48 protein-coding genes (2 of these 48 running past the window's edge) are annotated in these 57,671 nt (G+C 43.2%); 21 read left to right on the top strand and 27 right to left on the bottom strand.

Annotated features, from left to right (window positions below):
• From ACUNWA_RS09210 to ACUNWA_RS09140, 15 genes are all read right to left on the bottom strand, one after another.
• On the bottom strand, window positions 1-692 hold the 5' portion of the coding sequence (locus tag ACUNWA_RS09210) for an outer membrane protein assembly factor BamB family protein (RefSeq protein WP_445591607.1). 412 nt of this gene lie to the left of the window's left edge; the window shows 692 of its 1,104 coding nt (coding positions 1-692); its start codon is at window positions 690-692; its stop codon lies off the left edge, out of view.
• 99 nt (window positions 693-791) lie between these two features.
• A complete protein-coding gene (locus ACUNWA_RS09205) occupies window positions 792-2,360 on the bottom strand; it encodes an FAD-dependent oxidoreductase (RefSeq protein WP_445591606.1) in 1,569 nt (522 codons plus the stop codon).
• Between the two features lie 35 nt (window positions 2,361-2,395).
• On the bottom strand, window positions 2,396-3,478 hold the full coding sequence (locus tag ACUNWA_RS09200) for an SGNH/GDSL hydrolase family protein (RefSeq protein ID WP_445591605.1): 1,083 nt from the start codon (window positions 3,476-3,478) through the stop codon (window positions 2,396-2,398).
• Between the two features lie 27 nt (window positions 3,479-3,505).
• Window positions 3,506-5,860, bottom strand: a complete 2,355-nt coding sequence (locus ACUNWA_RS09195; protein ID WP_445591604.1) for an NAD(P)H-dependent oxidoreductase subunit E — start codon at window positions 5,858-5,860, stop codon at window positions 3,506-3,508.
• A 6-nt stretch (window positions 5,861-5,866) separates the two neighbouring features.
• Window positions 5,867-7,741 carry an outer membrane protein assembly factor BamB family protein gene (locus ACUNWA_RS09190; protein ID WP_445591603.1) on the bottom strand — a complete coding sequence of 625 codons (1,875 nt, stop codon included), beginning with the start codon at window positions 7,739-7,741 and terminating at the stop codon, window positions 5,867-5,869.
• Window positions 7,742-7,751: 10 nt separating this feature from the next.
• Window positions 7,752-9,005 (bottom strand): 4Fe-4S binding protein, encoded by a 1,254-nt coding sequence (locus ACUNWA_RS09185; RefSeq protein WP_445591602.1) that lies wholly within the window; start codon window positions 9,003-9,005, stop codon window positions 7,752-7,754.
• Window positions 9,006-9,018: 13 nt separating this feature from the next.
• On the bottom strand, window positions 9,019-9,615 hold the full coding sequence (locus ACUNWA_RS09180; protein WP_445591601.1) for a hypothetical protein: 597 nt from the start codon (window positions 9,613-9,615) through the stop codon (window positions 9,019-9,021).
• Complete coding sequence (locus tag ACUNWA_RS09175) at window positions 9,605-9,799, bottom strand: hypothetical protein (protein WP_445591600.1); 195 nt, start codon at window positions 9,797-9,799, stop codon at window positions 9,605-9,607. Before ACUNWA_RS09175 ends, ACUNWA_RS09180 begins: the two co-directional genes overlap by 11 nt.
• Window positions 9,796-10,767: a hypothetical protein gene (locus ACUNWA_RS09170; protein WP_445591599.1), complete on the bottom strand. Its 972-nt coding sequence runs from the start codon at window positions 10,765-10,767 to the stop codon at window positions 9,796-9,798. The genes ACUNWA_RS09175 and ACUNWA_RS09170 overlap by 4 nt, the downstream gene beginning before the upstream one ends.
• A gap of 42 nt (window positions 10,768-10,809) precedes the next feature.
• Window positions 10,810-12,231 (bottom strand): outer membrane protein assembly factor BamB family protein, encoded by a 1,422-nt coding sequence (locus tag ACUNWA_RS09165; protein ID WP_445591598.1) that lies wholly within the window; start codon window positions 12,229-12,231, stop codon window positions 10,810-10,812.
• 1 nt (window position 12,232) lies between these two features.
• Window positions 12,233-13,474, bottom strand: coding sequence for an outer membrane protein assembly factor BamB family protein (locus ACUNWA_RS09160; protein ID WP_445591597.1), 1,242 nt, complete (start codon window positions 13,472-13,474; stop codon window positions 12,233-12,235).
• Between the two features lie 53 nt (window positions 13,475-13,527).
• Window positions 13,528-14,742 carry a PQQ-binding-like beta-propeller repeat protein gene (locus tag ACUNWA_RS09155; protein ID WP_445591596.1) on the bottom strand — a complete coding sequence of 405 codons (1,215 nt, stop codon included), beginning with the start codon at window positions 14,740-14,742 and terminating at the stop codon, window positions 13,528-13,530.
• A gap of 424 nt (window positions 14,743-15,166) precedes the next feature.
• Complete coding sequence (locus tag ACUNWA_RS09150; RefSeq protein ID WP_445591595.1) at window positions 15,167-16,513, bottom strand: Gfo/Idh/MocA family oxidoreductase; 1,347 nt, start codon at window positions 16,511-16,513, stop codon at window positions 15,167-15,169.
• A gap of 27 nt (window positions 16,514-16,540) precedes the next feature.
• Window positions 16,541-17,392 (bottom strand): sugar phosphate isomerase/epimerase family protein, encoded by an 852-nt coding sequence (locus ACUNWA_RS09145; protein WP_445591594.1) that lies wholly within the window; start codon window positions 17,390-17,392, stop codon window positions 16,541-16,543.
• Between the two features lie 3 nt (window positions 17,393-17,395).
• Entirely contained in the window at window positions 17,396-18,730 is a 1,335-nt protein-coding gene (locus tag ACUNWA_RS09140; RefSeq protein ID WP_445591593.1) for a 3-keto-disaccharide hydrolase, read from the bottom strand.
• A gap of 134 nt (window positions 18,731-18,864) precedes the next feature.
• Between ACUNWA_RS09140 and ACUNWA_RS09135 the strand changes: the two genes are divergently transcribed.
• Window positions 18,865-20,037 carry a hypothetical protein gene (locus ACUNWA_RS09135; protein ID WP_445591592.1) on the top strand — a complete coding sequence of 391 codons (1,173 nt, stop codon included), beginning with the start codon at window positions 18,865-18,867 and terminating at the stop codon, window positions 20,035-20,037.
• A 40-nt stretch (window positions 20,038-20,077) separates the two neighbouring features.
• On the opposite strand, the gene ACUNWA_RS09130 is transcribed toward ACUNWA_RS09135, so the two are convergent.
• Window positions 20,078-20,419: a PadR family transcriptional regulator gene (locus ACUNWA_RS09130; RefSeq protein ID WP_445591591.1), complete on the bottom strand. Its 342-nt coding sequence runs from the start codon at window positions 20,417-20,419 to the stop codon at window positions 20,078-20,080.
• Between the two features lie 137 nt (window positions 20,420-20,556).
• Between ACUNWA_RS09130 and ACUNWA_RS09125 the strand changes: the two genes are divergently transcribed.
• The 5 genes from ACUNWA_RS09125 to ACUNWA_RS09105 all read left to right on the top strand — a co-directional run bounded on the left by ACUNWA_RS09125 (window position 20,557) and on the right by ACUNWA_RS09105 (window position 25,331).
• Window positions 20,557-21,903 carry a sodium:solute symporter family protein gene (locus ACUNWA_RS09125; protein ID WP_445591590.1) on the top strand — a complete coding sequence of 449 codons (1,347 nt, stop codon included), beginning with the start codon at window positions 20,557-20,559 and terminating at the stop codon, window positions 21,901-21,903.
• 289 nt (window positions 21,904-22,192) lie between these two features.
• Entirely contained in the window at window positions 22,193-22,909 is a 717-nt protein-coding gene (dapB, locus tag ACUNWA_RS09120; RefSeq protein WP_445591589.1) for a 4-hydroxy-tetrahydrodipicolinate reductase, read from the top strand.
• 15 nt (window positions 22,910-22,924) lie between these two features.
• Window positions 22,925-24,265 carry a signal peptidase I gene (gene lepB / locus ACUNWA_RS09115; RefSeq protein WP_445591588.1) on the top strand — a complete coding sequence of 447 codons (1,341 nt, stop codon included), beginning with the start codon at window positions 22,925-22,927 and terminating at the stop codon, window positions 24,263-24,265.
• Window positions 24,266-24,351: 86 nt separating this feature from the next.
• The gene (locus ACUNWA_RS09110; RefSeq protein WP_445591587.1) at window positions 24,352-24,681 is read left to right on the top strand and encodes a LapA family protein; all 330 of its coding nucleotides are present in this window, start codon (window positions 24,352-24,354) and stop codon (window positions 24,679-24,681) included.
• Between the two features lie 5 nt (window positions 24,682-24,686).
• Window positions 24,687-25,331 (top strand): WbqC family protein, encoded by a 645-nt coding sequence (locus tag ACUNWA_RS09105; RefSeq protein ID WP_445591586.1) that lies wholly within the window; start codon window positions 24,687-24,689, stop codon window positions 25,329-25,331.
• Here ACUNWA_RS09105 and ACUNWA_RS09100 read toward each other — a convergent pair.
• Window positions 25,319-25,756 (bottom strand): NUDIX domain-containing protein, encoded by a 438-nt coding sequence (locus tag ACUNWA_RS09100; protein WP_445591585.1) that lies wholly within the window; start codon window positions 25,754-25,756, stop codon window positions 25,319-25,321. The genes ACUNWA_RS09105 and ACUNWA_RS09100 overlap by 13 nt on opposite strands.
• A 50-nt stretch (window positions 25,757-25,806) precedes the next feature.
• A complete protein-coding gene (locus tag ACUNWA_RS09095) occupies window positions 25,807-26,592 on the bottom strand; it encodes a C40 family peptidase (RefSeq protein ID WP_445591584.1) in 786 nt (261 codons plus the stop codon).
• 184 nt (window positions 26,593-26,776) lie between these two features.
• On the opposite strand from ACUNWA_RS09095, the gene ACUNWA_RS09090 reads away from it, so the two are divergent.
• The 12 genes from ACUNWA_RS09090 (at window position 26,777) to ACUNWA_RS09035 (ending at window position 43,499) form a co-directional block, all read left to right on the top strand.
• Window positions 26,777-28,843, top strand: coding sequence for an HD family phosphohydrolase (locus tag ACUNWA_RS09090; RefSeq protein WP_445591583.1), 2,067 nt, complete (start codon window positions 26,777-26,779; stop codon window positions 28,841-28,843).
• A 75-nt stretch (window positions 28,844-28,918) separates the two neighbouring features.
• On the top strand, window positions 28,919-29,524 hold the full coding sequence (locus tag ACUNWA_RS09085; RefSeq protein ID WP_445591582.1) for an RNA polymerase sigma factor: 606 nt from the start codon (window positions 28,919-28,921) through the stop codon (window positions 29,522-29,524).
• A 187-nt stretch (window positions 29,525-29,711) separates the two neighbouring features.
• Entirely contained in the window at window positions 29,712-30,758 is a 1,047-nt protein-coding gene (locus tag ACUNWA_RS09080; RefSeq protein ID WP_445591581.1) for a FecR family protein, read from the top strand.
• Window positions 30,759-30,846: 88 nt separating this feature from the next.
• Window positions 30,847-34,356, top strand: coding sequence for a TonB-dependent receptor (locus ACUNWA_RS09075; protein WP_445591580.1), 3,510 nt, complete (start codon window positions 30,847-30,849; stop codon window positions 34,354-34,356).
• A gap of 13 nt (window positions 34,357-34,369) precedes the next feature.
• Window positions 34,370-36,127: a RagB/SusD family nutrient uptake outer membrane protein gene (locus ACUNWA_RS09070; RefSeq protein ID WP_445591579.1), complete on the top strand. Its 1,758-nt coding sequence runs from the start codon at window positions 34,370-34,372 to the stop codon at window positions 36,125-36,127.
• 295 nt (window positions 36,128-36,422) lie between these two features.
• Entirely contained in the window at window positions 36,423-36,686 is a 264-nt protein-coding gene (locus tag ACUNWA_RS09065; RefSeq protein WP_445591578.1) for a carbon starvation CstA family protein, read from the top strand.
• Between the two features lie 43 nt (window positions 36,687-36,729).
• On the top strand, window positions 36,730-37,401 hold the full coding sequence (locus tag ACUNWA_RS09060) for a 3-keto-disaccharide hydrolase (RefSeq protein WP_445591577.1): 672 nt from the start codon (window positions 36,730-36,732) through the stop codon (window positions 37,399-37,401).
• A 472-nt stretch (window positions 37,402-37,873) separates the two neighbouring features.
• Complete coding sequence (locus ACUNWA_RS09055) at window positions 37,874-39,064, top strand: hypothetical protein (RefSeq protein ID WP_445591576.1); 1,191 nt, start codon at window positions 37,874-37,876, stop codon at window positions 39,062-39,064.
• A gap of 9 nt (window positions 39,065-39,073) precedes the next feature.
• Window positions 39,074-40,300 (top strand): quaternary amine ABC transporter ATP-binding protein, encoded by a 1,227-nt coding sequence (locus tag ACUNWA_RS09050; protein ID WP_445591575.1) that lies wholly within the window; start codon window positions 39,074-39,076, stop codon window positions 40,298-40,300.
• The gene (locus tag ACUNWA_RS09045; RefSeq protein WP_445591574.1) at window positions 40,297-41,118 is read left to right on the top strand and encodes an ABC transporter permease; all 822 of its coding nucleotides are present in this window, start codon (window positions 40,297-40,299) and stop codon (window positions 41,116-41,118) included. The genes ACUNWA_RS09050 and ACUNWA_RS09045 overlap by 4 nt, the downstream gene beginning before the upstream one ends.
• A gap of 1 nt (window position 41,119) precedes the next feature.
• Window positions 41,120-41,989, top strand: a complete 870-nt coding sequence (locus tag ACUNWA_RS09040) for a glycine betaine ABC transporter substrate-binding protein (RefSeq protein ID WP_445591573.1) — start codon at window positions 41,120-41,122, stop codon at window positions 41,987-41,989.
• Window positions 41,990-42,758: 769 nt separating this feature from the next.
• Window positions 42,759-43,499, top strand: a complete 741-nt coding sequence (locus ACUNWA_RS09035) for a DUF6261 family protein (RefSeq protein WP_445591572.1) — start codon at window positions 42,759-42,761, stop codon at window positions 43,497-43,499.
• Window positions 43,500-43,789: 290 nt separating this feature from the next.
• Here the strand turns inward: ACUNWA_RS09035 and hemH are convergent, their stop codons facing one another.
• The 4 genes from hemH to hemN all read right to left on the bottom strand — a co-directional run bounded on the left by hemH (window position 43,790) and on the right by hemN (window position 48,564).
• Entirely contained in the window at window positions 43,790-44,806 is a 1,017-nt protein-coding gene (hemH, locus tag ACUNWA_RS09030) for a ferrochelatase (protein ID WP_445591571.1), read from the bottom strand.
• 22 nt (window positions 44,807-44,828) lie between these two features.
• Window positions 44,829-45,728 (bottom strand): oxygen-dependent coproporphyrinogen oxidase, encoded by a 900-nt coding sequence (gene hemF / locus ACUNWA_RS09025; protein ID WP_445591570.1) that lies wholly within the window; start codon window positions 45,726-45,728, stop codon window positions 44,829-44,831.
• Window positions 45,729-45,746: 18 nt separating this feature from the next.
• Window positions 45,747-47,096, bottom strand: a complete 1,350-nt coding sequence (gene hemG, locus ACUNWA_RS09020) for a protoporphyrinogen oxidase (RefSeq protein ID WP_445591569.1) — start codon at window positions 47,094-47,096, stop codon at window positions 45,747-45,749.
• A gap of 91 nt (window positions 47,097-47,187) precedes the next feature.
• Window positions 47,188-48,564 carry an oxygen-independent coproporphyrinogen III oxidase gene (gene hemN / locus ACUNWA_RS09015; RefSeq protein WP_445591568.1) on the bottom strand — a complete coding sequence of 459 codons (1,377 nt, stop codon included), beginning with the start codon at window positions 48,562-48,564 and terminating at the stop codon, window positions 47,188-47,190.
• A 510-nt stretch (window positions 48,565-49,074) separates the two neighbouring features.
• Here hemN and ACUNWA_RS09010 point away from each other — a divergent pair.
• Window positions 49,075-50,328, top strand: coding sequence for a C1 family peptidase (locus ACUNWA_RS09010; protein WP_445591567.1), 1,254 nt, complete (start codon window positions 49,075-49,077; stop codon window positions 50,326-50,328).
• A 298-nt stretch (window positions 50,329-50,626) separates the two neighbouring features.
• Window positions 50,627-51,787, top strand: a complete 1,161-nt coding sequence (locus tag ACUNWA_RS09005) for a serine hydrolase domain-containing protein (protein WP_445591566.1) — start codon at window positions 50,627-50,629, stop codon at window positions 51,785-51,787.
• Between the two features lie 41 nt (window positions 51,788-51,828).
• Here the strand turns inward: ACUNWA_RS09005 and ACUNWA_RS09000 are convergent, their stop codons facing one another.
• From ACUNWA_RS09000 to ACUNWA_RS08985, 4 genes are all read right to left on the bottom strand, one after another.
• Window positions 51,829-53,184, bottom strand: a complete 1,356-nt coding sequence (locus ACUNWA_RS09000; protein ID WP_445591565.1) for an MATE family efflux transporter — start codon at window positions 53,182-53,184, stop codon at window positions 51,829-51,831.
• A gap of 303 nt (window positions 53,185-53,487) precedes the next feature.
• Window positions 53,488-54,195 carry a GW dipeptide domain-containing protein gene (locus ACUNWA_RS08995; protein WP_445591564.1) on the bottom strand — a complete coding sequence of 236 codons (708 nt, stop codon included), beginning with the start codon at window positions 54,193-54,195 and terminating at the stop codon, window positions 53,488-53,490.
• A gap of 102 nt (window positions 54,196-54,297) precedes the next feature.
• Window positions 54,298-55,890 carry a hypothetical protein gene (locus ACUNWA_RS08990; protein ID WP_445591563.1) on the bottom strand — a complete coding sequence of 531 codons (1,593 nt, stop codon included), beginning with the start codon at window positions 55,888-55,890 and terminating at the stop codon, window positions 54,298-54,300.
• 9 nt (window positions 55,891-55,899) lie between these two features.
• Window positions 55,900-56,439 (bottom strand): hypothetical protein, encoded by a 540-nt coding sequence (locus tag ACUNWA_RS08985; protein WP_445591562.1) that lies wholly within the window; start codon window positions 56,437-56,439, stop codon window positions 55,900-55,902.
• 38 nt (window positions 56,440-56,477) lie between these two features.
• Here ACUNWA_RS08985 and ACUNWA_RS08980 point away from each other — a divergent pair, with 38 nt between their 5' ends.
• Window positions 56,478-56,729: a hypothetical protein gene (locus ACUNWA_RS08980; RefSeq protein ID WP_445591561.1), complete on the top strand. Its 252-nt coding sequence runs from the start codon at window positions 56,478-56,480 to the stop codon at window positions 56,727-56,729.
• A gap of 165 nt (window positions 56,730-56,894) precedes the next feature.
• Here the strand turns inward: ACUNWA_RS08980 and ACUNWA_RS08975 are convergent, their stop codons facing one another.
• Window positions 56,895-57,671, bottom strand: the 3' portion of a protein-coding gene (locus tag ACUNWA_RS08975) for a hypothetical protein (RefSeq protein ID WP_445591560.1). 714 nt of this gene lie beyond the right edge of the window; only the last 777 of its 1,491 coding nucleotides appear in the window; the start codon falls outside the window, past its right edge — the gene reads right to left on this strand; it ends in the stop codon at window positions 56,895-56,897.

The following is a 57,671-nucleotide window of genomic DNA, read 5'->3' as shown; positions in this document are numbered from 1 at the left end:
ACATAGGCTTCATGCCCCACAATGGCTGGCGATGAAGCAACATACGTCGACAACTCAATCTTTTTTGCGACTTGCCCTGTTTCAAGGTTGACCAAATGTAAAAAGCCATCGCAACCACCAAATACAACCTTGTTTCCATACAAGGCCGGTGCCCCGTTGATGAAATTGTCTGACTCATATTTCCAAAGGTTTCGACCATCTCTCAAATCAACTCCATGCAGGAAGTAATCGTAGCTTCCAACAGCCACCACCGTTTGTTCCGCTCCTTGGTGCCAGTTGGCCGAACCGATGATTTGGTTGTCGGTTTTGTATTTCCACACCAGCTCGCCGTCAGCTTGATTCAAACAAAAAAGCCAACCATCAAGCGAGCCAAAAATGACTTTCCCGTCCAGTAAAATGGCTGGGGCCTCAATGGCATTCTCGGCTTGAAACTTCCATTTCAGTTCCCCTCTCAGGTTGAAGGCATAAAAATATCCATCTGTTGATCCGCAATACGCCACGCCGTCTTTTACAACCGGCGAAGCTTTAATATCATCTTCCGTTTGAAATGAAGCCAGCAGTTGAAGTTGGCTCGGCAAGTCAGCCGAAACAGAAGCCGTCAACTGCTGACTCCCTCTAAATATAGGCCATTCGCTTTGTGCAAGCAGACTCTCCGTTAGAATTAATAGGGCAACAAATAGTCTATACTTCATAGTTTTTTATCTTTCAACCGCTGCATTCGCTGTGGTTCATTTTTCGAGTTTTCCGGCCTTTCATACAAATCCCAAAACCTTTTCGGGATGTTAGGCTTCTTATATTTGTTCTTCAGTATTCGTTTTTGCCAGTGCGCCGGTAGGGCATTTTTCGGCTACCAAGGCAGCCGTTTTTTCTAAGGCCTTCTCTACCGATTCTGAAAATGGCACACCTACTTTGACATCGAAACCACGGCCAATAAATGAAAAGCCAAAGGTTTCCTGATATTGCTGTGTAATACGTACACAGATACCACACTTGATACACTTAGCGGATTCGTAAACTATATTTTGCGGAGCAAATTCCTTTTGAACAACAAAACGTTCATCGTATTGAAAACGTTTTTGTTCGGCACCATAACGATCTGAAAGTTCGCGCAGCTTGCAGCTTTCCGGATTTCGGCAGTCGCAGTGCAGGCAGCGTTTGGCTTCAGCAACTGCTTCTTCCTTCGTGAAACCTATCGCTTTTCCTCTGTTGGCTTGCCAGCGTTTTTCATCTACCGATTCTTTCAGGTATTCATCAAATTCCGGTTTGCTCAGCTTCCCAAATTTAGAATTAAACCGGCTGGGGTAGCCTTTTAGCTCTTTGGTTTCAAACCATTCGTTCAGCACCCAGGCCAGCTCCTTGCCCTGCCCAACCGAACGAACGGCCAGCTTGGAGGGGCGCAAAGTATTGCCAATGGCAAATACCTTTTTCATGGATGTTTGGTAAGTCGTTTTATCAACCTGGATCCCAGTTTTGGATTGCTCCAATTCCAATTGCTGAAGCATCTCCGGGTTTGCACCAACCGCCAAAACCACCGCATCATAAGCTTGCTGAAGCTTTTCAAGTTCAGGCTTTCCAACTTCAGAATTGTAGTTTATTTGAATATCTGAATTCAGAATGGCGGTCAATTCAGCCTCCATTACTTTGGCAGGCAGAATTTCCTCTTCAATTTGAAGCAAATCGCCACCAGCTTTTTCTTTCTTTTCAGAAATTACAACCTGATGCCCTGCTTTATTCAGATATAAAGCAGCAGCCAGTCCAGCAGGCCCGGCACCAATAATCGCTACTTTCCTGCCCGTTTTTGGCTCCTGCTGAATCGGAACAACTTCTTTGTCCAATTCCTGATCGGCAGCAAAGCCTTTCAGCAGACAAATGGAAACCGGCTCATCCAACTGCTTGCGGCGGCAACCCGCCTCGCACGGTGCTGGACAGATTCGCCCGAGAATGGAGGGCAAGGCAATGTCGCGTTTCACCACTTCAATGGCTTTCGCATGGCTGCCTGCTGCAATCAACCGATTCATCAGCGGAATATTCATATGTGCTGGACAAATCAGTTGGCAAGGCGCTTCGCAGTCACCCACGTGCTCACTCAGCAACAGTTCCAGCGACGCTTTGCGCGATTCGCGGCACTCGGCATCGTCTGTAATAATTTCCATTCCCTCCATGGCTGGCATGGAGCACGAAGCCATTAACCGACCATTGCGTACATCCTTTACCAGACAAACCATGCAGGATGTAAAGTGTCCTGTTCCTTCCAGATGGCACATCGTTGGAATATCGATATGCAACAAACGAGCCGCTTCCAAAAGCGTGGTGCCTTCCGGAACTTCCAGGGGGTGATTATTTATTTTTAGTTTAACCATACGGTTTGTATTGAATTCAGTCAATAAGCAAAGAGCTACTTGATCAATTTTCGAATTACCGGATAAAGATTTTCAGCCATGCGCTTAAATCCGAGATCAGTCAAGTGCACGCCATCAACAGTGGCTTCCTGATCATCACCAATCAAATCATCCGCTTTTTGATAATAAATATTCCGATCGCCTTTAGCTTTTTGCTCCTTATAAATTCGGGTTAAAGTTTCATTTTTATCCTGAAGCAGGGAATATACCAACTGGTCGAAATACCTGTGTGGAAAAAGAATTGTTTCGACAAGCAAGATCGGCGTTTCCGGATTTTTCTCCCGTACAATTTCAATGAACCGGGCATATTTCTCCTTCATCTGCGCTACCGATACATTGGGCAAACAATCAATCACAAAGCATGAAGCATCGATTGTAGCCATCGCTTCAGCCACTTCCAGATCAAGCTGACCATTTCCGCTGAACCCCAAATTAATAATTTCCGTATTCATCATGCGCGACAAGATGTTAGGGTACGCCATGCCCGCACGCGAGGCACATCCACCTTGAGTAATGCTGGTTCCATAAAAAACAACCGATTTCCCTTTTTTAGGTGAATCTACCTGTGCCTGCTCAATAGCCGCCATTGTCTCAACGCCAATCTCAAGCTTTTTCAATCCATCGTAGAGTGGCAGGTAAAGCATGTATTCATTCATCTCTCCAGCCATATTCTGAATGATCATTGCAGTTGTTTTCTTGCCGGTTGGACGCGCAGAGTTAACAAACTGCCAGTGCCCATCTTTCAAACAATACAAATCCAGGCCTTTGATGCCGGTCATGGTAAAGTGGTTCATAAACACGTCACCAGTAACCTCCCAACGAGCAGCTATTGCTGATGAATTAGTTCGGAAGCGGATAGCCAGTCCACTGCAGTTTTGTGACAGTGACCATACTGGCGGGCGGGTTTCTCCTTCCAGGCTTACAGGTAGCCGCGAATAACGACTTGGCGTATCTTCAAAACCTTTTCCTATTAATTGAAACGCATCCGCGTCTAAAAAACTCAAGCTATCCAGGCTTGTTGTTGTTCCAAAAGATGTCACCGACATAATCAACATCACAAATACCATCAATTTTTTCATTCTATATTTTCTATTACTGAAGTTAATTTATTTCACATCAACCGCATCAACCGGGCAAACCTGACGACAAGCATCGCATTTGATGCAAAGATCCATGTTTACCGAATGCTTTTTGTGGGGCTCAAACTTAATTGCTTCCACCGGACATTTTTGCGCACACTTGGTACAACCAATACATTCATCGTTGATCGAATAGCTGATCATTTCCGTACATTTTCCTGCCGGACAACGACCGTTGATGTGCGCTTCATATTCTTCGTGAAAATACTGCAAGGTGGTAATAATCGGGTTGGGAGCCGATTTTCCAAGGTTGCACAAGCTACCTTTCTTGGTCCAATCAGCCAGATATTTCAGCTCTTCCAAATCTTTGTTGTTCCCTTTTCCTGAAGTGATTCTATTTAAAATATCCAGCATACGCTTGGTTCCCACACGACAAAAGGTACATTTACCGCACGATTCTTCCTGAGTAAACGACAGAAAATAACAGGCAATATCGACCATACAATCGTCTTCGTCCAGCACCACCAGTCCACCCGATCCCATCATGGCTCCCACTTCAATCAGCGATTGGTAGTCAATCGGCGTATCGTAAAGCGAAGCTGGAATACAACCACCCGAAGGACCTCCTACCTGTACGGCTTTGAATTTCTTCCCATTTTGCACACCTCCGCCAATTTCTTCCACAATCTGTCGGATCGTGATCCCCATGGGCACCTCAATCAATCCGCCACGATTCACCTTCCCAGTCAGCGAGAATACTTTCGTCCCTTTAGAATTCTCCGTTCCAATTTCATTAAAATGATCCTTACCCTTTCGGATGATGTAAGACACCTGTGCAAAAGTTTCCGTATTGTTGATCAGCGTAGGCTGCCCCCACAAGCCTTTTTGTGCGGGAAACGGCGGACGAATGGTTGGGAAGCCACGATTTCCTTCGATAGAAGCCATCAATGCGGTTTCTTCGCCACAGACAAATGCGCCGGCTCCTTCATAAATCTGAATATCAAAACTAAATCCGGAACCGAGGATATTTTCTCCCACCAGATTTCGCTCCCGGCAGTTAATCAGTGCTTGCCGAATCCGGGTTACCGCCAGCGGGTATTCCGCCCGAATATAAAAATAACCATCCGTTGCCTGCACAGCGTACGCTGCAATCAGCATTCCCTCAATCACTCGATAAGGGTACGATTCCAGCAACATACGATCCATAAAAGCTCCGGGGTCTCCTTCATCGCCATTGCAAATCAAGTATTTCTTTTCACCTTGCTCTTTGGCTACTAACTCCCATTTCAGACCGGTTAGAAAACCAGCTCCACCGCGTCCGCGCAAGCCGCTGTCTTTTACTGTTTGGATGATCTCCTGCCGGTTCATTTGAAGCACCTTCTTCAGAGCCTCAAACCCGCCATGACTATGATATTCATCCATATCCAGCGGATTGATTACCCCGCGATGTTCCGTGGCAATCGGCAACTGGCGATCCAAAAAGCTGGACACCATCTCATCACGCACATCGATAGCATAACGATCCACGCCTCCCCAGACTTCATCCGTTTGTATTCTCTCCATTAGGTTATAAGCTTTATTTCGAACTCGCCCAATAATACTTTTCGATTTAAAATGGGTATTGACAATATCGGCTATTTCATTGGGTTTAACTTTGGCATAGAGCTTACTTTGCTTGTTCTCGTCAATCACTTCAACCAACGGAACCTGGTGACACATACCCACGCACCCCACATTTTTCAGTTGCAGGTTGATGCCAGTGCCCTCAATCGTCCGCTCAATTTCTTTTTTAACATCTTCGCTACCACTGGCCACGCAACAAGAGCCTAGTCCAATTCGAATCTCTCCCTGAAACTCGCGCCCATCGGCATGCCGAAACTTGCTTTTATTGCCCACTTTACCAACCTGGCTCTCAAAATCATGAACAACCGAGGCGACTTTATCGGTCGTAACATGCCCGTAAGTCACATCGTCCACCTGAACGACCGGAGCCAAGGTACAACAGCCTAGACATGATACTTTTTCCAAAGTGTATTTTCCTTCGGCATCTGTCTCTTCCTTGCCACTCAGTTTGAAATGACGCCTAAAGGCATCGTACACTTGCATCGCTCCTTTCACGTGGCAAGCTGTTCCGACACATACTTTAATCATATGCTGACCAGCAGGCTGCATTCGAAACTGCGAATAAAAGCTGGCCACACCCGTAATATTTTCTGGGGTGATCTGTGTCGTTTCGCAAACATATTTCAAAGCTTCTTCCGGCAGGTAGTTAAATTCATCCTGAATGGCCTGTAAAATCGGGATCAACGCTCTTTTCGTGTTCCCTTTTTGCTGCACTATTTCGTCAACCTGATGACTAATATGTTGAGTTTCTTCTGTCATTTCAATCTATTTTCCAATACAATACAGCTGGTCGAAACCACGCAAGTACATTTTACCATTCGCAAATACCGGTGAACAAACCGATTTTTCTCCCAGCGACGATTGGGCCACCAACTGGAACTCCTTACCCAGTTTAATCACATGTAAGTTACCTCCCATGTCCAACACATACACCTTTCCGTCGGCATAAACCGGCGACGCATAAACGCCATCGCCATATTCCTGCTCCCAATATTTAGTACCGTCTTTGGCATCGTAGCATGCCACCACACCATAACTGGTAGCGATGATCAAAAAGCCATCGACGGCCAATGGGCTTGCTACTTCCGGCAAATATTCGCTGTCTTCCCAAAGCACTTCAGCTGTTTCCCCCAGTTTGATGGCTGCCAGTGTAGCATACTCGTTCGCAGCATAAACCACGCCATTGGCATAGCCGACCGATGGACCAACTTCGCCCATCATAACATCCATTTTCCAAAGCTCCTTGCCCGTTTCCGGATCATAGCCGGCAACCAAAGGTTCGCCTGTCAGAATCACCTGCTCTTTGCCATTCACATCAGCCAGCACCGGCGATGCCCAGGAAATGCGCACATCACGCTCCGTTTCCCATTGGGTGCTTCCATCAGCTGTCGCTAAAGCCATCACTCTGGCGCCGCGGTTCGTATCGTATTGTATGATTAGTTTGTCTTTAGAAATAATAAGCGAGGACGAATGTCCGTAATGGTTATCGGGTACCCCCAGGTTTGAGGCCCACAAACGCTTTCCGGAGAAATCGAGTGCCAGTATATCACCCGTACCAAAAAGGGCAAAAACCGCCGCCCCATTGGTTGCCATGGTTGGAGCTGCCAATCCAGTGTCTTCTGTCACTTTGGGCATTTTGGCTGGTGAGCCGGGAATCTGATCAGCTTTGGCTTGCCACAAAAGCTCACCTGTTGATGCCTGGTAGCAATACACTTCCCGCGAATTATTGTCTGCCCCTGAAACAAATAGTTTATCATTCCACACAATCGGCGAATTGTAACCGTGCTTAGGGATTTTCACTTTCCAAAGTACATTTTCTCCCGAAGCAACATCAAACTTTTCAGGCGTGCTTGTTTTGAAGGCGATGCCATCGCCTTGCGGTCCTCTAAAAAACGGATAATTCTCCCGCCATTGCTCCTTACTCGGAATAGCGGCATTGACTTTGACCGGAGCCTTAACCAGCTCTGCTTTTGGTTCTTCTACTTTCTCAGTCACTGGTGCCGACTCCTTGATCACCTCGGCAGCTTGCTGCTCTTGGGTTTCAACTTTTTCCTGACTTGTATTGTCAACCGCCACTTCTAAAGTCGTTTCAGCAACAGGCAGCACTTCAATCACTTCAACATCGGATGCTGATTGGTTTTCTGCAACTATAGCCGGCTCATAGCTATCCAAAACATTATTCGACAAAAAGCCGGCCCCTAAAGCCACTACAAACAGAGTCATTCCGGAATAAACGAGCCATTTTCGGGCCAGTTGTTTATCCAGAAAAGCATCCTTTTCAATGCTTTCCATTTCTTCTAAGCCTGGGCGAAGCGATTTCAGGTAGCGAATAGCCAGCACAAAAATCAATACGCCAAAAATCAACAAATATGCTCCGGTTCGGATTTGCCACTGGCTGGTGAAATAGGCCTTCCGAATCATCAAATCGAGGGAGCGGATGTTTTCTTTCAGCAGCTCATCATTCGGATTGTCGTGTAGCCGCTCAACCAATGATTGTAAAGCCGGGCTTTCCAGCGGATTAACCGATTTAAGTTGCAAATAATTTACAATCAGCATCACGCTAACAATCAAACTAAGCAGGGCGGCAAACCAGGCAATGCCTGTAGCCAGGCTCGTTTTATCTTTTAGGGTCAGGTTCATCTTTTTCATTTTATTTCTTCACCGGACAATAATCCATACATCGTCCGCAGCTTAAACAATTCGTTTTATCTGGCTCATAATCGTTTCGGGTTCTGTGCGATGCCAGCTTCAGCAAGGTAAGGCCCACCACCAGTCCCATGAAGCCTCCCAGCATCCAGCCTCCCCAATAAAACTGACTCCGAATTTCTTTGGCTTCAATCACTAACTGATCCATTGATTTTCCGGATTGCATAAATGCACGAGCATCAATGTGTTCTGTATCTTGCTTCAGTTCAGGGTTCGCAACCAATTGCTCGGACAAGTATACAGTTTTGTTGAATTTGCCCAACGGTACATGCAACATGGAGCCAGCCAATCCGCCAATACCAATCCACAGCGGAATGAAAAACAAGTAAGTCATCAAGCGTTGTACATTCGAGCGCCGACTCCCCTGCTCTTCTACCGGCTCATCAATAGCCCCAAACGGACACGAGTTGGCACACAGCTTACATTGAATGCAATTGCTTGGCGTAATTTTCATGTGTTTGGTTGAGAAGGCAGACATCCAGCCCAACAACACACCGTAGGGGCAAAAGAAGCGGCAATACGGTCGTGCAACAAAAATGCCGACCAGTAGAAACAAACCGCCCAACAAGAGCATCTGGAATTCAGCATCGAAGCGGAACAAGCCTACAAACGGATCATAACGACAAATCAGAAATTCAGATTTGGTAGCCGCATATAAAACGGCTAAAGCCAGGTATAGGTAAGGAATCATTCCCAATATTTTTTGCAGCCATTTGGGTATTTCAATGGGACGAAACGCCACCAAATCCTGAATAGCACCCAAGGGACAAACTCCGGCGCAAAAAGTCCTTCCGTAGAAAAGAGTTACCACCAGCGGAATAACGAAAAAAGCCAGCGCTGAAAATGGCAAAACATAGGTGGGATCGAACAGCGCTAAAGTAATATTCTGAATAGCTCCGATAGCACAAATACAGCCCTCGCGAAAAAAACCAAAATAAAGCAAGGCAAATACGGAAGTCCACATCACCCCTTGCCGCGAACGCTTTTTCACCACAAACCAGGTGACAACCACCAAGGTTGAGATTAAAACAAAAATGTCCAGGTATTCCAAAAACAAGGCACGTGGAGCAGCCTGCGAGGTAAACGGTTGCACGTAGCCGGTTTCAAATTCGGGCTTTGGAAATCGCTGTTGCGCCCATACGGGCAAGCTGACCAGAAAAGCAGAGAGGGTAAAAAGTATTTTAGAGATTCGGTTCATTGGTTTTTATGTTTTAGGCAGGGTTGGACGATTCTGTTTCTTGCGAGAAATCGCCCTTTATTTTATAGGGACTACTTGCCGGCACGCGCTCAAAGGCATCAGCGGGACAAACGCGTGCAATGGAGCATTCGTTGCAATTTACACACAAATCATGGCGAACCTGCAAGTGCAGCGATCCGTTACCAAAAGAGGTACAACCTTCCACACACTTGGCACACCCAATGCACAAATCCTCGTCAATTTCATATTCAAAATAGGGATCTTCGACAAACTTTCGCTTGATGGCCGCCGTAGGACACAGTTGGTTCTCTGCCGCAGTTGACCGAGCATTCGCATCAGGCTTGAGGTAGCCACCACACAAATCGCAATAACCACACAGCTCGTAAGCATGCACACATTTCACTGCCGAGGGTGTTACCACACAATAGTCGGCACAACGCCCACAGTACACACACTTAAACGGGTCGAGCTGCCAAACGTAGTCATCGGCGCTAACTTTAAGGGCAGCAAATCCGGCCACACCTGCCAGCGATGCGCCCAAAGTCAGTCGCATCCCTTTCTGGATGAACTCGCGCCGATTCGGTTTTTTATCTTGTTTCCTATCGCTCATCGTTTCTGCTTTGTTTCGCTTTATCAAAATCACATCCACGGTATAAAGAGCAAGATTTGCACACGCCGTCGGCAGAACAGGTAAAGTCCACTTTGTTTCGCTTAACCAAAAACAGCGATCCGCCAACAATACCAGTTAAGACACCCAGGCGTAAACTCTTATTTATAAACTCTTTTCGATTCATTCCTTGTTTTCTTTAGGTTGAAAGAAACGCACTTGTTTGCGGCTGAAATCCAATAAGATCACGCGCCCCCAATCATCGACACAAACATCCGGGGCTGGTGAATTTTCGTCAAACTGATTGGGAGCAGCCACCACACCTACATATTCGCCATGCTGATCGTAAACTTTTACCCGTACGATTCCTTTTTCGCTGGTAACAAACCGGTCTTCAGTCATCATGGCCATATGTGCCGGATTGCAACACCCGCTAAAACCTTCGGTTTGAACCGATGAAGAGGTCCACGAGCTCCGCATGGAGCCATCAGCATTGAAGTTCTCCAGACTATGCCGTCCCGGATCAACCGCCCACAGGTAGCCTTCTTCATTCAGGTCGATATCGAAATACGGGCTTGGAATGATGAATCCGGGTACTGCTTTTTGCTCATTTTTAGCCCCAACTTCCTGAATCAGTTCACCTGTTGGTGAACATTGGTAAACAAGTCGGTTTCCGGCGTCAGCCACATACACATATTGGGGTGAAACTGCCAGCGAGGTAATCACAGATCGAGCGCCGTAAGCCGGCCATCGCTGAATTTCCTGACCGTCCATATCCAGGCAAATGACCTGATTTTTCAAGGCCAGCCAAACCTGGTCTTCCACCGCGATGGCTGTTGGCACAGCATCCAACTGTACTTCGCGTAGTAGTTGTCCCTGCTCATTCAGAAGGATTAGGCTGCTGTCTGCTACCACATAAATAACACCATTTTTATGGTCAATTCCTTTGGGCTCATTAACCTTAAGCTGCAATACTTTTTGTTCCTTGTAAATAATTTCAGAAGAATCAACAACAGTGTATTCACTGACATCAAAGGCATAGGGATTCTCAATGTGCTTGCCACTGCGGTTCACCACAAAATCGCGGGCAATGATAACCGCAATGGCTACTGCCATCAACACTAAAATCAAATTAACCAGCTTTTTGTATTTCATGTGTCCTTCGTTGTTTCAATTACCAAATTCTCCAACTTTCCATTATTTGCTGATATCCAGGCAAACCATCGTTTTTGAATCACGCATCAATAGGCGCCCGTCGGCAATAGCCAATGGCCCCCAGGCATCGTGCCCATCCAGTATCTTTTTTTGTGCCAATTGGATGTATCTGTTCGTATCCGGTTTGATCATTGTTAAGGTGCCATCATCATCCAAAATGTACATTTTATCATCTGCAATGATATAGGGGCCCAAACCAAAACGGGCCTCCTTTCCGGACGTCCAAACCATCGTCTGCACATCATCCGGATGTACGCAAACCAACTGGTTCCGGTTAGCACCACCATCCTTAGGCAAAATGCCAAACAGGAGCCCCTTCCAGAAAATGGGTGTTTGTTGTTCGCAAGCCAATCCTTCTTTTGGTTTATACTCTGTCAGCACTTCAACAGCAAATCCTTCTCCTTCCGGCACCAGTTGAATCATCATGCTACCGGCCCCGTAACCCGCCGTTAGAAAAACACGTCCATCGTCGAAGATAACCGGCGAAGGGGCCACCACTGAATGGTTCCAGGCATTGGATTGCCACAGCACTTCGCCCTCGTTTTCCCCATCCGCAGCAATACCACAAACGCCACCATCGGCACTATACACATACATTTTGCGTCCGTTGAAATTCATTGGAAGAATAGACGAGTGTGACATTTTCCATTGCATGGTGTTGGGACGTTCCCACAAAATCTCGCCCGAATGAATATCGACCGCCATCATGATCGTGCTTCCACCCGGTGCTAAAATTACCTTGTCGCCATCCACCAACGGGCACTGTGCGGTGTACCACTGCGGAATTTCAGTTCCATAGTTTTTTACTATATCCAGTCCCCATACCAAGTCGCCTGATTCGCGTTCCACACACATCACATGGCAACGCGGACCAATTGAGACCACATAATCTTCGGTAACTGTTGGAACCGTACGCGACATACCATGATTTCGCTTGACATGCACACCATACGACCGACGCCAGACTTCCTGCCCATCGACCAGCAAAAAGCAGCGCAAAGCATCTTCGCGTGTTTCTTCATCGTAATCGAGCAAATACACCTCACCTTTGTATATCGCAGGCCCGGCGTGCCCTTCGCCCAGTTCTACCGACCACAGAACTTCAGGTTCATCTGCAGCCCAGCTATCTTTCAGATTTTGTTTTTCTGAAACAATATTATCAAAATTGTTACCCCGGAAGCGAGGCCAGGTCCCCTCCATTTCCGGAGCCTCATGGTCAAACAAATTAAAGTTTTCACCAATTCGAATGATTTCCTGCACCAAGTTTCCTTCTTGCCTATTGTCGGCACCCGGCAAACTCGCCTGAAAATCATCCGTTGGGTCTTTCGATAGCCAAAAGCCAAAAGCCAAAAGCCCAATAAGCACCACTAAGCCAACTACTGAATTTATAAGAATTCTCTTCACACTAAGCCTTTATATTATACACCATCAACACATCGCCATGCCTCAGGAAAAGTTTGCCATCAGAAATGTATGGGTGCGCCCAGTGCGGACCTGCCCCCTTTTCAATTTTGAATGAACTGATAACCTCGAAGCCAGCAGGATCGGGTTTCACCAAAGCTACGTTTCCTCGCTGCTCTTCGTAGATATAGAACAGACCGTCAGCGTAAATCAGTGCTCCTTTGGTATTCCATGTCTCATCGTAAACAATTTCACCCGTTTCCCAATTTTTACAGAGCCAGTTTCCCTTGCGGTTATTTTCCCAGTTCGATCCGTAAATGTAACCGTCCAGCTCAATCATTCCGTGGTGATGATTATCAAAAACCGTATCGGTATACACCTCTTCAAAGGCCGTAGCATCGCCATTTACTTTCAGCATTTTGGCAGGATAATCATACCCCATCGACAGGAATATTTCATCGTCTTTGCACAGCGGCACATTTGTCCAGATCAGTCCGGGTTGATCCGACCACTTGTCATGTTCATAATATTGATAGGTCATTTTCACCTCGCCATTTGCCGGGTTTAGCGCAATGAGGTGTGTAGCCGTAACTGCCAATACATATTGCTGCCCGTTGTAGTTGCAAGTTGTAGCCGAAGCATAAGCCCGCTGTCCGCCAACACTTTTTGTTTTCCAAATTTCTTCGCCAGTTAGCTTGTCAAAAGCAACGACTGAAGTTTCCTGTCCACCAGGTGTGCAAATCACTTTATTATCTACTATCAAGGGTGATTCGGAAACGCCCCAGATGTGCCATTCCGCCTTATAGTCGCGATCCACATTCACTTTCCAGTTAATGGCTCCGGTTTCTGCATTTAGACAAACCAATTCGCCAATTCCGCTGATGATATAAATCCGGTCGTCTTCAATGGTTGGTGTGCTTCGGGTGTCCGGAAACGACTTCTTCCAGGATTCACCATAAGCGACCTGCCATTTCTGATTACCTTCATAGTCGAAGCAGCTCAAGTAGTCCAGCGTGTCAATCATGCCGGACGCATAGATGTATTCTCCATTTGTAATAACCGAAGAATAGCCTTTACCAATGCCTTCGATTTCCAACAAAAGCTCAGGTCCGGCTTCTGGCCACTGTTTTAATAAACCGGTTTCGGAAAATTTACCATCGCGATTGGGGCCACGAAACTGATAAACTTGTGCATTGACAAACACACTTAAGCACAGCACCAGTTGGAGGATCAGTATTTTTTTCATGTTGGTTTTTAAATTTTATTTGGTTTAGGCAAGTCTCCCGAGAGTTTCGGAAACTAAGCTGATATTTTATACGCGATTAAAGATTTTCCATGCCGGACATACAAAATGCCCTTGTGAACTACCGGATGTGCCCAATGCTGAGCCGATCCGTATTGTACTTTGGTTTTTGAAATGATATCCAATTTTTCGGGACTTGGATTCACCAAAGCCAGTTCTCCCCGATCGGAATATAAAATAAACTTATCTGCAGCCATGATGATAGCTCCATTGCCCATTTCGGTTGAATTCCACATTTCCTGTCCGGTAGCATAATCATAACAAAACCAGCCACGTGACTTGTGACCAGAAGCATAAACATAACCGTCAACAATTTCTGCACCGCCCATTTGATTATCCATTTTTTCAGTACTCCAAACTTTTGTCACAGCAGATCCATCCTCGTTTAAAGCCAGTTTCACGCTGCCTTGTCCGTAACCGGTAAAACAAAACAGCGCACCATCTGCATAAATCGGAGTATTGGGGTGAATGTTATATTGATTGGGAAATGGATAGCTCCATAAAAGTTGGCCATTTTCGGTATCCACAGCAATGATCTGATTGCCGGTGTGTGTAACCAACAATTGACGCTGAGGCAGTTTAACCAGCTTAGGAGTGCAATAAGCTGAAAGTTGTCCTTTCCCTTTGTTTTTCCAAATTAGATCACCCGTCATGCGATTTAGCGCCACCACGTTGTATTCTTTGCCTCCAGGGGTGAAATAAACTTTATCGCCATCGACTACCACCGACTCCGTAAATCCGAAGCGAATATTTTCAGCACCAAAATCAGCGTCCAGTTCTTTATTCCATACAATTTTTTCAGTACTCAAATTCAGGCAAACCAACTCGCCATATCCGGTAGATACATAAGCCAGATCACCCACAATGGTTGGCGTTGGTCGTGCTCCGGGATAGCTCACGTCAAACTCTTTCCCGTACTTTATTTTCTTTTGAAATGTACCTTGTTCATTGAAAATGTTGATGTATCCAAAGTCATCCTCCATGCCAGTACAGTAGATTTTACCGTTGGCAAAAGCCGGTGTGGAAAAGCCATCTCCCAGCGCATCGTAATGCCAGAGGACTTCGGGACCATCGGCAGGCCAGGATGCCAACAAGTTTGGGGCAGGATATTTGGCTTCAGAGTTTTCGCCTCGCCATTGGGTGGGCTGTTGGGCCAAGGCACTTAAGCCAATAAAAACACTAAATAATAAGATTGTCAAGCGGTTTTTCATGGTTTTTTTGTTAGTGAAATCAAACGATCTCAAATTTATTAAGGAAAGACCAGACCACATAACCACCTTGCAAATTTAACAAGGTTCTAAATAGTTACATTTATTAACAAGAATTATGATATACATAAGAATACCAAACGGCTGTACTCCTGAGCAATACGCAATTGACATTCCTTAATAAAGGTAAATAACTTACGCCTATCACGAGCAATCTTGAGAAATATCTACAGCTCATTATTCATAATAATAAGCTGTAAACCAAGTGTATTCTCTTTTTTCAACACCACTAAACTCTCGTTTATCCATTACGGAAATGAATATTTACATTGATTCCAGACATGAATATTAAATTAAACTCACAACAAAGAGCAAAAAAAAAGCCCCCGGACAACCGGAAGCTTTTAGCGAAATCTAATTCTTCAAATTACAATTTTGGTTCCCAACCGGGCTGGTATTGACGATCCCATAATTTCATAGCATCACGATCGTAGATATGTCCGTTTTGCGTATCCACATCAAATGATTTTCCAATGCGATAAGAGATATTAGCATAATGAGTTAGCATCTGACTTTTCGCTCCCATATCGATAGGTGAATTCAGCAAACTGGATTTTCCCCTGATGTTATCGAAAAAGTTAATAACGTGCACATCTGTCATATCACCACCTCCGCCAAGAGCGGTTCCGGCCTCGTTACTTGCCGACTTGCTATCGCGAACAAGCTTCCCAGCTCTGTCATACAATTTGTAGCCTCCACGATCCACATACACAGATCCTTCTGTACCATAAATAATTGTTCCACGCCCAGAGCCGTATGTGCTGTATGCATTGCGGCTTTTGCCGTCCCACGCAATCATCTTATTGCCAGGAAAACGAAAACTGGCATCCATTGTATCATACATTTCCCAACCATCATCAAGAAAATGACGCTTGGCAGCCTGCACGTCCACATGCTCAGGATAATCGACCTGCAAAGCCCAGCGAGCAATGTCCAGTTCGTGGGTAGCGTTGTTGCCGGTTTCGGCTGTTCCCCAGTTCCATCCATACCAGTGCCAGTTGTAATCCCATGTATTATGACGGTAATCCTCGTGAGGTGCTGGCCCCTGCCATAAATTCCAGTCCAATCCTTCAGGAACCGACGCTTTTTTAGGTACCGGAACTACTCCGCGCTGATTCGAGTAAAATGCAACAGCACGATACACATCGCCTATTGCACCTTCGTGTATATCTTTAATAATAGCGATTGACTCGCGGGATGAACGCTGTTGGTTCCCCATTTGCACAACTTTGCCATATTTTTGCTGAAAATGAACCAGCAGTTCGCCTTCGCGTGGGCTGTGGCTACAGGGCTTTTCGATGTAGACATGCTTGCCGGCCTCCATAGCCATCCAGGTTCCCGGCGCATGCCAATGATCGGGTGTCGCATTAAAAACAGCATCTACTTTCTTATCGGCAAACACTTCGCGAATATCGTTAACCAGCTTGGCTTCACCACTGACCTTGCCTTTTAAATCTTTAGCTACCCTTTCGCGCTGACTTTTCATCACATCACAGATGTAGGCCAGATCAATGTTGTTGTTTTTATCTTTAACTGCATTGTAATAAGCGCCAACCCGACGCCCGCAGCCCATATAGGCAACTTGCAAACGATCATTGGCTCCTATAATTCGGGAATAACTCTTGGCCGACATGCCCATGGCCGATCCACCCAGCGTAATTCCGGCAGCACCCACAGCAGCTTTTCTTAAAAAATCTCTTCTGTTTGAACTCATTTTCTTTTGATTTATTCGTTATTAGGTTTATTGCATCGTTGATAAAATACCCTTGACATAGCCCATTGATTCAGCCATCCCCCGGAAAGGATTATCACCATCCTTTTCATACTCCAAAGCGATTACGCCATCGTAGTTCAAGTCAACCAAATCATTTAAAAATTGGTTGAAATCAATTACACCATGACCAATTTCGCAGGTTGATCCATCATGATCGGCTTTTGTAACGTCCTTGATATGAATATCCAATACCCGGTCAAAAAAGTCTTTGACATCTTGCGACGGACTACGTCCAATGCGCTTGGTGTGGCCAATGTCGATACACAGACCCATGCGTGGATCCATATCTTTAATCAGCATGTATGCACTTTCGGCACTTGGATACAGTTTATCGCCTGGGCCATGGTTATGAATAGCCAATTTGATATCGTATTCTTTCACTTTATTTTCGACATAAGGAAGCAACTCATGGGCAGGCACTCCAACAATCATGTCCATTTCGGCTTTTTTGGCATACTCAAAGGCCTGATCCACCTCAGCTTCTGTTTTCATATAAATAACGCCTCCTGCATATAAATCCAGTCCGGCTACTTTAGATTTCTGGACGGCCTCGGCAATTTCGGCATCTGTAGCATCCAGTTTTAAATGAAAACTTTTGAACGCAACGTAGTCAGCTCCCAATTGCTTGGTAAACTCCAGTGTCTTATCAATATCAAATTTCCGAAGCGAGTAGGAAGCAACGCCTAATTTGAATTTGATTTCTTTCTTCACTTCCTTTTTCGCTGGCTGCGATTCTGTTTGACATGACGAGATTCCAACTGCAAACAGCAAAAACAAGGAAGCCAGTAGTCCGGTTGTTAGTTTATTCATCGATTTCATAGCTTATAGTTTTCGTATTTTCAGACTTCTGAAATGTACCTCATCCTGGTGATCCTGTAAAAGAATAGGAGTCTCTTCAACCAAGCCGAAGTCTTTATAATCAGCGTATTTACTGCGAGCTACCAATGCATGAAAAATATTGGAGTCGATGGTATATTCTACCACTTTAATTCCATTGAGCCAATGTTCGACCCGGTTGTCAGGATAAACCACCAGACGTCCGCGATTCCACTGACCAACCGGCTTAACAAAACGTCCTTCCGTTTCAGAAGGAATCAGATCGTACAGCGAAGCCATTTTCCGGTTACCGGCAGCTCCCTGCTTAGCATCGGGGTGATTGGCATCATCCAAAACCTGATACTCGAGCCCAATGCTAGGGCCATTATTTCCCGTGCGGTATTTAATTCCGCTGTTCGCGGCCTTGGTCAGTTTAAATTCGAATTGAAGGTCAAACGCTTTAAACTTTTCTTTTGTAACAATATCGCCTGGTCGCTTAGCAACTTCATTCTCCGACAAAATTGTCAGAGCACCATCTTTTACCACCCAGCCTTTATCCGGGAATTGATCAGCCGATGCACTTTTCCATCCTTCGGTAGTTTCGCCGTCGAACAGCAATTTGATGCCTTGATTCTGCTCTGTTTCCGAAAGTTGATTCGGAAGCAAGTTAACAACGAAAACATCGTCCATCGGAGTCAGTTTTAGATCTTTTGTTTTGATGCGTACATTCCTCCATTTAATCTGACGGCCAACCTGGTCGGCACCATTAACGGAATGAACCTGCAAGGAAATAAAGCCTTTGGGAGTCATATCATCAATCAAATGCGCTACCGGCTTTCCGTTTAAAAAAGTACGAATATCGTTTCCAACACATTCGATTCGGTATAAATTCCACTCGCCATTGCGAAATACTTTTCCTCCTTCGGGATTCAGCGTACACGGATACAGCCAGCCACGGCGGGCTTCATCGTAAATACCGCCACTCCAGGCACGCCTTGAGGGATCCACTTCGCACTGGTAGCCATGCACCCGTCCATTATTGTAATCCGCCTTGCTCTGGCTGCGAAACTGGATACCAGAATTCATCCGATCATCTACCTTCAGCTCCACCTCCAGAATAAAGTCGCTATAGTCCTTTTCGGTTGTTAGGAACGAGTTGGGCGTATTGGCAACGGTTGTGCCAACAATAACTCCATTGACCACTTCGTATTTAGCTTTTCCATTCAGCTGCTTCCAGCCCGACAAGTCTTTCCCGTTAAAAAGATACTCCCAACCATCTGCCTGTCCGGCAAATAAAAAAGAACTCATTAAAATAAAAAGCGTTGTAATTCGAATTTTCATAACTGTATTATTGATTTAATTACTTAGAAATCGTCGTGAACGATAACGAATATATAAAAATAGAGATATTTCAGGTATATTTGTTCGCCTAAAACGGGTTTTATAACAGTTACAACTAAGCTATAGCACAAACCATGACCATCAATACAGGCTTAATAAACAAACACTTAAAAAAGATCACCAGCAGCAGACATTTCGCGAAGTCAAAAATAAGCTGTGATTTGTTATGCTACCTGACAGAAGCATCACTGGAGGGGAAGAACCCCAAAGAATTCACGATTGGCGTTGAACTTTTCGGTAAAAAGTATGATGAAAATGAGAAACAGGATTCCAACATCCGTGTCTATATTCACAATGTTCGCAAAAAGCTAAAAGACTATTATGACGCAGAAGGCAGCAAGGATCCGGTCATTTTTGTAGTTGAAAAAGGCAAATACCGGGTTCGGTTTGATTCGCCCAAAGATCACCGTAAACCCGTTAGATATGTTTTTCTGGTTCCGTTTTTAATCAGCCTAGCAGCTTTAATTGCTATCAGCTACTTGTTCGTGCAGCAAAGAACCCAAAACAACAATCCCTGGGAAGACTTGCCTGTTTGGCAATCCTTTGCCGAAAACGAAAAGCCCACCCTGCTGGTTTTGGGTGATTACTTTGTTTTCTCAGGAGAGTTACCCACAGGCAATACTGGCGTTTATCGCGATTTCAGCATCAATTCGGAAGTGGAATATGAACATCTATTAGATAAGAATCCGGACTTGGTGTTCAGCTTATCCAAATCACACCTCACCTACTTGTCAAAGATGGCCGCTTTTTGTCAAAGTCATATTTACAAGGTTTTTGCACAAACAGGTGCCGAAATTCATGTCAAGCTCTCTTCAGATTTGCAACCAGATGATTTGAAAAACAACAATATCATTTTTGTCGGTAATTATAAAAACATGGGACTGTTTGAGAACATTGTAAACGACATCAATTTCTCCTTTGGAGTCGGAAGCGCTTCCAGGCAGCTTATCTTTTCAAACGATCCTTGTGCCGAAATCTATCAACCAACCAACAATAACACCAAGGAAACCGACTATGCCTTGGTCATCAACACCAAAGGCTATACTGGCAACCGGTTTTTGCTTTTTCTGTCAACACAGGATATCGGTAATATATCGGTGGTCAATCAGCTGACTAAGCCAGATTATTTAAGAAGCTTCATAAATGAAAAGTCAAAACAACTTGATACGGAAAGCTTCAAAGCACTCTACCAAGTAGAAGGAATCAACAAAACAGATCTATCGTTTGAGTTGGTGAAGGTAGAGTAACTGGGAATGATTGGAAAGCCATCAACACATCTGAACGCAATCAATCCATTCCCCGCTCCCGCATAAGCATATCGAACAATTTATTGATGATTTTCAGCTCCTCCAGTTGCGCATTCAGTCGCTTTTTTCCCTCATCCAGAATCGTGTAATAGCGCCGGGGCCGTTCGTTACCTTCAACTTTCCAATAGGATTTGACTAAGCCTTCTTTCTCAAGTTTTTTTAAAACCGGATAGATGCTTGCCTCTTGCCATTCCACAATGCCATCACTCATTCGCTTGACATTTTGAACGATCTCATATCCATAACTGTCAGACGAACTCAAAGACAATAAAACAAACGGAATAGCTACTGCGCCCTTCCATTCTTTTGAAATACCTTTCATATATTTGCTTTTTCACATATCGAGGATAAGTATACAAAATTCCACAAACTACATCAAGGGAATGCGTTGAATATTTCAGAAAAAACGTTCAGCCATTGCAGGTGCTTCTATTTTCTTATTTTTGTACAAATTTCAAAATGAAAGTTACCATTCTCATCCTATACTTTATTTTCATTGTTGCCTTAGGCATTTATTCCTGGCTGAAAATAAAGGAACCTACCGACTATTTTATTGCCGGCAAACGCTCCGGATTCTGGCAGGTCTCAGGCAGTTTGCTGGCTACCGTACTTGGTGGATCGGCTATTTTAGGAACCGTCAATCTGACCAAGGATCAAAGCTGGGCTGCAGCCTGGTACTTAGTTGCGGCATCGCTCGGGCTATGGCTTTTGGTACCTTTGGTAGGCAAAGTCAATCGTCTGGGAAAATACACGCTCACCAACCTGATTGGGCAATTTTACGGCGAAACAGCGCGTAAAACGGCTTCAGTTATTATTCCGCTGGCCTGGACCGGCATTGTAGCAGCGCAAATTATTGCATCGGCCAAAATCCTGTTTAGCTTTTTCGACATGCCCTACGAAACCGGCGTGCTGCTGTCGGGCGCCGTTTTTATCTTATACACCCTGATTGGAGGGCAAATCTCAATCATTAAAACAGATCTTTTACAATCTTGTATCATTCTATTCGGCGTTATTTTAACCGCCTTTATGTTGTGGAGTGCCCCCGAACAAGTCCCTGCATTCAGTCAATCATTTCCATTTAATCCTCATTTTTCAGGCATTGATTTAGTCATTCTGATCCTGACTTTTTCAAGCACTTTTGTCGTTGGGCCCGATATTTATTCGCGGGTATTCTGTGCTAAAGATGAAAAAACGGCCAGAAAAAGTGTCCGAATTGTGGCTTCAGTATTGCTCCCATTTGCTTTCATCCTCGCGTATGTCGGGGTCTTCGCATTCAGTCATTTGCCCGCAGGCAAGCTGGAAGAGTCGGCAGCGTTAATTGATATTATTAACCTGTACCTTCCTGATTGGATTGGCGGAGTCATGGCCGCAGCCTTGTTGTCGGCCGTACTTTCATCAGCCGATACTACCTTGCTGACCTCATCCATGATTTTAAGCGAACTGATTCATCCGGATATCAATAACGCCAGGTCGCTAAAAAACACCCGCTATTTCATTCTGTTAAGTGGGGCGATCAGCGTTTTGCTAGCCCTGAAGGTTACCTCCATTATTGGCACCCTACTTCTCGCTCTGGCTTTTTACTCGGGAGCTTTTATTGTTCCGCTGATTGCTGCGTTGACTAATCTTAAAGTTAATAAACGGCTCAGTATATGGGCTATGGGTGCCGGCGGACTGATTGCTCTGAGCGGGAAACTGGGCACTGGCTTATGGGCCGGTAACTATGGCTATTGGATCATTATTCTGGCCTTTGTCATCAATGCCGCTATTCTGGCTATTCCTGAGAGAAGACCAGCGGTTCGGCATTAGCCAATCCAACTCTTGTCCCTTCCATTTTGCCAGGCAATCGAGCTCATTTCTCCCTCCAATTGTTGCTGTTTGACGAAAATTGTTTCATCGGTCTCGCTAGAATTATACATTTATCATGTAATTTATATCTTTGTATGCTTTCAAAATAAAGTAGGGTGAAGCCTGACAAATTTTCAACATCCTTATAAAGCGCCTCACAAAGCGCGGGGAAATAAATTAAGCGGCTTCATAAAAAAAGAAAACCCTCGCTGTTTTTGAAGTTATTTTGACAACAAAAAAATACAGATAAATGAAAATTGCATTAATAGGTTACGGCAGAATGGGGAAAGCAATTGAATCCATTGCCAAAGAGCGTGGACACGAAATTGTTTTGACGATTGATGTGGACAACCAAAACGATCTCACGGTAGAGAACCTAAAAAAAGCAGATGTCGCGATTGAATTTACCATTCCGGCTTCAGCGCTCAACAATTATAAAACCTGTTTTGCCAGTAATGTTCCGGTTGTTAGCGGCACAACAGGCTGGCTCGACAAAAAAGCCGAAGTACTGGAAGAAATGAAAAAACAGGATGGAACGTTTTTCTACGCTTCCAACTTTAGTTTAGGAGTCAACTTGTTTTTTGCGCTGAACAAAAAATTGGCAGAGCTGATGAAAGGCCGTTCTGAATATGACATCAGCATGGAAGAAGTTCATCACACCAAAAAGCTAGATGCACCAAGCGGAACAGCTATCAGCCTGGCAGAGGACTTGTTTGAGCTTCATCCCGGGAAGAGCAGCTGGACACTGGACGCCCCCAAAAATGCAAAAGAGATGCATATTGAAGCCATCCGCGAAGGAGACGTTCCGGGAATTCACCGGGTGAAATATGAGTCGGAGATTGATTACATCGAAATTGAGCACAGCGCGAAAAGCCGGCAAGGATTTGCTCTTGGCGCCGTGCTGGCGGCCGAATTCAGTGCCGATAAAAAAGGATTGGTCAGCATGAATGATCTTTTAAACCTATAACATACCCTAAAACTGATGAGAGAAATTTTAACGAACAAATGGTTCAAATTCATCTTTGTTGCCCTGCTTTATAGCCTATGGGTCCTTTGGATGACAAGCTATTGGTGGCTTATCGGCCTGGTAGTTATTTTCGATATGTACATTACTAAAAAAGTACATTGGGCCTTCTGGAAAAAGAAAAACCCGCCGGAAGGTAAGCAGACCAAAGTTGTTGAATGGGTTGATGCTATTATTTTTGCAGTCATTGCAGCCACCTTTATCCGCATGTTCTTTATTGAAGCTTACACCATTCCTACCTCATCCATGGAAAAATCCATGCTTGTTGGCGATTTTCTGTTCGTAAGCAAAACATCGTATGGCCCCAAACTACCCAACACTCCCCTTTCATTTCCGTTTGTGCACCATACAATGCCGCTATCGAAAACAAAAAAATCGTATGTCGAATGGATTCAGAATCCTTACAAACGCATGGCTGGTTTTGGTGAAGTAGAGAACAACGATGTGGTCGTTTTTAACTTTCCGCATGGAGATACGGTGGCTATGAACATGCCAACGCAGGATTATTACCAACTGATCCGCTCCTACGGACGCGACCGGATTTGGAATGATGAGCGCACCTTTGGAAAAATCATCAGCCGGCCTGTTGATAAGCGCGAAAACTACATCAAGCGATGTGTTGGAATTGCAGGCGATGTGTTGGAATTGAAAGATGGGCAGCTGTATGTCAATGGTGAAACTCAGAAAGGGTTCCCAGGCGTTCAGTACGATTACATCATCACCACAAACGGCACGCCAATCAACCCGCGGGTGCTTGAAAAGATAGGTATCTCTAAAGCCGATCAGCAAGTCTTTTCAGGTTCGCAGTACCTCTATCCGCTAACGGAGGAATATGTAAAAGAATTGGACAAACTGAACAACATCACCTCAATCAAACGGGTGAATATGCCAGCAGGCAATTGGGACCAGAATATCTTTCCACACAACAAGAACTACCAGTGGAATGTTGATAATCTTGGCCCGCTAACAGTTCCCCAAAAAGGTGAAACGGTAGGCCTTACAATGGAAAGCTTACCTCTGTACGAACGAATTATTGATTTGTATGAAAATCATGAATTGACCGTAAAAGACAGTACCATTTATATTGATGGTGTAGCGACAGACAACTATACGTTCGAAATGGATTATTTCTGGATGATGGGTGATAACCGCCACAATTCGGCCGATTCGCGCTATTGGGGCTTTGTACCGGAAGACCACATTGTTGGAAAAGCCGTTTTCATCTGGCTTTCACTCGACAAGGAAAAGAGCTTGCCGAACAATATTCGCTGGAGCAGACTATTTTCGTTTGTTCATTAAGCAGGCCATTCACTGTTTTAAAAAAGGATAGTGAAGATTTGCTTCATTATCCTTTTTTTTTAGTAAATTCCCTCAAAACAAAACATATGTCAGCAGGAATCATTTTTTTTCTCATACTGGCTTTATTGCTGGTTATTTTTACCCTACAAAATCCAACGACCATTGATTTACATGTCTTTTTCTGGAATGTGCATGAGGTTTCTTTGGTTTTGGCACTAATCGTTTGTTTAATCCTGGGGGTTGTTCTGGCCTTCTTGCTCAGCTACCCCCAAATATGGAAACTGAAAAGCCAGCTAAAAGAAAAGCAAAAGAGAATCAAAGAACTGGAACAGAACCAGAACTCAAAAGAAGAAAAACCTCACATCGAAGGAGTTGAAATGACCGATGATAATGAGGACAGTTTTTTTAAAGATTAAGGGAAATGATAAAACCTGACATTTTACTGAGCACCGCTTATTTTCCACCCGTTCAGTACCTCTCTAAATTTGTTGATCACCCAAGCATTTGGATTGAAACGGCAGAAAATTTCACCAAGCAAACCTACCGCAACCGGACGATCATTCTGGCTGCGAATGGGCCGGAATCGTTGATATTTCCAGTAGAAAAAGGACGCAGCCGAAAGCAGCTGATCAAAGATATTCGGATTTCGTACGACACTAATTGGCAACACATTCATTGGCAAGCCATTGTTTCGGCCTACCAATCGTCGCCATTTTTTGAGGTACTTCAAGATGATTTTCGCCCCTTCTTTGAAAAGCATTATTCGTTTTTACTGGACTTCAACCAAGAAATACTACAAACAGTGCTCGACATTTTAGAATTGTCCACCACCATTAAACTAACCGAGGATTTTGAGGAAGTCTCCCCCAACTGCTTAAATTTCCGGGAAGCCATTCACCCCAAACCGCAAAAGGCCCTCCCCGATTCGCAGTTCGAGGCCCAACCCTACGCACAGGTTTTTGACAATAAATTTGGATTTACCCCTAACCTGAGCTGTTTGGATTTGCTCTTCAACAGTGGTTCAGAAAGTTATGAAATTTTGCTAAAAAGCATTCAGCACGACTGACCAAGTAAGCGTAGAAAGTCGAGAATAATATCAGCATGATCAAAAGCCAGATCAGGCAGCTGATCTAGCTTAAACCAGGCAGCTTCAGCAGCATCATCGCCGCCTTTAACGCCAGCGTCAGCCTCTACAAAACCATAAAAAACAACAGAAAGAGTGCGCCCTCTGGGGTCGCGATCAACACCATCGTACACCCGAAACTGCTCCAGGTTATCCACTTCCAGCCCGGTTTCTTCCTTCAACTCCCGCTTGCAGGCATCTACAAGCAATTCATCCATGTCAATAAAACCACCAGGCAACGCCCAATGATTTTGATAGGGGGCGATTGCCCGACGGATGAGCAAAATTTCGGCTGTTTTTTTTCTGAGAATCAATGCATCGGTCGTTACCGACGGACGAGGATATTTATAAGTATAGCTTGCTGTCATTAGATATGAGAATTAATCAGGGCTCAAGTTAAGATTTCAGACCTTTGTTTTTATTCTATTACTCGTTTCATTACACGCATTTTATGCGAATAGCGCTTGGTTTCCAAATTGAAAATCCCGAACTGATCGACATTGTCAATCCGCACTTTCCCCGATGCATGAATAATTTTATTCTTCTCCCAGATGATACCCACATGGATGATGTTTCCTTCTTCATCATCAAAGAAAGCCAAATCGCCAGGCAAAGCTTCTTCCACAAACGAAAAAGCAGTTCCAATGTGCACTTGCTGGCTGGCATCGCGGGGTAACTGTATGCCCGCTTGCTTATAGATGATCTGTATCAAGCCGGAACAATCAATACCAAAAGGAGAACGTCCACCCCACAAGTATGGTACATTGAAATACATCAAAGCTTGCTGAATAATCAATTTACGTTCATCAGCTGGCTGTTGATACATAAATTTTCCATTCATCTGAAAAACATCCCGATTAATCGAAAACTCTTTTTTATAGGGGCGCCAACAAGGCAAAGTACTACCTGCCACAATCATCATATTTTGTTCTCCCTCAATGGGAATAAGATTGAAAATATCGGTGCAAACGGCAAAGGGAGAGTTCATTATCTTCAAGTAGGCTCGCTCATTTAATTCTGTAATCATTTTCTGATCCACCCATCCCTCATAGCCATCGTAGCCCATAGTAATTCGGCACCAACCCATAAATTGTTCGTGTACTTCAAAATGCTCTCCAAATAAAACTTGGCTAGTCATTTCACTTCGCTCGGAGGGATCTTTACGCAACGGTATGATACTTAGTCCGGAAATTCCGTAATTCATTTGTCTGTTATTACTTTTCATACCCACATAAAACTTGCCAATCCGATGCATGGCGGAATCCTCATGGATGAGAAATATGTTCTCATGGCTCGTTTCATGAAAGAAATTACTAATTTTAAGAGTTCAAATATAAAACTTCAAGACTAGTTTTGTGTAGTCTTTGTAAGCCTTTAAAAAAGTATTTATGAAAAAGTTATTAACGCGCTTAGCCCGCTACTACCACTTTTTTTACATCGCATTCGTATTTCTGGCAACTGTTTTTCTGCTTTATTTAATCATCCCCGGCGAGAGTCGGTTCAAATATGAGTTTCAAAAAAATGCTCCCTGGCGACATGAAACCTTAGTTGCTCCATTTAACTTCGCTATTTTAAAAGGAGAAGAAGAAGTTAAACTTGAACAGGACTCAGTCAAAAGTCAATACATCCCCTACCTAAAGGTTGACACCCTGGAGCAGATAGCGCAAACCAACAACCTGGGCAGAGTATTAGGAAACTACCAGCTCGATACAACAACAATACAGAACCTCACCCAGTTCTTACTCGAACTATACCAAACCGGATTGATTGAGCAGGCGCCCGAGAATCATCCAGCCTTAACAAATAAAAAGGAGGTCATTTTAATCCAGGATAAGCTCGCATCACGCGCCCCTGTCGACGAGCTATACACCTTAAAAACAGCCTATCAGGAACTAAGCGATACCATTAGAGCCAGCATGGGGGATAAATTCAATACTTTTAACCAAGTTGTGAATCTAAGTGATTTTATCACGGCCAACATAACTTACGATAATGATTTAAATGCCAGCGAATTGCAAAAACAGCTAGCTGAGATCTCTATTACCCAGGGCATGGTTCAAGCAGGCGAACGGATAATTTTCAAAGGCGACATTGTAACACCTGACAAGTTCGTGATTCTGGAGTCCTTGAAAAAGAGCTATGAAACCAAACGCGGACAGAACATTGAACGCTATCTGCTGATTCTAGGTAAAATCATCCTGATTATTTCCAGCTTACTCATCCTGATTTTTTATTTGTATTACTTCAGGCCCGAGATATTCAAGCAAAAACGCCGACTGAGTTTCATTCTCATTATGATTGTGTTGATGGTTTTCACCTCGCGCTTTGTAAACGACCGCGATTTCATTGATCTTTATCTAGTACCACTGGCCATTCTACCAATCTTGCTACGTATTTTTTTCGACTCGCGAACGGCGATCTTCACTCTTCTGGTTACGACCCTATTAATCGGCTATTTCGCTCCTAATAATTTCGAGTACATCTTTCTGAACCAAGTTGCCGGAATTATTGCTGTTTTTAGTTTAGATAAATTGCATCGCCGCTCGCATTTAGTGCTAACAGCCATGTGGGTATTTATCAGTTACTCTGTCGTTTTCCTGGCCTTATCCATGATTCAGGAAGGAAATATTGAGTCCATTCAATGGGAAGAACTGCAATGGTTTGGAGGTAATGCCCTCCTTATCTTACTTGCTTATCCATTAATTTACATTTTTGAAAAGCTATTCGGTTTTGTTTCTGATGTGACACTTATCGAACTATCCGACACCAATCAACCCCTGCTCCGGAAGCTGGCACAAGAGGCTCCCGGCACCTTTCAACACTCCATGCAGATAGCCAACCTGGCCGAAGAAGTCATTCTTCGGATTGGAGGAAACCCATTCCTGGTTCGGGCAGGGGCCTTATACCACGACATTGGCAAAACCAATCAACCCGCTTTTTTTGTCGAAAACCAAGTGGCAGGCATGAGCCCGCACAGTGAACTCGACAATAAGGAAAGCGCCAAAATAATTATTGACCATGTTACCCGTGGGGTTAAGATTGCTCGTCGCCACAAGCTTCCAGAGATGATTATTGATTTCATCAGTAGTCACCACGGAACCACGCAGGCCAAGTATTTCTATACTACTTATAAGAATGATCACCCTGAAGAAGTAGTTGATCCAAAGGAATTTACCTACCCGGGGCCACCACCCAAAAGCAAAGAAACCACCGTGGTAATGCTCACCGATGGAATTGAAGCGGCAGCCCGTGCACAGAAAGAAAAGACCCATGAGAACCTTCAACAATTAATTGAGAAAATGGTGAAGGATAAACTGGATTCCGGACAGATGGAAAACGCCGATTTAACCCTTCGAGATATTCGTATCTTCAAAGAAACAATTCTTGAAAAATTGCTGAATATTTATCATGTACGCATTGAATATCCCGAAGAGAACAACAAAGTGTCGAAATAAAACGAATGCAACAGCAGAATGGAGGACTTCTTTTGTTTGTCCTTCATTTTGCAAATCTTAAAATCACCCCTCCATTTGAAAAATCAAGAACTAAATATTGAAAAGCAACTTATCCGTGATTTGAAGGAAGGTCATGCCAAAGCCTTTGACCAACTTTTCACTAAATATGGAAAGCGATTATTCTTTTTCTCACTCGGCTATTTAAAGTCTGAGTTTGAAGCTGAAGAAGTCGTCCAGGAAGTTTTTTATAAAATTTGGAAAAATAGGAAATCAGTTAATCCAGACCTTTCATTTAAAGCCTACTTATTCAAAATTGCTTTTAATCATATCCAAGAGCTTTTCCAAAAACTAAACTTACAGAAAGCCTACCAGCATGAAATAATTAACACTGCGATTGTATCTAGCAACGAATTGGATAGCAGAACCAACTACCAATCCTTACTGGAGCTGGTAAATAAACTTATTGATCAACTTCCACCGCGTCAAAAAGAAATCCTGATTAGAAAGCGTCAGCATGGGCAAGCCATCAACGAGATAGCCAAGGAACTCAACATCTCTTCAAAAACAGTAGAAAATCATATAACCGAAGCGCTAAAAAAACTCAAGAAAGGACTAAGTGCAGAAAACACAAGCGGACTGCTCTATTTTCATCTATTTATAAACAATCACCCTTTCCAATAAAGAAACAGACCCAACAGATCCCCAAGCCAATAATCAAGCAGCGCATAGATTCTATCAAATATTTTAAAAAAAAAGTACAATCATCACTAGGGGATTTTACCTGCTCACCCCTATTACTTAATAAGCAAACAGAACGAAACGAGATCAATTGTTTTTTGCCTATTATTAATTGACAGATTTAAACTTGATGACAAAGAAAAAGGATATATTAAAACGATATTTTTCAGGAAAATACTCAAGAAAAGATTTCCAATCTGTTTTAAACCTTTTCTTCGAATCCAAGAACCAAACTTTTCTGGAAACAGAATTAAAAGAACACTGGCAAGATTTTGATCTGAATCAAAAACAACAGGAAAAGGACTTCTCCACTGTATTAAATCAGGTACAACACCGAATTTATCTAGAAGAAAATGGGAAAGAACGAAAACTTAAGCCCATCCTCAGATTACAACGAATTGCCGCAATTCTTTTCATTCCGCTTTTTTTGAGTTTTTTAGGTTATTACATATTTAATAAACCGGCCAATAACACTAATGCCTTTGCCGAAATTCATTGTCCTGAAGGTACTCGAACGAAATTCATACTTCCTGATGGTAGCTCCGGCTATTTAAACAACGGTAGCAAACTCTCCTACCCTGTGCCTTTCAATAGCTCCAGAGAAGTTTCGTTAGTGGGAGAAGCCTATTTTGATGTCATTCAAAACGGGTTACCCTTTCATGTAAAAACAAAGAAACTAGACATTATGGTAATGGGAACCACCTTCAATGTCATAGCATACGCAGAGGATCTCACAGAGGAGGTGATCTTGCAAACCGGAAAAGTTTCTGTAAGCTCAGAAAAAGGGAAGGAATTAACCACGTTAGTACCCAACCAGCAACTAACTCTTGACCTGAATAGCAATCGCTACCATGTTCGAAATGTTGACGCTGCACATTATACGGTCTGGCGCGAAGGTAAACTTGTTTTCAGAAATGAGAAATTGGAAAATGTTGCAAAACGAATTGAACGATGGTACAATATAGATATTGTAATTGCCGATGAGGCTTTAAAAAACTATACCTACCATGCTACTTTTATGAACCATAGCCTAGAAGAACTTCTAAGCTTGCTGACATTCACCTCGCCCATGAAATTTAAACTCGAAAACCAAACGATAAATAGCAATGGAGATTACATAGAAAAGAGAAAAGTGACATTCACGATCGATGAAACAAAAATAAAACGAATAAATTAAAAGAGCAGGAAAGTACGGCCATACTTCCCTGCTAAAATCAAGTAGTGTAATGCTAATAAATTGTTTAACCACTTAATGAATCAAATTTATGAAAAAAAAACGAATCTGGGTGCCGGAAAGCTTCTGCACACTGATTAAAATCTGGAAAGTCATGCGCTTAAGTTTATTCTTTGTGCTAGTTTGTATTGCCCAAGTCTGGGCAACTAATTCCTACTCACAACAAACACGTCTGACAATAAACATGTCGAATGTAAAAGTCATTGATGTATTAAGTAAAATTGAAGATCAAACAGAGTACTTCTTCCTGTTCAATCAAAAGTTAGTTAATGTTGACCGAGTTGTAAATGTAAAAGTGAATGAAGAGAAAGTTAATAATATTCTTTCTCATCTATTTGAAAACACCAAAGTTGGTTACCGGATCATGGATCGCCAAATTCTTTTGTCTCCTGAAAACGTAAATACGAACCAAGCAGATAAACGAACCATTACCGGCAAGGTTACCAACGAAAGCGGAGAGCCTATCCCCGGCGCAACGGTGGTTGTAAAGGGAATAGCCAAAGGAGTTATTACCGATATGGACGGCCTGTTTAAGATCACCGAGGTTGAGACCACGCAAACATTAGTCTTTTCTTTTGTTGGCATGAAAACGCAGGAAGTCCAAATTACAACCAAGTCGAATCTTGCAATCATGCTTGAAGAAAGTACAATAGGACTGGACGAGGTTATCGCGGTTGGATATGGGGTGCAAAAAAAGGTCAATTTGACTGGTGCTATCACCGCCGTAAAAATGGAAGAACTAAGTAATATTTCAACTCCAAATCTTTCAAACTCACTTGCTGGACGTGCTCCGGGTGTAAACATTACCGGAACATCAGGATTGTCTGGTGCTACTTCAAAAATAAGGATTCGGGGCGGATTCGGAGAACCGCTGTTCGTTATTGATGGGATTGTCCGAGAAAAAGAAGCTTTTGACGCGTTGGAAGCTGGAGAAGTAGATCAGTTGAGCTTTTTGAAAGATGCTGCTACAGCATCAATCTATGGCTCGCGAGCGGGTAATGGTGTTGTTTTGGTTACCACCAAAAAAGGAAAAAAACAAAAACCGACTTTCAACTTTCAATCTTCCTACACCACTTCGTCACCAACTCAAACGCTCCTGTCTGATCAAACTACAGCAACGGATGAATTGATTTACCAAAACCGGGTTGCTGAATTTAATGGGACAACACCTCCAAATGGTCCAGAGGAGTTTGCCTATTTTGAAAACCGCAGTTACAATGTAAACGACTTCATATGGCAAAACCCATGGAGTCAAAAACACTCGTTGAGCGTAGCTGGTGGTAGTGATAAAATTACCTACTACTCAATAGCTAGTTATAGGGGCGAAGAAGGTTCTTACACGTCATTGGATCACCAAAAATTCAATTTGCGCTCTAATGTTTCCGCTAAAATTTCTGAAAGTATTCAATTTACCCTCAACGTGTCTGCCAACCAGCAGAATCATGATCGCTTCTACTGGCCGTTCTCTCCAGATGACGACTATGATGTATCCGATTTATACCGGGTTACCTTTAACTGGCCAAAGGTTTATCCATTTTACACCTTGGAGGACGGTACTCCTGCCGACTTCATAACTGAATATCCAGTGCAAACCCCAATGGGAAGTTGGCTGGCATGGAGTGTAATCGATCAGATTGCAGGAGATCGATATATCAAAACCCGTAAACGCGAATTAAACTCGATTCTGTCACTTGATATTAAACTTGACAAGCTTATTCAAGGACTTTCAACTAAAGTCACAGGCAACTATATCGCATCTGATTACATGCGGAAAAAATATCTGACATTTCAAAAAAACTACGTATTTAATCAAGCCGATCCGGATGGCAACCGTTTTGTTCCTGCAGCTCCTGATCCTAACAAGACCAATACGTTTACATTTAGCCAAAACCAGCCTTACTTGAGCTACGACATCAATACTAGCTGGAGTTACCAGTTCAACTGGTTTTTAAACTACAAACAATCCTTTGGCAAGCACAATTTTGATGCAATGGCTGTTTGGGAACAAAGTGAAAGCGGACTCTATGGTGCTTATGCCAAAGCCGAAGATCCTGTCACAACCTATGATCAGGATTTTGTATACTCAACTGATGCTGAACGTCGTTATGGAAGAGGCTGGGAAGAAATTGGAGCTCGTCAGTCATTAATAGGAAGATTAAATTATAATTTCAACGAGCGCTATATTGCTGAGTTCTCTTTTAGGTATGATGGCAACACCCTATTTCCTAAAAGCAAACGCTGGGGATTCTTCCCCTCATTATCTGCTGCATGGCGTATTTCCGAAGAATTATTTATGGATGAAACCAACACTTGGCTTGATGATTTAAAACTAAGAGTATCATACGGAACAACAGGAAATGACCTTGATGTCAATAATAATAGAATTCGTCCATTTTCATACACTAACATATACCAAAATGCTGGAAACTACATTTTTGGCGATAAGCTTTACCGAAGTATTCAACCAGGAGCAACCCCAAATCCAAATTTAACTTGGGCTACTTCTACCACTTACAATGTCGGACTCGACTTCACCATGCTGAGCAGTAAATTATCAGGAACAATTGACGTATTTTCAAAAAATGAAACTGACATTCTAGGTTCTCGGCTGGTAACCCTTCCTGATAATTATGGGCAAAGTCTGGCTCCTGAAAATTATGCCGAACGTTCGTGGCGAGGTGGTGAGCTCACTATCACCTGGCGCGATAAAGCTATAAAAAATCAACTCAATTACTCCGTTTACGGTAATGTTGGCTATGCCAAAGATCGTTGGGACTTAATTGATGAAGGAGAAGCTTATCTAACAGGTGGAAGTCGCGAGTGGGCTTCCAAAATTGGTAATCCACTTGACCGCCTCTTTGGCTATAAAAGCCTAGGAATAGTGCGAACTCAAGAGCAATTAGATGAATTGCTAGCTAGTGGATTTAAACAATTTGGAAGAACCCCATACTTGGGAGGTCTTTTATTTGAGGACATCAGAGGAGATGGCTATTCAGAAGGACCTGATGGCAAGATTGATTCAAATGACGAACAACTACTATCGGAAAATGCCGCACCTAGACTTAACTACGGCTTTGGCTTCAGCGCTAGTTGGAAAAACTTTTCAATCGATGCTCACTTTCAAGGCGTAGGTGTATACGACCGAATGATTAGTAATAAAGAAGGAGCAGGAATCAGACAATGGGGAGGAACCGTTCGTCCGTATTATCCCATTTGGACCAAAGATGTTTGGACTCCCGAAAATCCAGATGGAGAATATCCTCGTCCAGTCGGCAAGAACTGGTATGAATCTGGTACTGGAGCCAGCTCGTACTGGATTAAAAATGGAGCTTATTTGAGATTGAAAAACCTGAACGTAGGCTACAATTTGCCATCCAAGTGGCTGTCTGAAATCAATTTAGCAAGCGCTCAAATTTTCTTTAATGGTAGTAATTTGTTTGCGATTTCAGAAATCAAAGAATTTCACGATCCAGAACAAAAAGAATATGACTCATACCCTTTAATGAAATCGTTCACTTTTGGACTAGATATTAAATTTTAAAACTTAATTCAACATGAAAAATATTCTATACGCATTAATTGTTTTAACTGCGTTTACCCGATGTTCAAATGTTCTTGACATTGAAGACATAAACAACTATAGCCCCGACTTGGTATGGAACGATGAGAACCTTGCCAATGCTTATATGGCCAATCTATACCCTATGTTTGGGAATTGGAATACAGGAGCAGATCGAACCAGTCAGCAACTAGCTGGAATCGAGTTCTATGCTGATCGTATTACAATTACAAATGGTTCGTATAAAAACTGGGCCTACGATCAAATTCGATTGATTAATCAAGCTGTCATTGACGTCAATGAAGGATCGTTACCACAAGAAGTAAAGGATAACATTACAGGTCAGGCCTTATTTATGCGTGCCTATATCTATTTCAACATGGTCGTCTATCATGGCGGAGTTCCTTATATTACTTTACCTCAAGACAGATATACTGACGATTTATATGTCAAGCGAAATACCACAAAGGAATGCTTTAACTTTATTCTTAAAGACCTCAATGATGCCGCCACTTTTCTCCCCCAACATATTGAATCAAGCTCTAGTGATTATGGAAAGATTGATGGAAACTTTGCCCTTGCGTTTAAGTCTAAGGTATTATTGTACAAAGCATCGCCGCAGTTCAATCCTGAAAACCCATGGGATAATAAAGTTTGGGAAGAAGCCTATGCAATTAACAAGAAGGCCTATGAAGATCTGAAAGCCCAAGGCTATGCATTAACAGAAGATTACGCTGAAATTGCTTTAGTCGAAAGAGGTCCTGAAGTTGTTTTTGCCGTAATCAATTCCTACCCTGACAAAACAGCTTCATGGGATTATGGTGTTCGCCCGGGTTCAGAAAGCCGAGGCCCAGCGTATGCTTGTCCCACATGGGAATTTATAAAGGAATTTCCGATGAAAGATGGCAAAATGTACAATGATCCTTCGGGAACCTATTACAAAAGCGACGATGAGTTTCTCCAAACGTATTGGGAAAACAGGGATCCCCGCTTTGACAAATCAATTGTATGGAATGGGAAGATATACGAAGTGTCAGGGAAAAAAGGCAGACGGCAATACACTTCTCTTGGCATTGCTCATGAATTGGATGATTTCGGAATCAACCCAAAAGCAGCAACCAACTCCACGAACCTGGATCGATATACTGGATTTTTCATTGTAAAAAACAGTCTTTTGAATTTGACTCAATCAGAGGTGCAACAATATGACGTCGATTTCATTCTAATGCGATTTGCTGAAGTCATGTTGAATTATGCAGAAACGGCTAATGAAACCGGACACCGCGAAGATGCTTTGGACATCCTAAAACAAATACGCCACCGCGCAGGAATTGAACCTGGTGAGGATGGTAATTATGGCATCATCGGGAACAGTCGAGAAGAAATACGTGAGGCAATTATAGCCGAACGCAATATCGAACTATGCTTTGAAGGACATCGCTTTTGGGATTTGCGCCGTTTGCGCATGCTCAACCGACTTGATGGAACAACCAAGCATGGCGTTGAAGCCATCGCAATCAACGAAAATGGCAAAGAAATGCCACTTTCTGAAGCACGTAGCCTTGCAAACGACTACGAGTTAACTGAAGTCAATTTCAAATACAGTCTATTACAAGTGCCACGCTCCGGAGTACAGATTAATTCACTTCCGGATACTTACTACTTCTTCCCCATCCACCAAGACGTACTGGACAGGAATAGTAATTTGGAACAAAACATCGGATGGGGAGGTACTTTTGATCCATCACTTTAGATAGCACTACGCCACAAATTTAAGTTTCCCCCACAGGGTCAAGTCAAGTTGGACTTGACCCTGTTTTATTTCAAAGTTCGCTTAAATAATAGGTAAATTCATGCTATTACTCATCTCTTTTACCAAAATAGTTCCAATAAACACCCTTACAGAGCAAACTGACTACCAATAAATTTACTAGCATGAAAGTTTATAATTAACGGTTTTGTCTTAACTAAACACCTCCCAATCTAAAAGATAGAAAGAATTCACTATATTTAGACTCCTTAGACAAACCAAAGAAAACTCCTAACAGATGATTACTTCCTTTACCTCATTGGCTGTACTGCTGATTGGCTACTTTGTATATTCCAAATTGATTGAACGAATTGCAGGAATTGACACCAAAAGAGAAACACCCGCAGACTTCATGTCCGATGACGTAGATTATATGCCCCTGCCCTGGTGGCGAATCTTTCTGATTTCGTTTTTTCATACACCGAAACAGCTACTTCACGCGTCAACTGATGAACGCTACCGTACGCGATTAAATCAAATTCAGAAACTTAGAAATCCTTAATTGAATTATATTCCTTAAATTAGTCATCAAAACAATTAACCTCATGAATACGAAACACTTCACGTTAATTTTTCTGATCGCTTTTTTTGGGGCTTGCAACCAACCACAAAACCTTTTCAACGGCAAAAACCTCGACGGTTGGCATATGGACGTACCGGCTATGGATAGTAATCCGGACACCCTTGCTCCATTTATTGTGCGCGATGGTTTATTGGTTAGTCTGGGCGACCCTCGCGGACACCTGATAAGCAATGCTGAATATTCAAATTACCAATTAGAGATCGAATACCGCTTTGCAGGAGAACCCGGAAATTGTGGCTTATTGGTTCATGCTTCTACTCCGCGGGCTTTATACAACATGTTTCCTCAATCGCTCGAAGTGCAGATGCAACACGGCGATGCCGGAGATTTCTGGTGCATTGTTGAAGATATAGCGGTTACTGATATGGAAAATCGAAGAGGGCCAAAAGAAAACTGGGGAATTACGGAGGGAAAAGAGCGCCGGATTAAAAACCTGACCAATGACTCGGAACACCCCTTAGGCGATTGGAACCACATGACCATCGAGTGCAGAGGAGATAGCATCCGGGTTTGGGTGAACGGAGACCTGGTTAACGAAGGATACAACTGCACCGCCCAAAAGGGGCAGCTGGCGCTGCAGGCCGAAGGCGCCGAAGTTGAATTCAGAAAGCTAACATTACGCTCGCTCGACTAGCACAAAATAGCAATCAGCCAATCGTACTTCCTTACTCTTTTGTTTAGCCATGCCGATATGTGTCATCTTTGTACGATTTAAATGACTGAAACGTCCAAGCTCTTATGCTTCTCATTTCCTTTGCCGAAGTGACATTTAGATAACAATTACGACAGCAGGAAACATTGTTTCTATAGAATGTATTTCCTCCAACCTTAAATTCATATTAAGATTTAAAAAGCAATTCCCCATAATATACCTTCTGCAGCTACTTTACTTCAAATCCCTAATAATCTAGCTGTCTGAGATAATCACCTCCTCTTCGAATGAAAATGGGGATGAAAAAAGAAGGTTTAGCTTAGATCGCCACACATCTCCACTTAGTGAATTCGTTTGTCAAACTGGTCATTTTTTATACTTTTGTCCTACAGAAACAATCCCCAACGAATTCTACTTATAATTATTATAAAAATCATTTTTATTTACACTAGTTATGGAGATATCATTTAAGTCAGCAGTAAGGTTAAGTGCCTTACTATTATGTCTTTTTGCGTTTAGTTTTTCAAGTCAGGCACAAGAAAAGGAATCCTACTTTAAAGTAGGTGGAGCCGTACGATTCAATGTGTTTTCAAAAAGCTGGGTAGACAGCAAAACTCAACCTGAATTCACCTGGGATACTTGGCGTTTAAACGTGGATGGCTCGGCTGGAGGAATCGACATGAGCTTCGAATACCGGTTTTACCCAACCTTCGCCACCCATTTCATCCACCATGGTTATTTTGGCTATGAAATTAACGACGATTTATACGTGAAGTTAGGAGTTAACCAAGTACCCTTCGGTATTACCAAATTTGCATCGCATTCATGGTGGTTTCAAGGTCAATACTACGTTGGACTGGAAGACGATTACGACATGGGAATCAAATTTGATTACAAAGGGATTGATAAGCTCGACCTGAGTTTTGCATACTACCGCCAGCCAGAGCCCGAAGGGCCTACAGCAGGAGGTGCTGTAACTTATGGAAACTCAGGACCGGGACGTTATTCATATGACATTATTCCCGGTTCAGGAAAAATTGGTTCGTCCACAGTAGACGCCCACATTCGTGAATTAAACCAAGTAAATGTGCGTGCTGCTTACCACATCAGTGAGCAGGTTGAAGTTGGACTTTCCGGACAAGTAGGCGGAATTTACAACAGTGTACTGGATGAAGCTGAAACAAGTACTGCCTTTGCCGCCCACGTGTTGGCTGACTGGGGAAAAGGCTGGAACTTTAAAGGAACCTACATCAACTACAACTACAAAGCCAAGGCCGATAACGGTCAATCACTTGATATCGTTCAAATGGGGGCTTATGGCTCACCATATGATGTGGCATCAAAAGCCAACGCTTATGCTGTTGGTATTGCAAAAAGCTTTCCGGTCGATTTGGGCCCAATCAGCAGCATTCAAGCCTATGTGGACTATACGCTTATCGATAAAGTCAATGAAGACTATGCCGATATGCACCACCTGATTCCTGGAGTTTTGATTTCTGCCGGACCGCTTTACACGTACATCGATTATGCCATGGGGAAAAACCAGCCTTGGTTGAATGACCCCTTCGGAAAAGGCTTAGGTGTTGGCGAAGCCGATGCAGAATGGATGAAGCGTCTTAACATCAACTTTGGATACTATTTCTAAAAGAAAAACATGGAAAAAATTAAAATTGAAAAACTCTCGCTGGTTTTCGGAAAGGGCAAAGCAAAAGCTCTGAAGATGCTGGATCAAGGCAAAAGCAAAGCTGAAATTCTGGATGCTACCGGATGTAATGTGGCTGTGCGCGATGCCAATCTGACCATCAACGAGGGCGAAATATTCGTAATTATGGGGCTCTCAGGGAGTGGGAAATCAACCCTACTCCGCTGCATTAATCGATTGATTAACCCGACAACGGGTAAAGTCTTTGTGAATAATGAAGAGATTACCACCATGACCGACAAAGAATTGTTGAACATCCGTCGTACGGAGCTGGCCATGGTCTTTCAGCACTTTGGCCTACTGCCCCACCGCACGGTGCTCAGCAATGTTGCCTTCGGTCTCGAGCTGCAAGGTATTGAGCGAACCGAGCGCGACAAGAAAGCCGAAGAAACCATCGAACTGGTTGGACTAAAAGGCTACGAAAATCAAAAAGTAAGTGAACTGTCGGGCGGTATGCAGCAACGTGTCGGACTGGCACGTGGACTAGCCAATGCGCCGGAAGTATTACTGATGGATGAGGCCTTTTCAGCCCTCGACCCGCTGATTCGCTCGCAAATGCAGGACGAACTGCTGTTACTGCAAGAAAAGATGCAGAAAACGATTCTTTTCATTACGCACGATTTGGAAGAAGCGATCAAGCTGGGCGACCGTATTGCCATCATGAAAGATGGAGAGATCGTTCAGGTAGGTACTTCTGAAGAAATCATCACCAATCCGGCCGATGACTATGTGGCATCGTTTGTTGAAAATGTGGATCGGAGTAAAATTGTTACTGCCGGATCTATCATGTTTAAAAAGCCCAAGGTAGCCCGCCTCAAGAAAGATGGTCCAGCAGTGGTTTTACGCACGATGCGCGACTTAGGATTAACTTCCATGCCGGTCGTTCGTACCAATCGTACATTCCTTGGTTTCGTGAAAATTGAAGACGTGGTTGACCTCAAAAAGAAAGAAGTTAAAACCATCGAAACTATTATTCGCGACTCCGTGATGACCGTTAATCCGGATACCATTGTGGAAGATATGCTTCCGCTGCTAAGTAAAACGAACCTGCCCATACCGGTTGTCAACGAAGAAAATCACCTGCTGGGTGTGGTTTCTCCAACCTCACTTATTGCTGAAACAACCGGAAAGGATAAAGGAGAAATTAATGAAATCATCCAAAAGGCAATTGAATTATGATTATAGGACAATATATTGAAAGCGGTGTAAACTGGCTAACGGATAATTTCTCAGGTCTTTTTGATGGAATTAACACAGGCATGAGCTCGCTGATTGAACTGATTGAAGCCCTATGGACCGGACTGCCATTTTACGTAACCATTGCCCTGTTTACCGCATTGGCATTATGGAAGGCAGGACGTAAGAATGCTATCCTGACCCTCGTCGGACTGGTATTTATCTACTTCACCGGCTTCTGGGAAGAAACCATGCAAACCTTCTCTCTGGTATTGGCATCAGCTATTATTGCGCTGGCTATTGGTATTCCATTAGGTATTTGGAGTGCAAAAAACAAAACAGCCAACAGCATTATCAGACCCATTCTGGACTTTATGCAGACCATGCCGGCCTTTGTTTACCTGATTCCAGCCGTGTTGTTTTTCGGCTTAGGAACCGTGCCTGGCGCATTTGCAACCATCATCTTTGCCATGCCTCCAGTGGTTCGACTCACCTCATTGGGCATCCAGCAAGTCCCCGAAGACATTGTTGAAGCCACCAAAGCTTTTGGTGCGACCCCACAACAGTTACTTGTAAAAGTGCAGTTGCCATTGGCCATGCCGACGATTTTGGCCGGAGTAAACCAAACGATTATGATGTCGCTATCCATGGTGGTTATCGCCAGCATGATTGGCGCCAAAGGACTGGGTGAAATTGTTCTTCAAGGAATCAGTCAATTACGCATTGGTCTAGGATTTGAAAGTGGACTGGCAGTTGTTCTGCTGGCGATCATCCTCGACCGTATCACACAAAATTTAGGTAAAAACCCAAAAAAGAAATAATATGAAACGAACAAGTTTATTAGGATTCATCCTTGTTTTTGCAATTTTCTTAACAAGTTGTACAGGCGGAAAAAAGAATAGCGCCGACGAAGAAACCAACAAAGAAGTTACCATTGCAATGGTAAACTGGATTGAGTGTATTGCGAATACTCACCTGGCCAAAGTAGTACTGGAAGAAAGAGGGTATGATGTTGAGTTGATCAACGCAGACGTAGCCCCTGTTTTTGCAGCCGTTGCCAAAGGCGATGCCGATTTGTTTATGGAAGTGTGGGAACCGATTACTCACAAAAGTTACATCGAAAAATTTGGCGCTAAAGTTGAGCATCTTGGAACAGTATACAAAGACGGCCGTCTAGGTTTGGTTGTTCCTCAGTATGTTGAAATCAACTCGATTGACGAGCTGAACAGCGTAAAAGAAAAATTCGATGGAAAGATCATTGGAATCAACCCAGGAGCCGGAATTATGGGAATCACCGAAAATGTGATTAAAGACTATGAGCTGGACTTGGAGTTGGTTACTTCGAGCGAAGCCGGTATGTTGGCCTCACTGAAAAGAGCTTACGACAAAGGCGAGTGGATTGCCGTAACCGGATGGAAACCTCACACTAAATTTGCACGCTACGACCTGAAGATCCTGGAAGATCCAAAAGGCGTAATGGGAGAAGTTGAAACCATTTCGGTAATTGCAACCAAAGGATGGGCTAAAGCCAACCCCGAATTGGCACCTTTCTTTAAAAACTTCCAACTGAATGATGACCTGCTGGGAACCTTAATGGTAGCCATTGAAAGCAATCCAGGAAGCGAAGACGAAGCTGCATTGGCTTGGTATAACGAACACAAAGAATTGGTTGATAGCTGGTTTGAAAAATAAGCCTACCTTACCATTACAAGAAATAAGAAAGCCTCGCGTAGCGGGGCTTTTTTTATGCCTTCCGGTTCATTCGCGCTAAAATAACCACCTCCGCTAGCAAAGAGATTTTACTTTATACCATCCATAATTACCAGGAGTAAGCCAGCTATTTTTGTCTAATCTTCAGCTTACGTATCAGTAATTCTTTGTGGCTTGAAATACATCGTATCACTTCTCATTTTTTTCGAGATGTATAATAAAGAAATGACTACCTATTTTCATACAACATAGGCATCCCCTAAATAAAAGATCGCCAGCTCATAGTCCCCAGCCATATACCAACATCTCCATAAGCTATTTCTTTCTTAAATTAGCCTGAAAATAAACCTCTAACCACAAAAACAGGCTTAGGTAATTGCTTAAACATTTATCTACGTCAAAAGATAATAATGAAATAAGGCATAGACAAACCTCTATTAATAAAACTAATTTAAAGAAAGCTATAGATGTTTATTCAAAACAAAAAACAAGCTTAGGCAAAGCTATAAACGTTTATATACGAGTCAATTCTACTTTTTTTATTGTAAATAAAAACTGCAAGATCTTTTTTAAGCTATAAATAGCTTATACATAATTACTTAATGCTAAAGAACATCCTATTCCAATAATGTGAGATAATGATATTTATTGTAACTCACTGAAGTTGACGAACTCATGGTTATGTTCTTCCTCTAATTAAAAAAAGGAAAATACAGCAACCAACAACATGCATTGAATTAGAAAGCAACTTATGATTAAAAAACTAATCTATCAAAGTCGCACAACTGAAGTTAGCGCTGCTCGTTCGCGCATGATTGGCATGTACCAACATGCCGGTCTGACCAGCGACAAGCACCTATCAACCATTTTTGGCAGCCTGGAAACCCTTTCCAACAGTCTTATTGCAGCTATCAGGCGTGTAAAAACCGAATCGGAACTGACCGAATTAGACAAAATCCGCGACGGGCATATCCGTTCGCGACACTACCTGGTGCTGGGCTTGGTTCATCACCCTGATCCACCGATTAACGGCGCAGCATCAATCGTTTACGAGGTACTGAATCATTATGGGCTATCGGCTATTACTACAGAAAGCTATGCGTCAGAATCGGCCTTAATTCATTCGCTCCAAGGCGATTTGGCGCAAGCCAGGATACAAGAAGCCGGGGCTAAGCTATCGGGCTTTGAACAATGTGTAGCGCAGCTTGCCGGTTCGCAAGCCAATTTTGAGGCGGGCCGCATTGCTTATGACGCCGAAAAGGCCCGCGAAGCAACAGAAGCAAATGCAACTACCCTCAAGTTTCAAGCTATTGAATTGGTCAACCAAAAGCTGGTAAGTTACCTTCGGACCATGCAAGAGGTCGATAAAGCCACCTACAGCAACTTCATCAGTAGCATTGCCGAGATTATTGAACCCACCAACAAAGCGGTGAAACGACGCCGAAAAAGAGGCGGAACCCGCAGCTTAAAGCTTGCGGTTGTGCACGGTTAAATGAATAGTTTGCAGAGCGAGAAATACGCTGGGGTTAAGAGAGGATTTGCCTGGTTAGTCCTGCAAATACTTTTTGAGCAATTGAAGCAAGCAAATGCGGTCTGGACCAAAGCGCCTGAGTGTTAAGAATGCTGCGACATCCAACTCAAAACGGATAACACCGCACTGGCAATTGCCAACACCCCCACCTCACCGTTAGACGAAAAACGAACAGGCTGGAAAGAAAATACAGCCTGCCACTGGCAAGCATTGGCGAATAAATCAATTCAATACCTTGTTTTCACCGTCACTCAACCTTCCAGAATCAGTTTCTTAAGCGTTTCAATCCACCGCGGATGATCGTTCAGACTTTCCACCAGCTGTATCTTCTCGCCACCGTGTTCCTCAAACAACTCCTGATATTCAACGCCAATCTCTACCGTCGTTTCCAGGCAATCGGCCACAAATGCCGGGGCTACAAACAAAATTCGCTTCACCCCTTCCTTGGCTTTCTGAATCACCAATTGATCAGAAAAAGGTTTGAGCCAGTTTTTAGTCAGGCGCGACTGAAAAGAAACTGAATAATCTTCCGGTTTCAGATTGAGTGATTTAGCCAGCAAACGCGTGGTTTCGTAGCAAGTTGCCTTGTAACAATATTTGCCATGCTCCGGAAGCGCCTGCTCGCAGGTACATTCGGTTGACGCAATTTCGGGGTGCACCTTATCGACCTGCCGGTTGGGCAAGCCGTGATACGAAAATACGATGTGATCGTAGCTCTCCAGCCTATACTCCTTAATGCGTTCGGTAAATGCCTTGATAAAAGTCGGATTATCGTAAAACTGGCTCACAAAACGAAGCTCTGGTACGACGGTCCAACGGGCAATTTCCTTCGACACAAACTGGGCTATTGTGCCGGTGGTAGACGAAGCATACTGCGGGAAAACCGGAATGACAATTAGGCGACCAAAGCGCTGGTCGCGCACCTTATGCAGCACTTTGCGCAAATGCGGATTCTGGTAGCGCATGGCCGCGAACACCTGAAAGTCATCACCCAAAGCCTCTTGCAATTTATCCCTGTTCTTTAGCGCATTCACCAGCAGGGGCGAACCTTCGGGGGTCCAAAGCATTTGATAAAGTTTGGTCGACTTAGGTGCCCGAAACGGAACAATTATCAAATTGACCAGCAATTTTTGTGGAATCAGTGGCAAGTCAATCACCCGCCGGTCGTTCAAAAACTCGAATAGATACCGACGTACGGCCGGCACTTTGGGTTCATCGGGCGTACCGACATTTACCAGTAAAACTGCTGTTCTTTTTGAGTTATCCATGGTTTGTATTCTAGTTAGTCAATTAGGTGATATGAATCCAGTCAATATCCTTTTTCAGCAAATTCAAGGTTGCTTCCTCCGGTGATCCTTTTTCAGCCTGAAAGTCGTAGGTCCAGGAAGCCATGGGCGGCATGCTTAAAAAGATCGATTCGGTGCGACCATTCGATTCCAATCCGAACTTGGTTCCGCGATCGTACAAGAGGTTAAATTCCACATAGCGGCCTCTTCGCAGATCTTGCCAACGTTTCTCTTCCTTCGTGCATTCCTTATCACGATTCAAGGTCAACAGCTCAGTATAAATACGCGGATACGCTTTAGCCAACGCCTGCGTAAAAGCATAGAATTTCTGAAAGCCAGCATCACTGGAGCCATCCTGATGGTCGAAGAAAATACCACCAACGCCCCGTGTCTCCTTGCGATGTTGCAGATAGAAATACGTATCGGCCCATTGCTTATAGTTCGGATAAAAATCCGCGTCATACTGATCGCACAGGTTCTTCAGCTCCTGATGAAACCAGCGAGCTTGCTGCTTATTCACATAGTGTGGCGTTAAATCAATTCCACCACCAAACCATGCTTTTCCTGAACTAAGTTGAAAATAGCGCACATTCATATGGGTGATGGGTGCATGTGGATTTCTGGGGTGAATGATAGATGAAATTCCGGTAGCAAAATACGCTTCGCCTTCGTCAATACGAAGGGCTTTTCGCATTCGTTCGCTCACCTTTCCCCTCACTGCCGAGAAGTTTACGGCAGCCTTTTCAATAGCATCACCCTGGTCCAATACCATGGTGTAACCATATCCAATTTCGTTTTCCCAATGATCGGTTTTAAACACAGCGTGGCCATCGGCTGTCTCCAGTTCAGTACAAATTTGTTGTTGAATTTTCCGGTAGATGGAAGCTACTTGATCATTTCTCATGTTGGTTTTTTATTTGAGCTACCCAACCGATTCGGCCAATTGACGTCCTTGCTTCATCCGGTCGGCCATACCAATGCCATCGCGAATATTTCCTCCCAGCAACAAACCGGGATAGCTGGCTTCGACCGAATCAATAGCCTCCAGACGTTCAGCTGACTCAAAACCGTATTGCGGAATAGCATGCTGATAACGATTAATAACCAACAAATCGGGTTGCCATTTTGTTAAGCCCAACATGCTTTTTAGCTCTTTTTCAACCAACGCTTTAATTTCATCATCCGGCAAATCAACGAGTTCCGATTTCCGAACACCCCCTAAAAAAGTGGACAACAAAGCGCCACCTTCCGGTGCACGGCCTTTCAAAAAAGAAGATAAGAACAAAACGCCTAACACATCGCGATTCTCATGGAAAGGAATTAACCCTCCAAAAGCTTTGACAGGAATACCTTCCCACTGGTTAAAACCAACGGAAACCTGCACCACACGGGCATAAGGCATGGCTTCAATTTTCTCAAGTTTTTCTGAAGGCAGAAATGGGAACAAAGCACGCAAAGCAAATCCACCTACCGTCGAAATCATCTGGTCGAATTCGCCAAGCTCTTCTGCCCCATTCAGAAGCTGGTATTTATCTCCAGCCTGAGCAACCTTTAAATTCATAAGGTTCAAATGAATACGATCCTCGCCAATCGCATTAGCCAATGCATTGATCAGCGATGACAAACCACCCTTCATAGAGAAAACTTCTTTAGTAGCTTTTTTATCCCAATCGCTTTTAGGCTCTTTGGCTTTTTTAATCGATCCGCCAATGAAACTACCATAGGTTTGCTCCAAGTTATACAGCTTGGGCAAAGCATACTTCACCACCAATTTGGCCGGATCGCCAGAGTAAATACCCAAAATGAACGGATCAATCGCATATTTCAGGAAGCTCTCCCCCATACGGCGGCGAACCAACTCAGCAAGGGTTTCATTCGGGTTGGTTCCGGGCTTGCGAAAAGGCTCACCCAAAATTCGAAACTTGTCGTACCACGAAAATAAGGGCGTTGTAATTCCGCCCATCAATCCGGAAGGCAAGGCTTGCCAGCGATCGCCTTTCCATATCCATCGGTATTTGGCATCTTCATCGGCAATCTCCAACTGGCAGGCATCACCCAATTCTTCAATTAAAGCAGCAGCTTCAGGCTGTCCGAGCACCCCGGTACTGGGGCCGTTCTCATAAAGAAAACCATCTTTCTCTACGGATTGAATGACCCCACCAACCTGGTCGTCCCGTTCAAAAATCTGAACATCTATTCCTTTCTTCTGAAGGTAATAAGCCGTGGTTAAGCCGGTCAGGCCGGCACCAATGACTGCTACTTTTTTACTCATCGTATTTTAATTTTCTTTTCATTCATAAGCTACCATACCTTTCGTCTTGCTACTGCGAACTTGGGCCGAGGCAAACAATGCGCTATCCCTTTTACACTGACTTGGAGAATTTCTGGATGCTTCCTTCCAAGCGAATGTCAAACACAGCAGCAACGTTGCGGAGCACAAACCGGCCGAGGTTGGTAATCACAATCTCATCTGTGGTGTACGACAACAGATCGTCCTTGACAAATTCATCCAGCTTACTTTCTTCAAAGTTCAATAGTGCTTTCAGTGCATCCACTTCTATATTGAATTGGCTGGCCACCTGCTTCCACGACAAATATTGGTTGCACATCACTTCGTTGATGATCTGCCGGATAATTTTATCAGTTTCCGAAAGTACATACCCTTTTACCACCTGAATCTCGTCGGCATTGATCGAATCAACATACTCTTTTACCGTTCGCGCGTTTTGCGCATAAACATTCTCCAACTGGCTGATGCCGGTTACACCAAAGGCATACACTTGTCCGGTTGTTTCACGTGTGCAATACCCTTGGAAGTTCCGATGCAGCGAACGATTCTTCAGCGCAATGGCCATGTCATCATCAGGCTTGGCGTAATGATCTAAACCAATTGGCACATAACCTGCTCCAGTCATCTTCGCCCAGGCCACCTCGAACATTTTCACCTTTTCTTCCGGCTCGGGCAAACCGTACGATTCAAGCTTTTGCTGCGCTTTTTTCACCCATGGCACGTGCGCATAGGAGAAGGTAACCAGTCGATCGGGATCAATGGCTACAGCCTCCTCCATGGTCTTTTCAAACGATTCAGCTGTCTGATAAGGCAATCCATAGATGAAATCAAGGTTGACCGAAACACCCGGATGCTTCCGAATCATAGCCACTAAGTCAACAATGGGAGTTTCCGGTACTTCGCGGTGCACGGCATTCAGCACTTTCTCCTGAAAATCCTGAACGCCCAGGCTAATACGGGTAAAGCCAAAGGAGGCCAAATCACGAATATATGCTTCATCCAGGTGAGCAGGATTGCATTCGATGGCTATTTCAGGTTTATCAATAAACTGATAGTTAGACGTAAAAATCGCCATGATTTCACCAATATATTTCGACGGCAAGACATTGGGCGTTCCTCCCCCCCAGTGAATTTGCGATATCTTACGATTCTTGTCAATCAACTTTCCCAGTATGTGAATTTCCTTCTTCAGGGCCTCCACATACATTTTCATCATATCCTGATCTTTAGTGATGTGCGTATTGCATCCACAATACAAACACAACTGTGTACAAAACGGAATATGCAGATAAATGGAAATATTCTCGGGCTGGGTGTGATTCGACTCTACCACCGCCTTTAAATAATCGGCTGTTGTAAAGTTATCTTCAAAGAAATTAGCGGGCGGATAACTGGTATAACGCGGTACCGGAACATTATACTTATCGATCAATGCTTGAGGTATTCTCATGTGTTTCGAATTGTTTGTTTTTAGCTTATTGGTGCCAATCTGACTAGCAGACCGGACACATGCCAACCGCCCTATCTCGGAGGATACGACTGGTTGTAAATTTTATTCTATGCGAAAATAGCAGAACGATGTGTAAAACAAGCTTTCAAATGTCAGTTTTCAGAATTGTATTTGTGATAATCGGTGACAAAAGAAAAACTTATTGGTCAACGAAAATAAGCATAAAAAATTCAGAACCGGAATAAAAAAAGGGATATTCAGCAAGCACCATCCAGCTTTTCTGATCTTTTTATAACTATCAATCCCATCAACAAGTAGCAACTACTTCTCCTTGGCATCCTGTTTTCAAATCTCTATTCACCCTTGAGAGGGAACTCGGAAACGATTAAATTATCCATATAAACCTAAAAATTCAAGCTAAATGAATAGTCTTATGTGTAAATTTATGACATCGTTCAGCTTCTTATTCGAAGATTAAAAGTAATTTGGCTCTAATTAAAAAAATTAAAGATGAATAAATATAGCTTAACACTGTTCGCTATTTTTCTTGTTCTGAATGGCCTGGCACAAGAAAACAAAAGCAAAGGAAAAGTTGAAGTTTACGAAAAAGGCAAAGGCTATTACTACGAATCGATTCTGAAGGATGTGAATGCGGTGAATGAAGAATTGAAAGAAGAAGCTCCTTTCGTCAAGTTCAATATGGATCAATCGGATTTGCATCTTCCCAATGATCCCTCGCTTTATGAAACCGTTTGGTGTCACAAAACCGAGTCGCAAGGAAACGCAGGAACATGCTGGTCGTTTTCAACCACCTCTTTCTATGAGTCCGAAATATTAAGACAGACCGGTAAAAAAGTGGCCTTATCCGAAATCTATACCGTTTATTGGGAATATGTTGAAAAAGCCCGTCGATACATTGAGAAACGCGGTGAATCTTTGTTTGATGAAGGTTCAGAAGGCAATGCGGTTGCGCGAATCATGAACCACTATGGCGTTGTTCCCGAATCAGTTTATACCGGTTTGCTTCACGATCGAAAATTCCACACCCATGCCAAAATGATGGAGGAAATGCGCGGCTTTCTGGAATCGATGAAACAATCAAATGCCTGGAATGTCGCCTATGGGGTGGAAACCATTAAATCGATCATGAATCACTACATTGGCGAACCACCGGTAGAGTTTACGGTCGAAGGAAAAACCTACACCCCCGAAACGTACATGACCGACTATCTGCAACTGAACCCCAACGATTTTGTAGAAATTTTGTCGTACAAACAAGAGCCCTACTGGCAGCAAGTCGAGTATAAAGTACCGGACAACTGGTGGGATAGCGAGGACTATTACAATGTACCGCTGGATGTTTACATGGAAATCATCAAGAAGGCCATTAAAGATGGCTATTCTATGAGCATTGGAGGCGATGTTTCGGAAACCGGATTTAGCCGCAAAACCAATTGCGCCATGATTCCTGACTACGACATCCCATCGGAATACATTAATGAAGATGCGCGTCAGTTCCGCTTTTCGAACGAAACAACTACCGATGACCATGGTATGCACCTGGTTGGCATTTTGGAGAACTACAAGGATAGCGGCAAAGATTGGTATTTGATTAAGGACTCCAGTTCGGGCTCGCGGAATGTGGGTAAAGAAGATGCTAAGTTTGGCTATTATTTCTTCCATGAAGATTACATCAAACTAAAAATGATGGGATTCACCATCCATAAAGATGCGGTAAAAGCCATTCTGAAAAAATTTGACTAATGCCTTTTTCGACAGTGCAAGAAACTTGAAGCTCCCTCGATTGGGGGCTTTTTTTATGCCTTGCAGGAAAGAAAAAAACTCAAAACCTGGCAAGAAATACGCAACAAGGGAGTTCCGTTTAAAACACATACTCCTTGCTCTCTGTCTACATTGAATTCAGCTTGTTTAAAAAAATCCATAAGACTGATGTTCTATTTTGTTGAATTTATTATTTTCAGGGCTGCAAAAATTCAAGGGAAAGGATCACCACTTCCTGTTCAAAATAATTTTCATAAAAACCAGACTTAATAAATTTAGAATGATGGAAAAGAAATCAACCCTAGCCATTTCAATGATTAAAACATTCGTTCCAATTCTTGTACTTATTCTAAGTTTCACATCCTGTAAAAAGGAAAAAACAGCGAATAGCCCTATTTACAAGAAAGATTACAAACAAGCAATTTTAGACAGTCGACAAGAACTAGGTGCACATCTGATGAGCAGTTTTACGCCCGGAGCCTCTGTATCCGTATCCATTGATGGCGAATTCGTGTGGTCCGAAGGATTGGGCTTAGCCAATAAAGAATTAAAAGCTCCGGTACAACGCAACACCAAATTCCGCATTGGAAATAGCTCGCAGCTGTTTACAGCTTACCTGATTGCCAAAATGCAAGAGGAAGGTCAGCTCGATATCGACAGTAGCTTTTATGCCTATATTCCGGAATTCCCAAAGAAACAGGAGGATTTTACCATTCAAATGCTGGTCCGGCAAACAGCTGGCTTCGCCGAAAGCTCTAAAAGAGAACTAATTCAGCAAGATGACAAGATCAGAACCCTGAAGGATTACGTTAAACTTCACCAAAACGATTCGTTGGTTTATAAGCCCGACAGCTATTCGTTACAGTCAAATTACAGTTTGGCACTGCTTGGGATTTTAGCCGAAGACATCAGTCAAAAAAGGTTTTCAGAATTGATGCACGAAACAATTATTGATACACTTCAATTAGAGAATACCCAATTGGACAACACCATGGCAATTATTGAAAACCGAAGCAATACCTACGACCGTGATTATATTGCCCGGCTGATTAATGCACCCGAGGTAAACCTAAGCCCGATGGCTCCGGCCATTGGATTCTTGTCAACAGCTGACGACCTGAATCTGGCCGCTCAACAACTTTTAAGTCCCGGATTTTTCAGTGAGGAGACGCTCAAGCTATTTTATGAGCCCTATCAATTGAGCTCCGGACAGCAGTTAAACACGAGCTTCGGCTGGCTGGTCATTACCGACCGCGAAGGACGCAAAGTAATTGGACAAGCTGGAAGTACCACTGGAGGAGCTTCGGCCATAGCGGTTTATCCCGAGCATAAATTGGTGATTACCCTGTGTGCCAACGTAGGAACTGATTTTGAAGAGCTGCCGGTAATGCAAATCGCCCAGCACTTTCTGGATATTATAGATCCCAAAGAACAAGAATAACTGAAATAAGAACCGGGGCAACCCGGTTTTTTTGTTTTCAATTACACCTGCACACGAACGACTGGCTTGCGATACAAATAGCTAAGTCGGAAATGGAACATTAAAGCACAAATGCTTAGTCCAACAGGAAAGCCCATCCAGATGCCAATTTCATTATACCCACCATGAAAGGCAGCCCAATAACTAAATGGGATGGTGATAATAAAATAGCAAATAAAGGTTAAGAGTCCTGGAATTGTTGCGTCAGCCATCCCTCGTAAAATACCTGAGTAGATAATTTGGATGGCATCAAAAAGCTGAAAAATAGCCAATACAATAATCATTTGAGAGGCAAGCTTAATCACCTCGACATCGGTTGTAAACAAGGTTGGCAACCAGTTACTCAGACTCACGAATGACATTGAAATAACAACCACCATTCCCAGTACAATCTGAATGGAAGCATTTGATGCTCTCTTTATTAACGATGGCACCTGACGTCCGGCAAGCTGGCTGATACGAATAGTTGTGCTAACCCCAATTCCCTGGTACAACATAAAACCAAAAGTTGAAAGACTGATTACAATTTGATGGGCTGCCAGTCCGGTTTCGCTGATCCATCCCATCATAATCCCGGCAACAATAAAAGCGGAAGACTCCGAAAACATGTGTAAGCCCATTGGAATCCCGAGTTTGATTATTTTACGTGCCGATGCAGTAACCGACTTCAAGTTGGCAGCAACGGATTTAAGTTGCTCACGATAGAGTTTACGAATGAATACGAGCATCCCCGCCGCCATTAACACGCGGGCAACCAGCGTTGACCAACCAGCACCGACAAGCCCCAATTCAGGTGCTCCCCATTTCCCAAAAATCAACATGTAATTTCCCAGAATATTAATAACATTGGCTGCCAATGTTATCATCATGGCCAATTTGGTATTCGACAAACCATCGGCAAACTGTTTTCCGCTCAAAAACAACATCAATGGAACAATGGAAAGACCGATAACGCTAAAGTATTGTCGCGAATAATCAAGAATACTTTCGGGTTGATGCATGAATGGCATGGCCGAATACAACAGACCGCAAGCGGCAACCAGCAGGGCTGCCATAATACTGTTGGCAACAAAAGCTCCATTTTTCAAGGACAACAATTCCGCATGATCATTCGACCCATTAGCTTTTCCTGTTAAGGGAGTGATAGCCATGGCAAACCCCATCCCAAAAATCAGAGGAAGCGAAAACAGGGTATTGGCAAAAGCCGCTGCAGCCAGTTCGGTTTTACCCAAACGGCCAATCATCATATTGTCAGCCAATCCAACCGTAATTTGCCCAATTTGAGCCACAATAACGGGCAGGGCTAGTCTGCGAGTTTCGGCATAGTGAGGCCGATACAAACGCCAAATTCGTTTCATAGTAAAAAGCTAATAAATGAATGTGATTGAGCGAGACCTTGCCCCTTAATTAGCACGCAACAGGCAGGAGTTACAAAGCAAAAATTCAGGCCTCAAGGTGAGAAGCATTCCCGTGTTGAAAGTAAACGTAATTAAGGTCGCCAATAAAAACGGACGCAAAAGTAGTCGTTAAAAGATTAGAAAGAAATAAAAGGCAAGCAAAATGAAAATTGGGATGAAAAAATTAAAGTTTGAAGTTTGGGTTTCACTTTCACCCCAAATTTCAAACTTTAAAAAACTAATAAAGAAATAAGAACCACTAGTTTATTCCACCAACTGCCCTTCTTCCATGATCAGCTCATAGAAGTAGCCGGCACCAAAGTCTTTATTAAGTGTTACCACGCCTTCAATAGTAACTACATCGCCAACTTCAGGAAGCTGACCGGAGGTTATGGTCAAATCATAATCCTCACCATGTTTGGTACCATCCTGAATATGAATCCAATTACGCGACATAATATTTTTATTCACTTTTACAACCTTGCCTTTTACGCTTACTCGCTTGCCTTCATATTCTCCTTTTGAAGCATATAGTTTCTCAATAGTCACCCCGCCCTTAACAGGCTCAAGCTTAATATCGGAATTAAAAGACTCAATGGCTTTCCCTTGTGGGGTTTGTTTTCCGGCCATTGCATTAGCGCGCTGAATGGGTTCCTTACTGATTTTCTGCACAAAAAAGATGGAGTCAAACACCCGTCCCAGGGCTTTGCTCTCAAAATCCTCCATTTCCAACGCTGAAGCATAATAATATTTTTCGCCAACTTTTGCTTCCTGACGACTCACTGCAATCCAAAATTCCTCACGATTTTCTGAAACTTTTAAGTAAGTATAACTATCGGTTTGAATCACTTCTTTAACTTCCACCTGGTGCATGAGCAAGCTGGTGTCGAGCGGTTGAACAGATTCTTTCTTTTTCTGAACACAAGAGCCCATTAACAGGCTACTCATTAATAGTACAATAAATAATCTCATAAGCTGATACATTTTATTTCAAAAGTGAAAAATTAACAGGCCAGTAAAGGTAAACAAACACTTCAGAAAAAAGTTAAATACACGATTGATATTTATCCAATTTTAAAAGCGTTTTGTTAGGTTTAAATAAACTTGGTTGTATAGCGCGGACTTTTGAACTGTCCCTTCATAGTTGGCCGAAATGGTAATTTTTTTAGACAAACGCCAGGACAATTCCAATTCACCGGTGTGTTGTTTTAAATTCGAACCAGCGTTAATAAATTGATAATCGACATACCGATAGCCCAGGCTACTGTATAGCTTACCATTAAATAAATCTTTATAAAACCGAACGCCTCCAGTTATCCCGTCCAGATAGCTTGTTTGAAGAAAACTAGCTGTTATCGTTGCAGAAGCATTCAGTTCAGGAATTCGCGAAAATGAAACAACCCCATTCAGGGTTTTGGTTGCTCGAATATCATTATCGCGAACCCGATAGCTGGCATTGCCCCCAATGCTCAATAAATTTGTTGGCCGGTAATTGATCCGAAATTGCAATCCCTGTCGGGTTGCTTCTTCCAATAATTGTTCTGCCAGGTTTTTAAACGTTTCAAAATAGATAACATTTTTGCGGGCATCATATGAAGCATATAAGGAAAGTTGACGAATTACCCGATAACGAATTGATAAGTATAGACTAGTCAGGCTCAACGTATTTTTCGAAACACCATTTTCCAGCTTATACAAATCCAGTTCGCTCGAGACAAAGAAATCCAAATTTTTCAACAGCGAATTACTATGCTGAAAATAAGCAAATCGACGGTCGGTATTTCCCTTATTCATCTGCTGAAAAAATGCCACCGAATTATTCATAATGCCGGTCTCCGTTTTTAGTTCATGCGCCAGGTACGCCCCATATTCGAGCAAATCGGTATTCATGCTGTAATCGTAATAATCAGGCCGGAAACCCAGTACAGCCCCAAGTCGAAAATTTTGATACCCGGTTTCATATTGCAAGCCATCAATAGCCCCAATATTGGATATATTACGATTAATTCGCCGACCAACCCAAACAGAAGATTGTTCTCCCATCTCATATTTTAGTGCCAAACTATAAATTTTCAAGGCGTTAAAAATATTCTCCTGCACACTTGCCCAGTCGCCTGTACGATGTGTAAAAGTGAAATAAGTATCGGTTGAAAATCGGCTATTCGCAATATTATCAGCTTGCATCGAAAAATTATAACGCAATCGATGGGTGTTTTCGGTCTCATCAGAAAAACTTGAATAAGAAGAAGCTGATATCCGTCCTTTAATTTTTTGCGTAAAGCCGTGTTGCGTTGTTTTTGGCTGAGTATCAACCTTGGTTGATACTTCCTTTTGTGCTTTCTCAAGCAAAGCCGATTCTGATTTTTCTTTTTTTTGAGTGGATGCTGATGTTCCAACAACCTCTTCTCCCAACGAGACTTCCATTGCACTTAAAGGAGCACCTATACAGGAAAGAGAAGAACGCGATTCAATAGCAATTAAAGGTTTCATATCTCCATCACGGTCAACAAACAAAGTATCTCCAACTTGCAGATTATTTGCCACATCAAACCGCACATAAATATTTTGAGCTGTGAGGTACGAAATTCTGCCTCGATATATTTGTTCTTGTCCGAGAGCCCCCATACAAGCAACAATAAATAAAATGACTAATATTAAATTCTTCATTCTTTTCAATTAATCCTCATTACCTTGTGGATGACATGCTAAACATGAAACACTGCTATAGGCATAATTATTAACATCGCTATGTTTGTCATCCATGCGTGACATGCTGTGCTCATGACAATCGATACAGCTATACTCGGAATAGCTGGCTGAATTTATATGACAATCCATACAATTATTCCATTCGCCACGATGTTTCCCTGAAAAGATTGGAAAAAACTGTGCATCGTGGTTTCTGAATTCAGCAGGCTCCCAGCCCGGATTCAATGAATGGCAATCAGCACAACTGGTTGAAAAGCTCAGCTCCTGATGTCTGGGATTCTGAGATGCATTGTAATCCTGCTGATGGCAGGAAAAACAGTCGTTTGATATCTTTTCAAAAGTTCCGGAAACATGACAGTCAACACAACGAATGGCATGCCCACCTTCAAGCGGAAAAAAGTTGTGTTCAATATTGGCGGATCCCCAATCAATAGCCCTGGCGCTATGACATTCGGTGCAGCTGGTAGAATAACCTGACACTTGATGGTTTGGGGCCGTCGTTGCCATATAATCGGTCAAATGACAGTCCATACATTCAACCCCCAATGGTTCAAACTCCAGATTACTGGCTGACTCATGACATGAATAACAGTCGGATGTCGCATGAGACCCTAGTAGAGGGAAACGGCTTAGCTCATGGATTTGACGTGCATTTGCCACCAACCAACTTTCAGTTGTATGACAACGCGCACAGTCTTTTCCCAACGTATTGCTATGCCTATCCATATGGCAAGCAAAACATTCCGTTTGAGCAGTTGAAAACTCCAAGGTTGTATGGCAAGCCTTGCAATTGGTGAGCTCATGCTGACCCGTTAATACAAATCCAGTTTGGCTATGAGTAAAAGTCATTTTTTCACTTAACAACTCCCAACTTTCCGGAGAATGACAGGTGGCACAGTCCATATCGAAATCCTCACCATGCGGCGATTGTGCCCTACCAGAAAAACTGAACACCAGCAATATTAAGAAGAATGACAGTTTGCGCATTTGATTTCATTAAAAAGTTTATACCGAATATAAGTTCCTGTAGGATCGCTCACCGGAGGATGACATTTCTGGCAGTCAACCTTTGTATGGGCACCTTCAAGGATAAAGCGGGTCTGACTGTGATCAAACCCGACAGCTTCCCAATGCTCGAAGCTGTGGCAACGCTCGCAGGAAGTTACTCCATTTTTCTGAAATTGCCCGCGATGAACATCTGAATGACACGATTCACAGCGTTCAGACAGTCCGGAAAAATGTTGGACCAGAACTTCCCCTTTCTCGAAATGACAACTCCTGCAGTCTGTTTGCGCATGTTTTCCTTTCAATTCAAAATTGGTTTGATGATGATCGAAATGAACCTCATCCCATTGATTAACGGAATGACACAACTCACATTGCTGCTTTGGCATAAATTTCTTCGAAATTTGTCCCTTATGTATGTCTTGGTGACAATCAACGCATCTTGATCCAAAATCCTTAAATTCCCACCGATCAGTTTTCTGATGACACATAAAACAGGGTGTAGCCAGATGCGCACCTGTCAATTTGAAATTCGATTGATTGTGCCGTTCGATGGTGTAGCCCGATGGTTTAAAGCCGTTTACGCTGTGACATGAATAACAATCGGGTTGTGTATTATTCTGAATAAATTGCCCCTGATGATAATCCTGATGGCAATCATTGCATTGATTATGTGCCATCGACTTAGCATACGATTGTTCGTGACAGGTTTTGCAATTTACTTTTTGATGCTT

Source organism: Sunxiuqinia sp. sy24, assembly GCF_052677165.1.
Note: the sequence above shows the minus strand (reverse complement) of the source record. Positions and strands in the feature narration are given on the sequence as shown.

What these genes read in the sequence shown, in the direction of transcription:
- ACUNWA_RS09205 (WP_445591606.1), bottom strand. Translation starts at nt 2,360, where the DNA reads ATGGTTAAACTAAAAATAAATAATCACCCCCTGGAAGTTCCGGAAGGC.
- ACUNWA_RS09200 (WP_445591605.1), bottom strand. Translation starts at nt 3,478, where the DNA reads ATGAAAAAATTGATGGTATTTGTGATGTTGATTATGTCGGTGACATCT.
- ACUNWA_RS09195 (WP_445591604.1), bottom strand. Translation starts at nt 5,860, where the DNA reads ATGACAGAAGAAACTCAACATATTAGTCATCAGGTTGACGAAATAGTG.
- ACUNWA_RS09190 (WP_445591603.1), bottom strand. Translation starts at nt 7,741, where the DNA reads ATGAACCTGACCCTAAAAGATAAAACGAGCCTGGCTACAGGCATTGCC.
- ACUNWA_RS09185 (WP_445591602.1), bottom strand. Translation starts at nt 9,005, where the DNA reads ATGAACCGAATCTCTAAAATACTTTTTACCCTCTCTGCTTTTCTGGTC.
- ACUNWA_RS09180 (WP_445591601.1), bottom strand. Translation starts at nt 9,615, where the DNA reads ATGAGCGATAGGAAACAAGATAAAAAACCGAATCGGCGCGAGTTCATC.
- ACUNWA_RS09175 (WP_445591600.1), bottom strand. Translation starts at nt 9,799, where the DNA reads ATGAATCGAAAAGAGTTTATAAATAAGAGTTTACGCCTGGGTGTCTTA.
- ACUNWA_RS09170 (WP_445591599.1), bottom strand. Translation starts at nt 10,767, where the DNA reads ATGAAATACAAAAAGCTGGTTAATTTGATTTTAGTGTTGATGGCAGTA.
- ACUNWA_RS09160 (WP_445591597.1), bottom strand. Translation starts at nt 13,474, where the DNA reads ATGAAAAAAATACTGATCCTCCAACTGGTGCTGTGCTTAAGTGTGTTT.
- ACUNWA_RS09155 (WP_445591596.1), bottom strand. Translation starts at nt 14,742, where the DNA reads ATGAAAAACCGCTTGACAATCTTATTATTTAGTGTTTTTATTGGCTTA.
- ACUNWA_RS09150 (WP_445591595.1), bottom strand. Translation starts at nt 16,513, where the DNA reads ATGAGTTCAAACAGAAGAGATTTTTTAAGAAAAGCTGCTGTGGGTGCT.
- ACUNWA_RS09145 (WP_445591594.1), bottom strand. Translation starts at nt 17,392, where the DNA reads ATGAAATCGATGAATAAACTAACAACCGGACTACTGGCTTCCTTGTTT.
- ACUNWA_RS09140 (WP_445591593.1), bottom strand. Translation starts at nt 18,730, where the DNA reads ATGAAAATTCGAATTACAACGCTTTTTATTTTAATGAGTTCTTTTTTA.
- ACUNWA_RS09135 (WP_445591592.1), top strand. Translation starts at nt 18,865, where the DNA reads ATGACCATCAATACAGGCTTAATAAACAAACACTTAAAAAAGATCACC.
- ACUNWA_RS09130 (WP_445591591.1), bottom strand. Translation starts at nt 20,419, where the DNA reads ATGAAAGGTATTTCAAAAGAATGGAAGGGCGCAGTAGCTATTCCGTTT.
- ACUNWA_RS09125 (WP_445591590.1), top strand. Translation starts at nt 20,557, where the DNA reads ATGAAAGTTACCATTCTCATCCTATACTTTATTTTCATTGTTGCCTTA.
- dapB (WP_445591589.1), top strand. Translation starts at nt 22,193, where the DNA reads ATGAAAATTGCATTAATAGGTTACGGCAGAATGGGGAAAGCAATTGAA.
- lepB (WP_445591588.1), top strand. Translation starts at nt 22,925, where the DNA reads ATGAGAGAAATTTTAACGAACAAATGGTTCAAATTCATCTTTGTTGCC.
- ACUNWA_RS09110 (WP_445591587.1), top strand. Translation starts at nt 24,352, where the DNA reads ATGTCAGCAGGAATCATTTTTTTTCTCATACTGGCTTTATTGCTGGTT.
- ACUNWA_RS09105 (WP_445591586.1), top strand. Translation starts at nt 24,687, where the DNA reads ATGATAAAACCTGACATTTTACTGAGCACCGCTTATTTTCCACCCGTT.
- ACUNWA_RS09100 (WP_445591585.1), bottom strand. Translation starts at nt 25,756, where the DNA reads ATGACAGCAAGCTATACTTATAAATATCCTCGTCCGTCGGTAACGACC.
- ACUNWA_RS09095 (WP_445591584.1), bottom strand. Translation starts at nt 26,592, where the DNA reads ATGAATTACGGAATTTCCGGACTAAGTATCATACCGTTGCGTAAAGAT.
- ACUNWA_RS09090 (WP_445591583.1), top strand. Translation starts at nt 26,777, where the DNA reads ATGAAAAAGTTATTAACGCGCTTAGCCCGCTACTACCACTTTTTTTAC.
- ACUNWA_RS09080 (WP_445591581.1), top strand. Translation starts at nt 29,712, where the DNA reads ATGACAAAGAAAAAGGATATATTAAAACGATATTTTTCAGGAAAATAC.
- ACUNWA_RS09075 (WP_445591580.1), top strand. Translation starts at nt 30,847, where the DNA reads ATGAAAAAAAAACGAATCTGGGTGCCGGAAAGCTTCTGCACACTGATT.
- ACUNWA_RS09070 (WP_445591579.1), top strand. Translation starts at nt 34,370, where the DNA reads ATGAAAAATATTCTATACGCATTAATTGTTTTAACTGCGTTTACCCGA.
- ACUNWA_RS09065 (WP_445591578.1), top strand. Translation starts at nt 36,423, where the DNA reads ATGATTACTTCCTTTACCTCATTGGCTGTACTGCTGATTGGCTACTTT.
- ACUNWA_RS09060 (WP_445591577.1), top strand. Translation starts at nt 36,730, where the DNA reads ATGAATACGAAACACTTCACGTTAATTTTTCTGATCGCTTTTTTTGGG.
- ACUNWA_RS09055 (WP_445591576.1), top strand. Translation starts at nt 37,874, where the DNA reads ATGGAGATATCATTTAAGTCAGCAGTAAGGTTAAGTGCCTTACTATTA.
- ACUNWA_RS09050 (WP_445591575.1), top strand. Translation starts at nt 39,074, where the DNA reads ATGGAAAAAATTAAAATTGAAAAACTCTCGCTGGTTTTCGGAAAGGGC.
- ACUNWA_RS09045 (WP_445591574.1), top strand. Translation starts at nt 40,297, where the DNA reads ATGATTATAGGACAATATATTGAAAGCGGTGTAAACTGGCTAACGGAT.
- ACUNWA_RS09040 (WP_445591573.1), top strand. Translation starts at nt 41,120, where the DNA reads ATGAAACGAACAAGTTTATTAGGATTCATCCTTGTTTTTGCAATTTTC.
- ACUNWA_RS09035 (WP_445591572.1), top strand. Translation starts at nt 42,759, where the DNA reads ATGATTAAAAAACTAATCTATCAAAGTCGCACAACTGAAGTTAGCGCT.
- hemH (WP_445591571.1), bottom strand. Translation starts at nt 44,806, where the DNA reads ATGGATAACTCAAAAAGAACAGCAGTTTTACTGGTAAATGTCGGTACG.
- hemF (WP_445591570.1), bottom strand. Translation starts at nt 45,728, where the DNA reads ATGAGAAATGATCAAGTAGCTTCCATCTACCGGAAAATTCAACAACAA.
- hemG (WP_445591569.1), bottom strand. Translation starts at nt 47,096, where the DNA reads ATGAGTAAAAAAGTAGCAGTCATTGGTGCCGGCCTGACCGGCTTAACC.
- hemN (WP_445591568.1), bottom strand. Translation starts at nt 48,564, where the DNA reads ATGAGAATACCTCAAGCATTGATCGATAAGTATAATGTTCCGGTACCG.
- ACUNWA_RS09010 (WP_445591567.1), top strand. Translation starts at nt 49,075, where the DNA reads ATGAATAAATATAGCTTAACACTGTTCGCTATTTTTCTTGTTCTGAAT.
- ACUNWA_RS09005 (WP_445591566.1), top strand. Translation starts at nt 50,627, where the DNA reads ATGATGGAAAAGAAATCAACCCTAGCCATTTCAATGATTAAAACATTC.
- ACUNWA_RS09000 (WP_445591565.1), bottom strand. Translation starts at nt 53,184, where the DNA reads ATGAAACGAATTTGGCGTTTGTATCGGCCTCACTATGCCGAAACTCGC.
- ACUNWA_RS08995 (WP_445591564.1), bottom strand. Translation starts at nt 54,195, where the DNA reads ATGAGATTATTTATTGTACTATTAATGAGTAGCCTGTTAATGGGCTCT.
- ACUNWA_RS08990 (WP_445591563.1), bottom strand. Translation starts at nt 55,890, where the DNA reads ATGAAGAATTTAATATTAGTCATTTTATTTATTGTTGCTTGTATGGGG.
- ACUNWA_RS08985 (WP_445591562.1), bottom strand. Translation starts at nt 56,439, where the DNA reads ATGGCAACGACGGCCCCAAACCATCAAGTGTCAGGTTATTCTACCAGC.
- ACUNWA_RS08980 (WP_445591561.1), top strand. Translation starts at nt 56,478, where the DNA reads ATGGTTCAAACTCCAGATTACTGGCTGACTCATGACATGAATAACAGT.